The 57212-nt window shown below is 57.1% G+C and carries 55 protein-coding genes (2 of these 55 only partly in view); 9 read left to right on the forward strand and 46 right to left on the reverse strand.

Annotated elements, in window-relative coordinates; genetic code table 11:
* From ABXH05_RS14385 to ABXH05_RS14400, 4 genes are all read left to right on the forward strand, one after another.
* A protein-coding gene (locus tag ABXH05_RS14385) for an efflux RND transporter permease subunit (protein WP_353561711.1) crosses the window boundary here: on the forward strand, positions 1-583 show its end. It extends 2531 nt beyond the left edge of the window; 583 of the gene's 3114 nt are visible here — the last part of the coding sequence; the start codon falls outside the window, past its left edge; the stop codon is at positions 581-583.
* A gap of 120 nt (positions 584-703) precedes the next feature.
* The gene (locus ABXH05_RS14390) at positions 704-1261 is read left to right on the forward strand and encodes a hypothetical protein (RefSeq protein ID WP_348139648.1); all 558 of its coding nucleotides are present in this window, start codon (positions 704-706) and stop codon (positions 1259-1261) included.
* Positions 1262-1354: 93 nt separating this feature from the next.
* Positions 1355-4039 (forward strand): aminopeptidase N, encoded by a 2685-nt coding sequence (pepN, locus tag ABXH05_RS14395; protein WP_353561713.1) that lies wholly within the window; start codon positions 1355-1357, stop codon positions 4037-4039.
* 239 nt (positions 4040-4278) lie between these two features.
* Positions 4279-6516: a PAS domain-containing sensor histidine kinase gene (locus ABXH05_RS14400; RefSeq protein ID WP_353561715.1), complete on the forward strand. Its 2238-nt coding sequence runs from the start codon at positions 4279-4281 to the stop codon at positions 6514-6516.
* A gap of 3 nt (positions 6517-6519) precedes the next feature.
* Here the strand turns inward: ABXH05_RS14400 and ABXH05_RS14405 are convergent, their stop codons facing one another.
* From ABXH05_RS14405 to ABXH05_RS14455, 11 genes are all read right to left on the reverse strand, one after another.
* A complete protein-coding gene (locus ABXH05_RS14405; RefSeq protein ID WP_353561717.1) occupies positions 6520-7041 on the reverse strand; it encodes a periplasmic heavy metal sensor in 522 nt (173 codons plus the stop codon).
* Complete coding sequence (locus ABXH05_RS14410) at positions 7031-7537, reverse strand: hypothetical protein (protein WP_353561719.1); 507 nt, start codon at positions 7535-7537, stop codon at positions 7031-7033. The genes ABXH05_RS14405 and ABXH05_RS14410 overlap by 11 nt, the downstream gene beginning before the upstream one ends.
* Positions 7537-8301 carry an RNA polymerase sigma factor gene (locus ABXH05_RS14415; RefSeq protein ID WP_353561721.1) on the reverse strand — a complete coding sequence of 255 codons (765 nt, stop codon included), beginning with the start codon at positions 8299-8301 and terminating at the stop codon, positions 7537-7539. Before ABXH05_RS14415 ends, ABXH05_RS14410 begins: the two co-directional genes overlap by 1 nt.
* Before the next feature lie 5 nt (positions 8302-8306).
* A complete protein-coding gene (locus ABXH05_RS14420) occupies positions 8307-8888 on the reverse strand; it encodes an EF-hand domain-containing protein (RefSeq protein WP_353561723.1) in 582 nt (193 codons plus the stop codon).
* Between the two features lie 301 nt (positions 8889-9189).
* The gene (locus ABXH05_RS14425) at positions 9190-10365 is read right to left on the reverse strand and encodes a glycine cleavage T C-terminal barrel domain-containing protein (protein WP_353561725.1); all 1176 of its coding nucleotides are present in this window, start codon (positions 10363-10365) and stop codon (positions 9190-9192) included.
* Positions 10362-11954 (reverse strand): phytoene desaturase family protein, encoded by a 1593-nt coding sequence (locus ABXH05_RS14430; protein WP_353561727.1) that lies wholly within the window; start codon positions 11952-11954, stop codon positions 10362-10364. Before ABXH05_RS14430 ends, ABXH05_RS14425 begins: the two co-directional genes overlap by 4 nt.
* Entirely contained in the window at positions 11951-13588 is a 1638-nt protein-coding gene (locus ABXH05_RS14435; RefSeq protein ID WP_353561729.1) for a phytoene desaturase family protein, read from the reverse strand. The genes ABXH05_RS14430 and ABXH05_RS14435 overlap by 4 nt, the downstream gene beginning before the upstream one ends.
* Positions 13589-13679: 91 nt before the next feature.
* Positions 13680-16640 carry a bifunctional [glutamine synthetase] adenylyltransferase/[glutamine synthetase]-adenylyl-L-tyrosine phosphorylase gene (locus ABXH05_RS14440; protein WP_353561731.1) on the reverse strand — a complete coding sequence of 987 codons (2961 nt, stop codon included), beginning with the start codon at positions 16638-16640 and terminating at the stop codon, positions 13680-13682.
* Positions 16641-16747: 107 nt separating this feature from the next.
* On the reverse strand, positions 16748-17032 hold the full coding sequence (locus tag ABXH05_RS14445) for an HU family DNA-binding protein (protein ID WP_043948689.1): 285 nt from the start codon (positions 17030-17032) through the stop codon (positions 16748-16750).
* Between the two features lie 336 nt (positions 17033-17368).
* A complete protein-coding gene (locus ABXH05_RS14450; protein WP_353561733.1) occupies positions 17369-18370 on the reverse strand; it encodes a DUF3137 domain-containing protein in 1002 nt (333 codons plus the stop codon).
* A 14-nt stretch (positions 18371-18384) separates the two neighbouring features.
* The gene (locus tag ABXH05_RS14455; RefSeq protein ID WP_353561735.1) at positions 18385-18954 is read right to left on the reverse strand and encodes a LemA family protein; all 570 of its coding nucleotides are present in this window, start codon (positions 18952-18954) and stop codon (positions 18385-18387) included.
* Between the two features lie 148 nt (positions 18955-19102).
* Here ABXH05_RS14455 and ABXH05_RS14460 point away from each other — a divergent pair, with 148 nt between their 5' ends.
* Positions 19103-19909, forward strand: a complete 807-nt coding sequence (locus ABXH05_RS14460) for a fumarylacetoacetate hydrolase family protein (protein ID WP_353561737.1) — start codon at positions 19103-19105, stop codon at positions 19907-19909.
* A 12-nt stretch (positions 19910-19921) separates the two neighbouring features.
* Here the strand turns inward: ABXH05_RS14460 and ABXH05_RS14465 are convergent, their stop codons facing one another.
* From ABXH05_RS14465 to ccmI, 8 genes are all read right to left on the reverse strand, one after another.
* Entirely contained in the window at positions 19922-21337 is a 1416-nt protein-coding gene (locus ABXH05_RS14465) for a sensor histidine kinase (RefSeq protein ID WP_353561739.1), read from the reverse strand.
* Complete coding sequence (locus ABXH05_RS14470; protein WP_275450962.1) at positions 21324-22040, reverse strand: response regulator transcription factor; 717 nt, start codon at positions 22038-22040, stop codon at positions 21324-21326. The genes ABXH05_RS14465 and ABXH05_RS14470 overlap by 14 nt, the downstream gene beginning before the upstream one ends.
* A 309-nt stretch (positions 22041-22349) precedes the next feature.
* Entirely contained in the window at positions 22350-23594 is a 1245-nt protein-coding gene (locus ABXH05_RS14475) for a bifunctional alpha/beta hydrolase/OsmC family protein (protein WP_353561741.1), read from the reverse strand.
* Between the two features lie 41 nt (positions 23595-23635).
* Positions 23636-24142, reverse strand: a complete 507-nt coding sequence (locus tag ABXH05_RS14480; RefSeq protein WP_461495499.1) for a cytochrome c-type biogenesis protein — start codon at positions 24140-24142, stop codon at positions 23636-23638.
* Positions 24139-26145: a heme lyase CcmF/NrfE family subunit gene (locus ABXH05_RS14485; RefSeq protein WP_353561742.1), complete on the reverse strand. Its 2007-nt coding sequence runs from the start codon at positions 26143-26145 to the stop codon at positions 24139-24141. The genes ABXH05_RS14480 and ABXH05_RS14485 overlap by 4 nt, the downstream gene beginning before the upstream one ends.
* Positions 26142-26600 (reverse strand): cytochrome c maturation protein CcmE, encoded by a 459-nt coding sequence (gene ccmE / locus ABXH05_RS14490; RefSeq protein WP_348139614.1) that lies wholly within the window; start codon positions 26598-26600, stop codon positions 26142-26144. Before ccmE ends, ABXH05_RS14485 begins: the two co-directional genes overlap by 4 nt.
* Before the next feature lie 101 nt (positions 26601-26701).
* Complete coding sequence (locus ABXH05_RS14495) at positions 26702-27637, reverse strand: chitosanase (RefSeq protein WP_353561744.1); 936 nt, start codon at positions 27635-27637, stop codon at positions 26702-26704.
* 106 nt (positions 27638-27743) lie between these two features.
* Positions 27744-28877: a c-type cytochrome biogenesis protein CcmI gene (gene ccmI, locus ABXH05_RS14500; RefSeq protein WP_353561746.1), complete on the reverse strand. Its 1134-nt coding sequence runs from the start codon at positions 28875-28877 to the stop codon at positions 27744-27746.
* Between the two features lie 180 nt (positions 28878-29057).
* Between ccmI and ABXH05_RS14505 the strand changes: the two genes are divergently transcribed.
* Positions 29058-31214 (forward strand): acylase, encoded by a 2157-nt coding sequence (locus ABXH05_RS14505; RefSeq protein ID WP_353561748.1) that lies wholly within the window; start codon positions 29058-29060, stop codon positions 31212-31214.
* A gap of 20 nt (positions 31215-31234) precedes the next feature.
* Here the strand turns inward: ABXH05_RS14505 and ABXH05_RS14510 are convergent, their stop codons facing one another.
* On the reverse strand, positions 31235-32629 hold the full coding sequence (locus ABXH05_RS14510; protein WP_353561750.1) for a CoA transferase: 1395 nt from the start codon (positions 32627-32629) through the stop codon (positions 31235-31237).
* A gap of 156 nt (positions 32630-32785) precedes the next feature.
* Here ABXH05_RS14510 and ABXH05_RS14515 point away from each other — a divergent pair, with 156 nt between their 5' ends.
* Positions 32786-34000: a CaiB/BaiF CoA transferase family protein gene (locus ABXH05_RS14515; RefSeq protein WP_353561752.1), complete on the forward strand. Its 1215-nt coding sequence runs from the start codon at positions 32786-32788 to the stop codon at positions 33998-34000.
* Positions 34001-34015: 15 nt separating this feature from the next.
* Positions 34016-35071, forward strand: a complete 1056-nt coding sequence (locus ABXH05_RS14520; RefSeq protein ID WP_353561754.1) for a D-cysteine desulfhydrase family protein — start codon at positions 34016-34018, stop codon at positions 35069-35071.
* A gap of 15 nt (positions 35072-35086) precedes the next feature.
* Here ABXH05_RS14520 and ABXH05_RS14525 read toward each other — a convergent pair whose 3' ends face one another.
* The gene (locus ABXH05_RS14525; protein ID WP_353561756.1) at positions 35087-36511 is read right to left on the reverse strand and encodes a hypothetical protein; all 1425 of its coding nucleotides are present in this window, start codon (positions 36509-36511) and stop codon (positions 35087-35089) included.
* A gap of 241 nt (positions 36512-36752) precedes the next feature.
* Here ABXH05_RS14525 and ABXH05_RS14530 point away from each other — a divergent pair, with 241 nt between their 5' ends.
* Positions 36753-38129 carry a YihY/virulence factor BrkB family protein gene (locus ABXH05_RS14530; RefSeq protein WP_353561758.1) on the forward strand — a complete coding sequence of 459 codons (1377 nt, stop codon included), beginning with the start codon at positions 36753-36755 and terminating at the stop codon, positions 38127-38129.
* Positions 38130-38229: 100 nt separating this feature from the next.
* On the opposite strand, the gene ABXH05_RS14535 is transcribed toward ABXH05_RS14530, so the two are convergent.
* The 25 genes from ABXH05_RS14535 to ABXH05_RS14655 form a co-directional block, all read right to left on the reverse strand.
* On the reverse strand, positions 38230-38700 hold the full coding sequence (locus tag ABXH05_RS14535) for an RT0821/Lpp0805 family surface protein (protein WP_353561760.1): 471 nt from the start codon (positions 38698-38700) through the stop codon (positions 38230-38232).
* Positions 38701-38907: 207 nt separating this feature from the next.
* Complete coding sequence (locus ABXH05_RS14540) at positions 38908-40272, reverse strand: ATP-binding protein (RefSeq protein WP_353561762.1); 1365 nt, start codon at positions 40270-40272, stop codon at positions 38908-38910.
* Positions 40262-40933, reverse strand: a complete 672-nt coding sequence (locus tag ABXH05_RS14545) for a response regulator transcription factor (RefSeq protein WP_043948674.1) — start codon at positions 40931-40933, stop codon at positions 40262-40264. The genes ABXH05_RS14540 and ABXH05_RS14545 overlap by 11 nt, the downstream gene beginning before the upstream one ends.
* A gap of 15 nt (positions 40934-40948) precedes the next feature.
* Positions 40949-41326, reverse strand: coding sequence for a PepSY domain-containing protein (locus tag ABXH05_RS14550; RefSeq protein WP_348139590.1), 378 nt, complete (start codon positions 41324-41326; stop codon positions 40949-40951).
* Positions 41327-41432: 106 nt separating this feature from the next.
* Positions 41433-42104 (reverse strand): nitroreductase, encoded by a 672-nt coding sequence (locus tag ABXH05_RS14555; RefSeq protein WP_348139588.1) that lies wholly within the window; start codon positions 42102-42104, stop codon positions 41433-41435.
* A 40-nt stretch (positions 42105-42144) separates the two neighbouring features.
* A complete protein-coding gene (locus ABXH05_RS14560; protein ID WP_353561764.1) occupies positions 42145-43188 on the reverse strand; it encodes an acyl-CoA dehydrogenase family protein in 1044 nt (347 codons plus the stop codon).
* Positions 43189-43194: 6 nt separating this feature from the next.
* A complete protein-coding gene (locus tag ABXH05_RS14565) occupies positions 43195-44346 on the reverse strand; it encodes an acyl-CoA dehydrogenase family protein (RefSeq protein WP_353561766.1) in 1152 nt (383 codons plus the stop codon).
* 76 nt (positions 44347-44422) lie between these two features.
* Positions 44423-45229 (reverse strand): SDR family NAD(P)-dependent oxidoreductase, encoded by an 807-nt coding sequence (locus ABXH05_RS14570; RefSeq protein ID WP_353561768.1) that lies wholly within the window; start codon positions 45227-45229, stop codon positions 44423-44425.
* A gap of 33 nt (positions 45230-45262) precedes the next feature.
* A complete protein-coding gene (locus ABXH05_RS14575) occupies positions 45263-45406 on the reverse strand; it encodes a hypothetical protein (protein ID WP_353561770.1) in 144 nt (47 codons plus the stop codon).
* 213 nt (positions 45407-45619) lie between these two features.
* A complete protein-coding gene (locus ABXH05_RS14580; protein WP_353561772.1) occupies positions 45620-46420 on the reverse strand; it encodes an SDR family NAD(P)-dependent oxidoreductase in 801 nt (266 codons plus the stop codon).
* Between the two features lie 103 nt (positions 46421-46523).
* The gene (locus ABXH05_RS14585) at positions 46524-46715 is read right to left on the reverse strand and encodes a hypothetical protein (RefSeq protein ID WP_353561774.1); all 192 of its coding nucleotides are present in this window, start codon (positions 46713-46715) and stop codon (positions 46524-46526) included.
* A 166-nt stretch (positions 46716-46881) separates the two neighbouring features.
* Positions 46882-47313, reverse strand: a complete 432-nt coding sequence (locus ABXH05_RS14590) for a hypothetical protein (protein WP_353561776.1) — start codon at positions 47311-47313, stop codon at positions 46882-46884.
* Between the two features lie 147 nt (positions 47314-47460).
* Positions 47461-47856, reverse strand: a complete 396-nt coding sequence (locus tag ABXH05_RS14595) for a 3TM-type holin (RefSeq protein ID WP_353561778.1) — start codon at positions 47854-47856, stop codon at positions 47461-47463.
* A gap of 11 nt (positions 47857-47867) precedes the next feature.
* On the reverse strand, positions 47868-48572 hold the full coding sequence (locus ABXH05_RS14600; RefSeq protein WP_353561780.1) for a DUF2793 domain-containing protein: 705 nt from the start codon (positions 48570-48572) through the stop codon (positions 47868-47870).
* Positions 48565-52578 (reverse strand): baseplate multidomain protein megatron, encoded by a 4014-nt coding sequence (locus tag ABXH05_RS14605; RefSeq protein ID WP_353561782.1) that lies wholly within the window; start codon positions 52576-52578, stop codon positions 48565-48567. The genes ABXH05_RS14600 and ABXH05_RS14605 overlap by 8 nt, the downstream gene beginning before the upstream one ends.
* A gap of 10 nt (positions 52579-52588) precedes the next feature.
* Positions 52589-53059, reverse strand: coding sequence for an NlpC/P60 family protein (locus tag ABXH05_RS14610; RefSeq protein WP_353561784.1), 471 nt, complete (start codon positions 53057-53059; stop codon positions 52589-52591).
* Positions 53060-53062: 3 nt separating this feature from the next.
* Entirely contained in the window at positions 53063-53950 is an 888-nt protein-coding gene (locus ABXH05_RS14615) for a phage/gene transfer agent baseplate hub protein (RefSeq protein WP_353561786.1), read from the reverse strand.
* A complete protein-coding gene (locus ABXH05_RS14620; protein ID WP_353561788.1) occupies positions 53947-54585 on the reverse strand; it encodes a phage distal tail protein, Rcc01695 family in 639 nt (212 codons plus the stop codon). The genes ABXH05_RS14615 and ABXH05_RS14620 overlap by 4 nt, the downstream gene beginning before the upstream one ends.
* 11 nt (positions 54586-54596) lie before the next feature.
* Entirely contained in the window at positions 54597-55187 is a 591-nt protein-coding gene (locus ABXH05_RS14625) for a phage tail tape measure protein (protein ID WP_353561790.1), read from the reverse strand.
* Positions 55184-55423, reverse strand: coding sequence for a phage tail assembly chaperone (locus tag ABXH05_RS14630; RefSeq protein ID WP_353562427.1), 240 nt, complete (start codon positions 55421-55423; stop codon positions 55184-55186). Before ABXH05_RS14630 ends, ABXH05_RS14625 begins: the two co-directional genes overlap by 4 nt.
* Positions 55396-55770, reverse strand: a complete 375-nt coding sequence (locus ABXH05_RS14635; RefSeq protein WP_353561792.1) for a gene transfer agent family protein — start codon at positions 55768-55770, stop codon at positions 55396-55398. Before ABXH05_RS14635 ends, ABXH05_RS14630 begins: the two co-directional genes overlap by 28 nt.
* Before the next feature lie 5 nt (positions 55771-55775).
* The gene (locus ABXH05_RS14640; RefSeq protein WP_353561794.1) at positions 55776-56192 is read right to left on the reverse strand and encodes a phage major tail protein, TP901-1 family; all 417 of its coding nucleotides are present in this window, start codon (positions 56190-56192) and stop codon (positions 55776-55778) included.
* A gap of 24 nt (positions 56193-56216) precedes the next feature.
* Positions 56217-56627 carry a DUF3168 domain-containing protein gene (locus ABXH05_RS14645; RefSeq protein ID WP_353561796.1) on the reverse strand — a complete coding sequence of 137 codons (411 nt, stop codon included), beginning with the start codon at positions 56625-56627 and terminating at the stop codon, positions 56217-56219.
* Positions 56624-57034 (reverse strand): HK97 gp10 family phage protein, encoded by a 411-nt coding sequence (locus ABXH05_RS14650; RefSeq protein WP_353561798.1) that lies wholly within the window; start codon positions 57032-57034, stop codon positions 56624-56626. The genes ABXH05_RS14645 and ABXH05_RS14650 overlap by 4 nt, the downstream gene beginning before the upstream one ends.
* Positions 57013-57212, reverse strand: partial view of a phage head closure protein gene (locus ABXH05_RS14655; RefSeq protein WP_353561800.1) — the 3' portion only. 139 nt of this gene lie beyond the right edge of the window; only the last 200 of its 339 coding nucleotides appear in the window; its start codon lies beyond the right edge, outside the window; it ends in the stop codon at positions 57013-57015. Before ABXH05_RS14655 ends, ABXH05_RS14650 begins: the two co-directional genes overlap by 22 nt.

The following is a 57212-nucleotide window of genomic DNA, read 5'->3' on the forward strand; positions in this document are numbered from 1 at the left end:
AGGCAGAGCCAAACGCATGAAAGAAACCACCGAAGCCATCGGCTTTGCTTTCATGCTTGCCCTCGTCGCGCTGTACATGATCCTGGCGAGCCAGTTCAACAGCTTCACGCAGCCCCTGGTCATCATGCTGACAGCCCCTCTCTCGTTTGTGGGTGCCTTCATCGCGATCTACCTGGCCGGCGAAACGATGACAATGTTTGCTCAAATCGGTCTACTTGCGCTGATGGGGCTGGTCATGAAAAACGGCATTCTCCTCATCGATTATGCCAACCAGGCACATGATGGGGGCATGTCAGCACGTGACGCCATGAGAGAGGCGGGCCCGGTCCGTCTGCGCCCGGTGCTGATGACAGCCCTTTCGACTATCTGCGGCATGATCCCGGTTGCCATGTCAGTCAGTCAGGGTGCCGAGTTCCGCAACGGGATGGGCTTCCTGGTGATTGGTGGTCTGACGTCATCCACGGCCCTTACACTGGTTGTCGTGCCTGTCGCATACACATTGATGGCGGACGCACGCAGTGGTGTCGACGCTGGCATTGCCAAGCTCAAAAGCGTCTGGCCGGGGTCCAAAAAGTCAGCATGACTGCGGTTTTTGGCTGATATCCGAGGCAATTGAACAGACTGGCTTAAATCGCCCTTAACTCGGGTTGTGCCACGTTCATACGGTTGAAGACCTTCACTTTACCGTACGCGGAGCAGAACCATGGCCAAGGCGCAGTTCCACAAGAACCAGCGCGTTTACGTCAAACCCGTCGGCACCTGGGCTCAGATTGAGCACGTGTTGCCGCAATGGGTGAAGGACGTGGAAGAACCAATCCGCATTACCTATGACGTAGGTCTTGGCCGCGAATTCGGTGCGGAAGAACTGGCCAGTGAAGCCACGTCTGAGCAGGTCTCGGGCTATGATGGCGAAAACTGGCGTGTCATGCGGGGAAAAAACAAGTGGCAGCAACCTGACGAGTGCAGCCATCACCCGCATCCAGGCACCTATCCAATTGTGGTGACGGGCGAAAACGACTGGGGCGGCTGGCGTGTGCCAGGCTCCGAATATGACCTATACCCGGAGCGTATTGAGTTCCAGGCACGTCTCATATCAGGGAGCATTCGCCTCTATCGGTTGACCCGAGAACTGGTGGGCTATGCAGAGGATCAGCCGGAGAATATCTCCAATGAGCTGATGAGCCTTATTCAGGACGCCAAACAGACACTCAAGGCTGTTGAGCAGGACCCTGAAGGTCTTTCAGAAGAAACCGTCGCGTAGCGCCAGCAAGTTCGCCTTTTATCCTGCATCCGGTCGCCTATAGTACGCGTCCGTTGTTTGGAAGCGAATTGTACAATAGTCAGTGGAAATACGTTGAGCGCTTTGACTGAGGGCACATCGCCCGCCATGCCCCCTGCCCCGTCACCAATCCATCTTGCTGACTATGCGCCGCCGCCGTGGCTGGTGGACACGGTCGCACTTGACGTTCAGCTGGCGCCGACAGCTACACGCGTAACAGCAACAACAAAGCTGAAGCCAAATCCGGAAGCGGCCGCCACCACCTCCATAGAGCTGGACGGCGAGCGGATGCAGCTCATTTCTGTTTCACTCGACGGCCACCTGCTTGGCACTGATGCCTACACTATTTCTGATTCAAAGCTGACGCTTCATGATGTGACGGCGGAGCCGCATGAGCTTGTCATCGAGTCCGAGTGTGACCCACAGGCGAACACGTCCCTTACGGGGCTTTACAGATCCAGTGGAGTTTACTGCACACAGTGTGAGGCAGAGGGCTTTCGACGCATCACCTATTTTCCTGATCGTCCAGATGTATTGGCTATCTATACGGTTCGTCTGGAAGCAGACAAAACCGACTGCCCCATCCTGTTGGCTAACGGCAACCAGGTTGCGCAAGGCGACCTGGCGGACGGCCGACACTTTGCGGAGTGGCACGATCCCCATCCCAAACCTGCCTACCTGTTCGCCATGGTCGCCGGCGATCTTGATTGCGTGTCCGACAGGTTCACGACAATGTCGGGACGTGATGTCTCACTGGGCATCTACGTAGAGCATGGCAAAGCCGACCGCACGGCCTACGCGATGGATTCCCTCAAGCGGTCCATGACATGGGATGAAGCGGCGTTCGGTCGGGAATATGACCTTGATGTCTTCAACATCGTTGCTGTCTCGGACTTCAATATGGGGGCAATGGAAAACAAGGGCCTCAATGTCTTCAACGACAAATACATTCTGGTGCGCCCGGACACAGCAACTGACGCGGACTATGCCAATGTCGAGGCCATTATCGCGCACGAGTACTTCCACAACTGGAGCGGCAACCGCGTCACATGTCGTGACTGGTTCCAGCTCTGCCTGAAGGAAGGTCTCACGGTTTTCCGTGACCAGGAGTTTTCCAGCGACATGCGTTCGCGGCCGGTAAAGCGTATTGCAGACGTCAAAACGCTTCGGGCGCACCAATACCCGGAGGACGCAGGCCCGTTGGCTCACCCGGTGCGGCCATCGAGCTACATCGAGATCAACAACTTCTATACAGCGACCGTGTATGAAAAAGGCGCTGAAGTCGTCCGCATGTTGAAGACGCTCATCGGCCCCGACGCCTTCAGAGACGGCATGGACGCGTATTTTGAGAATAATGACGGGCGTGCTGCGACAGTCGAAGACTTTATATCTGCGATGGAAGATGCCTCTGGTCGTGATCTCTCACAATTCAAGCGGTGGTATGATCAGGCAGGTACCCCCGAACTGGTTGTGTCGGGAAAGTATTCACCGATTGATGAAACCTTCGACCTGACTGTTGCCCAATCGACCGCACCAACACCAGGCCAGAGTGCCAAAGCCCCACTGCACATTCCTCTTGCCATGGGGCTGATCGGCAAGGACGGCACAAGCTTGCCTCTGCATCTTTCCAACACAGAGACGGACGGCGACGCGCAAACCCAAACCGTTGTTGAACTGACAGGGTACGAACAGACGTTCACCTTTGAAAAGGTCACATCGCCGCCGGTCCTTTCCGTCCTTCGTGGATTCTCGGCGCCAGTAAAACTCACCACAAATGGTGGAGACAAAGACTGGCTGTTCCGCATGGCCCATGACCCGGACCCCTGCGCACGCTGGGAAGCTGGTCAGACCTATGCCCGTGAACTTCTGGTCAACGTCACACGTGCCATGAGAGCCGGAGACAAACCAAGGCGTGGCACCCGATATGCAGATGCACTAAGGCATGTGTTGGAGGATGACAGCCTGGAGCCCGCATTCGCGGCCATGATGCTTGACCTCCCGGGCGAGGCGGAGCTGGCACAGCATATCGGTCAAAATGTAGATGCCGACGCTGTGCACAATGCACGTAAGCACCTTCAGTCAGCAGTTGCAGACCAACTTGGCGATCTCTTGCTGGATCGATACTCACAGCTTCAGTCCAATGCAGCTTACAGCCCTGATGCAGAGCAAGCAGGCCGGCGGGCCTTGAAGAACGCATGCCTTCGACTCTACGCCGGGCTTGGCAATGAGAACGCTGCACGGATAGCGGCCGTACAGTTTTCCTCCGCCAACAACATGACTGATATGGAAGCGGCACTGGCAACACTCACGCACATGCAACGTGAGGAACGTCAGGTTGCCTTTGACGCGTTTTACGAACGCGCAGCCGGTGACCCTCTTCTGCTTGATAAGTGGTTTTCACTGCAGGCCATGTCTTCTCGGGCGGACACCCGCCAAGCCGTGGAAGCCTTGATGGACCATTCAGACTTCTCCATGAAACGGCCGAACACCGTCAGATCCCTGATCGGCGTGTTTGCTGGATCAAATCCCGTCCGTTTCCATGCGGCTGACGGCAGCGGCTATCGTCTGCTCACACAGGTTGTCCGTGATCTTGATCCAATCAACCCGCAGGTCGCAGCCCGCCTGCTGGGCACACTCAAGAGTTGGCGCGTCTACGATGACGCCCGCAAATCCGAGGCAGTGCGCTGCGTAAGTGATTTGCTGGATGGCGAAAAACTGTCAGAAGACGTCTATGAGATAGCGACCCGCATGATTGCATAGTGGCTAATCGCGAGTCGGAAGACATGAAATGCACTGTGTGGAATTCGCGTGTGGCGAATCGTGAGTCTCAACTGCCACACAATTCAGCCCCTTAACGAAAAGTTAACGCGGCCCTGTCGCCCGTTGTGGACAGCCGGACTCCACACTGCGAATCATCAGTAACGATTCGCATTGTGGGGTGGGCTGAATTCAGCCTGCGGGGACTGTTTCAGTTCCCATGCGCGGGGAGCACAGGGACGATGAGCGAAGCGCGGTTTACCGGACCAATCTCAACATCTGCCGGTCCGATGGCGCCCATACAGCAGAGCCTTAGTAGTCGCATTGCCCGTTGGGGCGCAGGCGTATTCTCATCCCGCGATCAAAGGACAGATGCTGCCCAGCGGCCCAATGCTGATGAGAGCCGTGCACGTCTTTGGGCCCTGTTGTTTTCCGCAATCGTGCTCGTTGCCTTTAACGGCATTGCCGCATGGCAACTGCGGGCTGACTATCAGGCAGGCCTTGCGCAGGCGAACAGCCATGCAACCGCTCTTGCAAAGGCATTGGCCGGTGATGCTTCCATTGGCACTCTTGATACACAATCATTCGACGCTCGTGTTTCGTCCCTTGATCTGCGTCCTGGTGTGATGGTCACACGGGAACCTGCAGGTACAACACCAACACCTGGTACGTCGGCAGGCATAGAGGCGCGGTCTGTCGTCACCGGCAACATCCAGCAAGTCTCTGTCTTCATCCCTATCCGCTCCGCACTTGCGGACTGGTACGCCACACTGCCGTTTCATCTTGTCCTGATGGCAGGGGCATCCTTCTTCATCTGCGTTCTTGGGGGCGGTATGGTCCGCCAGATCGAACGCAAGACCGCCGCCGACATCGCTCTCAAAGACAGTGAGCAGCGGTTTGAACTTGCCTTTGCGGGCGCACGTTGCGGCATCTGGGACTGGGACCTGACCGCGGGCCGGCTGTATTGGTCCGCGCCGATGTTCGCGCTTCTTGGAGAACAGCCTCGCGCGGCACGTCTGAGCCCGGACCAGGTCATGAACTATGTGCACCCGGAAGATCGTCATATTCTCCAGGAGGTCGAAGACAGTGTGCGCCGCGGCACACTTGGCTATGACACGACATTCCGTTTGCGTCACTCGTCCGGTGACTGGGTTTGGGTTCGCGCCAAAGGCCAGATCTGGCGTGGACTGACCGCGAACACACAGCGCCTTGTCGGCATTGCAATCGACATCACTGAGCAAAAGCAGGCCGAAGCCCGTGAGCGTATGGCCAACGCCCGCCTACGGGACGCGGTCGAAAGTATTTCAGAAGCGTTTTCGCTTTGGGATGGCAAGGGTCGCCTCGTACTGGCGAACGAAAAGTTCCGTGCCTTCCACAACATCAACAGGGATGCCGTTCCTGCTGGCACCACAGCCCGTGACCTTGACTTGCGTAGCGCTGAGGGTGAGCTGCTGCTGCCAGGACGCATGGCGGATGCGACTGATCCCGAAAACCTGGAAGTAAAACTGCCGGGTGGTCGTTGGCTGCACCTGAGCGAACGGCGCATGCGTGATGGTGGCATTGTGTCCGTAGGTACAGACATTACGGCCCTGAAGCATCAAGAGGCAGAGCTCATTCGCAAAGGCGAAGTCCTCTCTGAAACGGTGACGGACCTTGAGGGATCCCGCCGCACGCTTCAGGCGCAGGCAAGCCAACTCGTGCAGCTGGCCGAAAAATACGCGGGCGCAAAAGCCAAAGCGGAATCTGCCAACCGGTCAAAGTCGGAATTCCTGGCCAATATGAGCCACGAACTGCGCACACCGCTCAATGCGATCATCGGCTTTTCCGAAATCATGCGGAAGCAGATGTTCGGGCCACTTGGTGCTGATAAGTACGAAGACTACGCCGCCGACATCCATGCCAGCGGGCAGCACCTGCTGGAGGTCATCAATGACATTCTGGATATGTCCAAAATCGAGGCCGGAAAGCACAAACTTGACCTTGCAGACGTCGCCCTTGCTGACGTCTTTGAAGAAACAATGCATATGGTGTCCGGACGGGCGGACGACGCGCGGGTCACGCTACTGGCGGACGCTGGAAATGTGCCTGTAATCCATGCGGACAAACGTGCCATCAAGCAGGTGTTGTTGAACCTTGTGAGCAATGGCATCAAGTTTACGCCTGCTGGAGGCACGGTCAGCATTGATGCCGAGCACGATGAAGAAAAGGGCCATGTCTCCATCAATGTTGTGGATACCGGCATTGGCATTGATGCGGCTGACCTTGCCAATCTTGGCCGACCTTTCGAACAGGTCGAAAGCAACTACCTAAAAACGCATGAAGGAACAGGCTTGGGCCTGGCGCTGTCGCGTTCGCTGGTAGAGCTACATGGCGGCACTTTCTCAATGGAAAGTGCCCCTAATGAAGGCACTTGTGTGACTGTCACGCTACCGCTTGTTGCGGCGGTAAAAGAAGCCGTCGCTGAAAACGCCCAGTCCTAACAATTAGCGATCTGGTTTCTCGCCCATGGACCTGTCTGCCCCCCCGCCAGGCCGGCGTCCAGGTCGCATCTGCTCCAGCGCGTCTGCGAGTTTGAGGCGTTGCTCATACGTCAGATTGCCAAACACTGTTGCCAATGGCTCCTGAAATGAAGTTGCGAGTTCCGAATGGGCTTTGCGCACATTGCCCAGAGCATCTGTCAGGGCCTGCGGGTCATAAGGGTCAGCCCGCAGGGCGGCTACTACACGCAGATGATTTGCCCGCACGGCTCTGAACTTCTCACGGAGGTCAGGGACACTCCTGCGGATCTCACGCTGAACGCGACGACCATCTACTGGACCGAGTGCTTCCACGAACATGCGTGGATTGGGAATCATTGCAGCGCCTGAGCCGCCCTTGGGCGGGCCGTCCCGGAAAGCGGGCCCGCCAATCAAGATCCCGGCGAAAAACAGGTTGATGGCCAGCGAGGCAAAGAGGGTTGCCTTTACCCAACGGCCCACTGCTTTGGGGTCTGTCTTATCCGTCATTTTCCCATTCCCCAAATCCAATGGAGTCACCATAGATCAAGGACAGTGCATCACCATCCGTCGTTTCCAACAAAACATAATCAGCTCCACCAGCATCAGCCGTCAGCGGCACCAGACCTTGTGCGCCCGCCCAAATTCCAACCGCCAGTGAAGCAGCAAACCCAACTGCCGGCTGCCAGACCGGCATGCCTGGCCAGAGCTGAGTTACGGCGTCCCAGAAGCGCTGTGGGGTACCGGCCTGCACTGGAGTAGACGCCGTGCCAGGCAGATCGCGGTCAGCAGCACTGGCCAGGACAGCTTCAACCAGAGAAGTCGGAACAGTGGGCTGCGGTGCAAGTGCAAGCACGCCATCAAGCGCTTCGGCTTGCTGCTGATAGGCTGCCAGTGATGGCGTATCACCAATCAGCGCCAGCGCGGCACTGCGTTCTGCTGCTGGCCACCGATGGGATGATGCACCATAAGCATCAATAATTGTCTTTACCCGTTCAGGCGTCATCACACATCTCCCAACAGTTCCTCTCTTTGGTCGAGGAGAGCCGCTTTCAGGCTTCGTCGACCCCGAGCAAGTAAAGACTCAAGCGCATCCACGCTAACATCCATGATGCTTGCCGCATCGATATTGCTCATTTCATCGAAGTGCACGAGCTGGATCGCAGCTCTCTGGCGATCCGGCAAAGCCGACATTGCTATTTCGACCTGCACAGACCTGTCGCGCACGGCAATTGTCTCAACCGCGCTTGGGGCCTCATCAATCGTCTCCGGCGCGTCTTCCAGCGGCAGTGACGTGCCATGACCCTTCTTACGAAGTCTGTCGTAACAAAGGTTCATGACAATCCGAATGACCCAGGTGCGCAGTCTTGCGCCTTTGGGAACCCAAGTACCGACGTTCTTCCAGACACGCAGGAATGTCTCCTGCGTCACTTCGTCGGCGTCTGCGTCGTTGCGCAACATACGCCGTGCCGTTGCATGTATCTGCGGTAGAAACTCGTTGACCGCTTCGCGCATTGCTGCCGCTTCACCGGACGCAATTCGTCTGGCAAAATCTTGATCCATCTCAGCAAGGCTCTCAGCTTGATCCTGCGATTGCAGCTGCGCCTGTCTATTTTTTGGCGGTGCCGCCAAATGGTCCCCCTGGTATCCGTGTCTTGGAAGCGGTCTAGCGTAGGCTAGCCCTGTTGGCGGAAGAGTCCAGTTGCCATCAATGGAACTGGCGAGTGGCGTGGCACGGACCACATCGAGATATTCCGTGGTCCGTGCCATTGTCGCTAGTTGGCCCGTTCCGCTTTGCGAGCTTCCCGCATTGCTTCACGCGCAGCCTGCATTTCTTCCTTGGTAACTTCACCATTTCCATCTGCATCCGCCTGACCGAACATCTTTTCGGTCATGTGAGCCAGGAATTCAGGTTTGGACACATCGCCACTGCCATCCGCATCGATGGATGCAAAGCGCTCTGCTTTGCGCTCGGCGCGCTTCTGAGAACGCTGTTCGGAAGCTGACGTCATTTCGTCAAGGGTCACGGCTCCGCTCTTGTCTGCATCAAGACGGGCAAACCGTGCCTCGATACGTTCGGAGCGCTCTTCTGCCGTCATGTCCCCATGACCATGGCCGTGCCGGCCTTTGCCGCCTTTTCCACGCATAGACGAAACTTCATCACTGCTAAGCGAGCCGGACTCATCCTTGTCCATACGGTCAAAGCGCTTGCCGGCCATCGCCTTTGCTTCTTCAAGCGAGATGGCGCCGTTGCCATCCGTATCAGCCTTCTTGAAGTACCCGCCGCCAGGCGCTGCAACTGCAATACCTGCGCCAAGGGCCACTGTCAGTGCGGCAATCGTAAGTGTCTTCTTCATCATCATATCGTTCCTTCGATACTTTGGGTTGTGATGCCCCACATGCCCATTTTTGTGAGCACCTCCGGCACAGCGCGCCACATGCCACAGGGGGCCATGACAAGACGCAGACGCGCTGCACCGGTTCAAAGACGCTGCAAGTGGCGGTTTGAGGGATGCCGACCGACCGGGGGCGTTCAGGGAACGCTTTACCAGCGGCATGCTTGCAGACACCTTCTGTTGGTGTTCACAAGGTCAAACGGCCACGGCCCACAAATCCGTCGAAGGACGGGAACAAAAAGAAATGGATGAAATCGGCTGATTACTGCGCTTCGGGTGGTGTTCGGCGCGCGTTGGGACAGGTGTAAAACGGCCGAGATGCAATTTTGACGGAGATTTTCTGACCGTTATGTCCCCGCATGCTGATCTCACCTGCGGAGCCCAGAATGTCCGCACGAAGGTCTGCAAGGCCAATCTGTTTCTTACATGATGGCGACCATGCAAGGCTTGCTACCTCGCCAACGATTCCCGCCGACGTAGAGATCAACCGGCCGTCTGGTTGCAGGTCGCCCTCAACCTCAATTCCAACAATTGCTCTTTTTGCACCATTTTCACGTTGCTGCATGAGAGCATTCTTGCCGGTGAAGTGTCCCCCTGAAAACTCAAGCAACGCGCCCAGTCCCACTTCGAAGGCTGAACGGCGATCGACTAGCGATGCCGTCAATGCCGACTCATAATCATGATTGGCACGAGGGTGCCCTGCCTCAAGCTGCGCCAGGTGACGCGCGTGCTGACCGGCAAAGACGGGTCTGAAAAGCTCTGCTCCCAGGCGCACCCGATCAAAGACAAACAGGGCATCGTCAACGTCACATCGAATTTCGTACCCCAGTCCGCCGGTAGCCGAAATTCGGGCAACCGTGACTTTTGCTGTTCCAACCTTGAGAGCCCGCACAGCCCCAGGTCTAAGCGCCTCGATTCCGCCCATTCCAGCTGCCAGCAATGCGGCGCAGGATGAAGGGCCATCGAGAGCAAATGTGGAAGTTGTCTCCGATACATCCTGAACAATGCAATCAAAACCACGCGTGGAAATCTTCAACCAATCCAGGCACCGAACGGGAAGTGTGAGAAGCCAATGCGATTGAGCTGATCGGATGACAACGCCGTCAGCGACCAGACCGCCTTCGTCATCACTAATGGCAACGCGGCGACACTTTCCAATGCCCACATCTCCGCCACATCCGCCCGCTAGCCGGTTGAGATACTCACAAACATCTAGACCGGACAATTGATAGGTAACGAGTCCATTCAGATCCGCCAGAGCGCACGCGTTGCGCAAGGCTGCGTGCTCACCCTCCAGATAGTCGTACACAGACGGCACGGTCCACCCAAGCACCTGCGTCCATTGATTGGTTCGATTGAACTGCGCCGTCCGTGCGTGAAGAGGCGTTGGTCGGACAGCCAGATCCCAGCTTTGGGTTTCTGTGGGGGACTTGCTCATGATCGCGCGCCCTTCGCATATTCAGTAGCTGCTGCAACTGCATTCACTGCGGGTCGGCCAGACAGTCCGCCACCTGGATGTGCTCCGGCGCCACCAAGGAACAGTCCACCAACAGGACTTCTTCCATTTGCAAGCTGCGGGATGGGGCGCATCATCATGGTCTGATCAAAAGTTACCTCGCCCTGATGCCAATCCCCTCCCGTAACGCCGCAACGGGTTTCCAGGTCTTTTGGCGTCAGAACTTCGCCAGCCATCACAAGATCAGGTAAGTCCGGCGCATACTCTCCAAGTGTCTTTATCACCCGCTTGATCAGACTATCGCTTTGGACTTCCCATCCGCCTTCAACGTCCAAGGGGATAAATGGCACGATCGCAGACAATACATGGCGGCCGTCAGGTGTCAGGCTCTCGTCAACGATACTTGGAAGCGTTGCTTCCATCACCGGGTGTGCGGGCAGCTCGCCATACTTTTGCGGGTTCGAGGCACGCTCAACTTCCGCAAGGCCCGGCGCTATGAGCAGGCGCCCCGCAAGAATTTTCTCATCAGCTTTCGCAAAGGACGGCAATTGGCCCAAAGCGAGATTCACCTTTGCAGCCGAGGCGCGCATCCTAATGGCATCGACATCACGCACCAGTCCGGCGTCAAGGTGCTTGGCCCCAACCAAACTCAGATATGTTGCCTTTGGGTTGATCGTTGAAACTACGATGGGCGCGTCGATTTCGTCACCATTGGTGAGCACAAGCCCTGTGGTTTTCTCATCTTCAACACGAATTGAGGCGACAGCGGATGAAGTTCTGAGGTCAGCGCCACTTGCCCGCGCGGCGGTTGCAAGCGCCTGCGCCAGGGCGTCAGGGCCACCTTCAACTTGCAGGGTGCCTGACGTGCTCGCTAGCTCACCAGCTCTTTGCCAGGCCCAGTAGAACAGGGAACCCGGAGCACTTGGCCCGTTGTAAGAACCAAGACTGGCATCGAGCGCCAGAGCACCTTTGAGTATGTCCGTCTCAAATGAGTCCTCTAAAAAATCACCAACATTGGAAGGCAGAAGTTGAAGCAGTTTCTGAAACGGCTCACGTCCATGCCGACGCACACGCAGATAATGTTTCGCCCATGCCATCCGCTCCTGCCAAGTTGCTGGAAGCAGTTCCGGTGATACACCTCGATGCAATGGCACCAATGCAGAGATGATGAGGTCAAACTCACCGCAGAACTTTTTCCAGGCCTCCAAGTCTCGGCTTGACCAGTTGAAGATGTTTTCGCGAGTTGCCTTGGCCTTGGGTCCAAAAACAATATGGCGGCCGTCCGAATCAAGTGCCACACGGCTCATGTTTTTTTGAAGCACATTCAAGCCGTGCTTCCTGAGGTTCAGTTTTCGAATAAGGGCTGGAGAAAACCCACTTACCACGTGGGCGCATTGGGGCACGCGCAGACCGGGCATTAGTGTACTGACACCAGCGGCCCCGCCCAGTGTTGGTAGTGCCTCGCACAGAACCACGCGCCGCCCTGCCTTCGCCAAAAGAGCAGCTGCCACAAGCCCGTTGTGCCCGCCTCCGACGATCGCAATGTCAAAAGTGTTTGCAGCGGCACTCATGCAGACCGCCTTGATCTGCGGCGCTTGCCAATATCGGACAGAACCGCGCTTGCCGCATTGGCACCAGGCGCGCCCATGACACCCCCGCCTGGATGTGTGCTTGAGCCACAAAGATAATAGTTGCGAACGGGTGTTCTGTATTGTGCCAGTTCCGGGAGCGGCCGATTGAACAACAACTGATCGAGCGTCAGCTCTCCGTGGAAAATGTTTCCCTGTGTCAGACCAATCTCGCCCTCGAGTTCAGCTGGCGTTCTGGTTTCCACATGCCGCACTTTTTGCCTGAAGCCAGGGGCTGCCGCTTCGATCTTGTCGAGCACTACGTCCTCGAGTGTCTTGCGCTTAGCCTGTGTCCAAGTGCCATCAATCAATGTGTCTGGAACATATTGGACGAACACGGATGCCACGTGCTTGCCGGGCGGCGCCAGGGTTGGATCAAGGCGAGATGGCAGCACCATCTCGATGTATGGATTGCGCGGCATGACCCGTTCTTTCCAGTCATCATATGCGCGCTCCATGTCCTCAATCGTTCCGCACAGTCGGATGTCTCCATCGAGCGACGGGCAGTCATCTGGAACGGCACTGAACTGCGGGAGACCATCCAGAGCGATATTCAGTTTAGCTGACGAGCCACGCGTCTTGAATTTCGATACGCGTTCCACAAAGCCCTTTGGCAAGCCTTTCCAGTCGAGCAGCGATAAGACGGACCTTTTGAGTTCGAGCCCTGACATCACGATACTGGCATCGATTTGCGTCCCGTCCTCCAGAACGACTCCAGATGCCCGTCCCTTGCTGACCTTGACCTCCTCAACCCCGCTTGAGGCACGAACCTCACCACCAAAGGCGTGGACTGAGGCCGCCAGCGCTTTAGACACAGTGCCCATGCCGCCGCGCACATAACCCCACGCACCACCGGCACCATCAATGCCGCCGATCCTATGATGCAGCATCACGTAGGCACTGCCCGGCGACATGGGTCCCAGCCCTGTGCCTATGGTTGCTGAGGCGGCCAGATGCGCCTTCACGACATCTGTTTCAAAATACCGATCAAGCAAATCCGCGGCGGACATCGTCCAGAACCGGACTGCATCGGCAACGCCCTCGGCTCCCATGGCGCCGGCGTCCGAAAGCAAAGAGAGTGTTCGACGGAGTTTTGACGGAGAGAGTGAGGCTGGGTCGGGAGGCGCCTGCATCAGCAATGGGGCCACCAGATCGGCCTGTCGCCGCATGTCTCGATTGTATTGCTGATAGGCGTCTGCATCGCGTTTTGAAAAGCGAGAGATTTCGCGTCGCATTACATCCGCATGAGAAGAGGCCGCCAGATAACGGCCATCTCCCATGAGCGTGAGTGAGCCATGATACGGCATGACCCTCAGGCCGTGCTGGACTAGATCAAGATCGCGAATAATTTCCGGACGCAAAAGACTGAGAGCGTATGAGCAGCTTGAGTAGATGAAGCCGGGTTCAATTTCCCGGCTAACAGCCGCACCGCCAATATATTCGTTCTTCTCTACGACAAGCACACTGAGGCCAGCACGCGCCAGATAGGCCGCTGCTGTGAGGCCGTTGTGGCCCGCACCAATGACAATGACGTCGAAGCGCTCCATGTGGATCAGGCTATGAGTGACCTGCGCCACCCATCCTCCATAAACAGTCTATTGGGAGTAAACACAGTCAATGCGGCCTTCAAGCGGCGGCGCGCGTTAAGGATAACAGCGTTGGGATGCCCTAGATGGCTACTTTCGTCAGGAGCGCATCAAACGCCGCATCAACAACAGCTTTCGCCTCCGTAAGCTCCCGTTCCACGGCTGTGAAGCTTGGCACATCAATGGCCCGCGCCAGGCGGCTTTTTAAGGCTTCTGCCGCAGTCTCCGGCACGAATTTATCCTGCACCGCTATGCGCAGTATCTGCGTCAGATTGTTGAACTTGTCTGCGGCCGTCATCAGCTCTTCCCCTACCGATGAACCAAGGACATCCGCCTGGACCAGTTTTTCGAGTGCAGCCCTTGTTCCCGTATCCAGCACCTCAGGTTTGTCCTGGCAGTGCATGAGCTGCAGTCCCTGAGCGATGAACTCAAGGTCAACCAGTCCACCCCTTCCATGTTTGATGTCCCAGAGGTCTTCGCTACCCAGCTCTTTGTAAATTCGCGCCCTCATATCCACGACATCACGCGCGACTGCGCCCGGCTCGCGTTCCTCGCATAGTGCCTGCGCAATTGCGGTCGAAACTTTTTCCCGCATTTCTGGCGAGCCGGAAATGACGCGTGCGCGTGTCAGTGCCATCTTCTCCCACGTCCAAGCACTTTCATGGTGATACGTCTGAAAACTACGCAACCTTGTTGCCAAAGGACCGGCGTGACCCGAAGGGCGCAATCGCATGTCGACCTCATAGAGAGGGCCCTCAGCGGTTGGCGCTGTCAAAGCACTGATCAATCGCTGGCAAACGCGTGTGTAGTATCTGACACCGTCAATTGGACGTTTCCCATCTGACTCTGAAGTTTCGCCTTCGAAATCATAAATGACGATCAAGTCAAGGTCAGACGTTGCGGTCATCTCTGAGCCGCCGAGCTTGCCCATGGCAACAACGGCCATGTCTCCGCCGGGCAAGCTGCCATGATTGATCTCAATCTCCCGAGTCGCGACCGGCACCATGCCCTGAACAAGGGCAGTTGCAAGGTCTGCATAGGCCTGACCAGCCTCACGAGCAGGTGCTGTTCCCGTCAAGACCTGAACCCCAATCTGGAACATCTGCTCGCGTGCATAGATGCGTGTGAGATCAAGTGTCTGCTCAAACCCATCTGCTTCCAGAACGACTTCTGCAACCTCGATCGAGCGCTGCCCTTCATCAGGAAGAGGCCCGTAGAAGTCCGCTGCAATGACAGCCTCCAGAACATTGGGATGTTCCGAGAGATATCTGGCAAGCATGGGAGCGGATCCCATAATGGCTGCCAGGAGGTCCATCAGTGCGGGATTTTGATACAGCAGGGAAAAAAACTGTACGCCTGCGGGCTGGCCGGAAAGAAAAGTGTCGAACCTGGAAATTGCCTGATCCGGATTGTCCACTGTTGCCAAGGCACGCAGTAGTGAGGGCGTCAGCTTTGTCAGAAGTTCCCGCGACCGCGCGGCCCGCGTTGCTGGAATACGACCAAAGTGCCAACCACGAACAATGTCTATAACTGCCGCCGGGCCTGAAAAACCCATCTCGTTAAGTGCACGTAACGTGGCCGGGTCGTTGTCTGTGCCGCTAAAGACGAATGCCTCATCTTCCTGGGCAGCAGACGGCTCATGCTCAAACAGCTGTGCATAGTGCTGCTGTACTGTTTCGAGCACACTTCGAAGTCTCACCCGAAAGGCTTCCTCATCCGCAAACCCCATAAAGGCGGCGATGCACGCAACGCCTTCCTTGTTGCGCGGCATGCGATGGGTCTGCTCGTCATTCACCATCTGCAATCGGTGCTCAAGGGTGCGTAGGAACACATATGCATCGGTCAGCTCTTCGCGTGCCTGGTCAGAGACCCACCCTTCAGCGACCAACGCCTGAAGCATTTCAATAGTGGCTCGGCCTCTAAGGGCTGGTAACTTTCCACCGCCGATCAACTGTTGAATCTGAACGAAGAATTCGATCTCACGGATCCCACCGCGGCCGAGCTTTACGTCGTGCCCCTCGATCGCAATTGCACCGTGGCCGCCATGGGCGTGAATCTGGCGCTTGAGGGAATGAATATCGTCGATTGCCGCAAAATCCAGATATCGTCGCCATACGAAAGGCTCCAGCATGTTGAGTAGACGTCTGCCGGCCGCCAGATCACCTGCGCATTCGCGTGCCTTGATCATGGCGGCACGTTCCCAGTTTTGCCCCATGGTCTCATAGTAGGTTTCAGCGGCCTGTGCGGAGATGGCAATATTTGTTGACCCGGCGTCAGGTCGAAGACGCAGATCGGTTCGGAACACATATCCACCGCCGGTTGGTTCCTGGAGCACTTTGACAAGGTCTCGGGTAAGGCGGACGAAGAATGATCCGGGATCTATGCCTTGTGCGAATTCAAGACCGTCGGGCTCGTAAAACACGATGATGTCGATATCGCTGGAGTAGTTGAGTTCGAATGCTCCGTGCTTTCCCATCGCGATGACAATGAGGCCAGAGCCTGTGGTCGGCACTTGCTCATCTGCAAGTTTGATGTCGCCTGCCGCAGCTGAGCGACGCAGTAACCAGCAGCACGTCGACTCGATCACCGTATCTGCAAGGATCGTGAGAGCATGCGTGACGCTTGCCAGTGGCCAGGCAGTGGAGACGTCCGCTGCTGCAGTCAGCAACGCAACACGACGTTTTGCGGTTCGTGCCACTTCCATTAGGGCAGCTTGGTCCTGTGCCGCTTCCATTTCAGCTCGGCATGCCTGCAGCAGCGTGTCCAGGCTTTGGGAGGCTTGTTCCGTCAGCAGGGATGGCAAGACATCTGCCTCTCGCACAAGCAGGCGGGCGAGGAAGGGAGAGTTGCCAGCCAGAGCGGCTAGGAGCGCTTTTGCGCGATCGTCCTTGAGCAACTTACTCAAGGCTGGATTGGCGCCATTGGTGGAATGGGAGGCGGCTTCAAGTTCCTCAATGGTCCATTCAGCGCGGGTTTGATCTGACGGCATCAATGATGCCGTGCTGAGCGATTCCAGAGGCGACGTGCTAACAGGTGGAGCCATGGTGCCAACTCTCAAACGAAAAACCCGCCGACGCAATACGCCGGCGGGTTGATCATATTCATGCAAAGGCCGGACAGCTTATGTCGCCATCCAGATTCTTGGCCAGCTTAGCAGCCGGCTGCGTCTTTAAGCTGAGCGGCTGGCTTGAAGCGAAGCACTTTTGATGCCTTGATCTTGATCGCTTCACCCGTTTGCGGGTTACGCCCCATACGCGCTGCGCGCTTGGAGATTGTGAAGGTCCCGAAAGTACCGATTGTGTACTTGCCTTCCTTCTTCGCGCCCTTCAGGCCTTTTTCGATTTCGCCGAACACGAGCTCAACTGCGCGCTTGGCTTCTGCCTTGGACATGTCGCCTGCAGCTGCAACATTCTCGATAAATTCTGCCTTGCTCATCTTAATTGCCTCTTCACTGACCTATTGGCAGCGCGCGTTCGCGCGCCTGATGTTGTGCATTGGTGCCCTTAAGACACCGGATACTTCGTCTCCGGGCCTTGCGACCACAGCTTGTCCATTGAGCGCCGCCCAAAGCAATTTGCTTCCGACTCACATTCAAGAACTGTGTCATCTGTCGATATGTGTGTTTTGCCATTGGCGCAAGCGGTTTTGGGACAGGTGCCCTCACCAAACCCATATAGGGCAAGGGTTTGGTGGAGCCGTTACTCTAAAACCCACTTGACTACTGGCAATGAAGAGTTCGACGCATAGAAAATATGATTCGGAGCATGGCATTCAGGTGCGCGTAGACGCGTTTAGTCTCAGCACATGAATGATCTCAAATACGAGACCAATCTCGCTGGCGATCTTTGCAATCTGACCAGGGTCGTCTGCTCGCTTGAACATGCCGCCACCCTCAAAACGGTCGCCACCACCGTTGATGGTTATCAAAAGACGGTCGCCATCGAACGCCAACTGAAGCTGTCCGCCTACGGTATCGGCCAACTGCGTCACCCGTTCCATGAAGGTCGGCGTCAGCAAATATCGCGCTTCAACTTGATCATCAGAAAAGACTTCAAACAGCTTTTCAAAGCGAGGGTCTTCCAACCGCACCCGCTCATTGCTTTTTCCGAAACCACCAAAGAAGTTACCAATCACACCGCCGTCGCTGGTGAGAATGGTCCGTGCAGCAAAAGGCTTGGGAAATGTAAAGCGTGCCAACAGGCCATTGAACACGGTGACGTAGTACGTCTCCGTTCGGCCATCGCTGTCTGTGCGTGTCCGCCGGTCTTCGAGATGCGCTTCACACAGGGTGAAGCTCACTCCTTCATGGCTACCTTCAATTTCATCTTCAAGTGATCGTCGGTCGTAGCTGGGGATTATTCGGACATCTCGGAACCAATCCAGCTGGGCGGAGATGGGATCTGCGTTGTAGGTGAACCCAAGGAAGGTGCTCAACCGGTGCAGCACCTCGCCCTTCACACGGCTTGTCACCTCAGACACGCTGGAGGTGTAGTAGGCCATCACACCAATAACCGCGATCACTACGACAGCAGCAAGAACGAAACCAATCCAACCCGATGAGAACCCGCCCAAAAACCATATGGTCAGGAGCGCAGCGGCACCGGCTGACAAAGCAATTGCCGAGTATTTTTTGAGCTTCCCGTGGGCAGCTTCGCGCAGTTGTTCTTGCTCAATCAGATAAGGCTCAAGCTCACGCTGATAGAACGCCGATAGACCCTCAAATGCCGGGTATGAGGCTTCAACTTCCTCAAGTGATTTTGCTGCGTTGGCCATCAGACCGCCTGCCGCTATTTGAGAAAGTCAGACGCGTCAACCGGAGCCCGCGCGGCTTCCTCAATTTCATAGAATGGCATTGGGTGTACACCCGCCATATTGGCAATGAGACTACCTGGAAAAATCTGCACTGAATTGTTCAAATCGGTTACTGCTGCGTTGTAGAAACGCCGGGATGCGGAGATATGTCCTTCCACCTCGGAATAGGTTTCCTGCGCATTGACCATGGTCTCCGCTGAACGTAGCTCGGGATAAGCTTCAGCCGTTGCAAAAAACCGCATCATGCCGGATTGGAGCCGTTGCTCCGATTCAATATGATTCTTGACAGCTGCGGGATCAGATTTGTCGTAGTCGGACATTGCGTTGGCACGCAGCTCAGTCAATTCAGTGAGCAATTCCTTTTCGTGCTCCATGAACCGCTGAGCGATCTTGAGCACATTGGGGATAAGGTCATGGCGCTTACGCAGCTGCACATCGATAGATGACAAAGCTTCCAATGCCCGATTGCGCCGTCCAATGAGTGTGACGTACCAAACGTAGCCGCCTATCAGCACGACAGCGATCAGGCCAAGCAGGATTTCCATCAAGATTTCCTTATGAACAAACGAATGCGGAAATAGCCGACCCATAGTATGCACAAGCAATGGTCGGATTTGAAAGGACATAACAATGCGGATTGCGTCGCTGATACACAATGGGCGCCAAAGCCTTGGAGTTGTTGATGATAGGGGTGTGCGTCCGGTTCCAGATTTTGCAGACATTCCCAAGAGCCTGATTGATGTCCTGCCTGAATCTGAGGTTCTACTGGAGCGGATTTCCAAGTCTGTCGCAGATGTTCCGCCGCTCCTGCTCGATGATGTTTCCCTTCTGGCACCCATTCCGATGCCGGGGAAAATTCTGGCCATTGGACTCAACTACCGGGCTCATGTTGAAGAGACCGGTCGTGAGGTGTCACCGCATCAAATCTGGTTCAACAAGCAGCGCACCTGTATTGCGGGGCCTCATGACCTTATCGACAAGCCCGTCGCATCCGACATGGTGGACTACGAAGGTGAGTTGGTGGTGGTAATCGGCAAGCGATGTCGGCATGTTCCGGCGGACCGGGCTCACGAAGTCATCGCTGGGTACATGGTCGGAAACGACGTGTCTGTGCGTGACTGGCAACGCCGCACGCCGACAATGCAGATGGGCAAAAGCTTCGATACCCACGGGCCGACCGGACCATGGATGGTCACCGTCGATGAAATTAAGGACCCCCAGAACCTGACCATTAAGACATCGGTCAATGGAGAAGAGCGTCAAAGCTCCAACACATCGTCGATGATCCACTCCATTCGGGATCAGATTGAGCACCTGACGACCGCCTTTACTCTGGAGCCGGGTGACCTGATTTTTACTGGCACGCCTGAAGGCGTGGGAGCGGCAATGGACCCGCCGCAGTTTCTGAAAGATGGCGATGTTGTTCGGATTGAAATCGGCGATGTGGGCGCAATCGAGAACCGCGTGGCAGATGAAGTAGCGAAGACGATTGTCGGCTAGTAGCACCGGCCGCTATTCAGCTGCAATTTCGCTGGGGCGACGGCGTGCTCGTCGGGCGAGCGAGATCACTACCCGCAGGCCAGGCTGATTATCCTCAAGCCGGAGGTCACCGCCATGCAGACGCGTCACGGCGCTCACAAGGCTCAGTCCAAGACCACTCCCGGGCGTATTGCGGCTCTGCTCAAGGCGCACAAACCTTCCAAGCACACGCTCTCGGTCATCAACCCCCACACCTGGACCATTGTCAGCAACGGTAACCTCAGCTCCCAGCATGCCGCGACTCTTGACTGACAGCTGGACAGCTGACCCGCCTGCTTTTCCACCGGCGTGTTTGATTGCATTGTCGAGGAGATTGGCAATCGCCTGAGCCAACAACTCCCGGTGGCCGCGATATTCTAGATCTGGCTCGATATCCAAGGTCAGGGAGAGGCCAGCTTCGTCGGCTACCGGCTCATAGAGCTCAGCTGCATCCTGAGCCAGTGCGCTCAAATCGACCCAAGCCATGCCGTCTCGCGCAGCGCCTGCTTCGGCGCGTGCGATCAACAAGAGTGCGTTGAACGTTCCCAGAAGTTCGTCTGCTTCAAAAATGGATCGTTCTAGTGCCTCGGCGTATTCTTCCTGGGTTGCCGGTTTCATCAAGGTCACTTCCAGGCGGTTCCGCAGACGATTGAGCGGACTTCTCAGGTCATGGGCAATGTTGTCAGTCACCTGCCGCATTCCGGACATCAAACGCTCGATTTGGTCGAGCATGTCGTTGAGGTTTTCCGCAAGCTGATCAATCTCGTCGCCGGCACCCGAGACTGGAATGCGCCGTGAAAGCTCACCACCCATAATGTCCTTGGCGGTGCGGTTGATATCGTCAATACGCGCCACCACGTTGCGGCTGATGATTGCACCGCCGACAATGCCAAGTACGATCATGGCGGCCACTGCCCATGCAAGAGCATTGGTTATCTGTGCTTCAAGGCGGCGACGTTCTTCAATGTCCTGGCCGACCAGCAGACGCATATCATCTGGAAGCCGGGTCGCGATTGCTTGCGCTTCGTGGGTTTCAATTTCGCCTTCGACCGTGCGGCGACCATAGTCAAAGCTGATCCAACCGCCATCACCTGGTTGGGCATCCGGCCATACATCCAGGTTGCCACCCAGCTTTTCACCATTCGTGTCCTCCAGCAGATAGAGGTTCTGCCGTGGATCACGTGCCTTGGTAATCACGGCAAGGACCAGACCAGCACGGCCGCTTTCGTCAAGCTGAGTGACAAGTGCAATTGTTTCCGCCTGCACAGTTGCCTCGGTCTGGCGGGCAAGGAAGCCAGCTGTGTTCCAGTACAGGTATCCGAGCAGGGCACTGGAGGACGCCAGAAACAGGGCGAGATAAACCAGCGCCAGCCGGAAAGTTGTCGTGGAAAGGAGCTTACTCTGGGGCACGCAACGTATAACCCGCGCCACGCACCGTATGGAGCAGGGGCGTCTCAAAGTTCTTGTCGATCTTAGCTCGCAAGCGCGACACGTGAACGTCGATTACGTTGGTCTGCGGATCGAAATGGTACTCCCAGACATTTTCGAGCAACATCGTTCGCGTAACGACCTGCCCCGCGTGCTTCATGAGATACTCCAGCAGGCGGAACTCTCGCGGCTGCAGATCAATGTCAGTGCCGTCGCGTGTCACCTTGCGCGACAGAAGGTCCATTTCAAGACCTCCAACCCGCATGCGGGTTTGCTGTGCCTCACCCGGGCTGGCACGCCGAACAAGCACTTCGATGCGAGCAAGAAGTTCAGCGAAGGCAAACGGCTTTGTCAGATAGTCGTCGCCGCCAGCGCGCAGGCCGCTGACCCGATCTTCTACCTCACCAAGCGCGCTGAGAAACAAGACCGGCGTCGTGCGGCCTTCGTCGCGCAGAGAAGAAACCACCGACAATCCATCCTGCTTGGGCAGCATGCGGTCTATGACCAGCACATCGAACTGGCCGGACATGGCGAGGTTCAACCCATCGTCTCCGTCTGCTGCGTGATCGACCACATGGCCGCTTTCGCGCAGACCCTTGACGATGTAGGCGGCTGCCTCGACGTCATCTTCCACAACAAGGACGCGCACGTCTTCTCCTACGGTTTGAAGTGTTTGCTGCTGCATTGCTTCGGCCTCCAGCTTACGCCGGGCAGCGGCATGCCGCTACCAGCGGTTACCGGGGATGTGCTGCTGTCTAAGCAGCGCGATTTGGAGAGAAAAAGGCCGCACCGGCGCACTCGTGGGGGAACACGAAACAACGTGGCGCCGGTGCGGCGACTTGAACGACCCTGTGTGATGGAATTTGAAAAGGGCCGCCTCCAATTTGCTACGCCGAATCAAATGACCCGACACAGCATCCCGGAATACTTAAGAGTTTCGGCTCCCCAGCCTTACAGCCCGCTTGCGGCCACATGACATTTTGGTAATGAAGCGTCACGTTTGGGTTTGGGTGGTGCGGACCACTAGCTTGTTTTCCAAGGTGCGATGGACAGGGCACTTGTCCGCTATCTCCATCAGCTTGCGGCGCTGCTCATCATCCAGATTTCCGGATACTTCGATTTCCCGGTTCATGACATCAACCTGACCTTGCGTATTGCCATCTGTGGCAGTGCATTCCTCACAGTCATCTACATGAATGCGGTCATGCCCCACACGGACAACTACGCGTTCCATGGGAATTGATTTTCGGTCCGCATAAAGTCGCATGGTCATAGCGGTGCAGGCACCAAGTGCAGCGTTCAAATACTGATACGGCGTTGGTCCGGTATCCAACCCACCATAGCTTTCCGGCTCATCGGCAAGCTGAACATGCTCGCCAGCTAGGACCTGCGACTGAAACTTGCCCTTGCGCGTTTCTACAACGGTGACGCGTTCTGGATCAGGTTTTACGAGGGCCTTCTCTTCCACAGCCTCTTCGCCGAGGTAACGAGTGGCCCATGAGGACAGCACATCAGCGACGTAGGTGGCATCGGCCCGACGGGAGAGAAGATGATCCGCATCATCAAGGGACACAAAGCTCTTCGGGTGCTTCGCTGCCAGAAAAATCTTCTCGGCATTTTCAATTCCAACGGTCGCATCCCGCGGACCGTGAAATACGATGAGTGCTTTCTTCAGGCTGGCGATACGCGGTGAGATTTCCTGGCTGCGAATATCGTCCAGAAAGGCTTTTCGAATGCGGAACGGCCGACCGGCGAGCTCCACTTCTGCTTCACCATCCGCCTCGATATCACCGATTTTGGTGCCAAAGTTTTCCGCAACGTGGGCCGCGTCAGCCGGGGCGCCAATGGTGGCAACGGCCTTTGCCTCCGGCACATCTCCAGCGGCGGCAAGTACGGCGGCACCGCCAAGGCTATGGCCGATCAGAATGGACGGCGCCTCGTGGGTATCGCGCAGATAATTTGCGGCGTGAACCAAGTCAGCCACGTTGGATGAAAAATCCGTGTTGGCAAAGTCGCCGTCAGAGTGGCCCAGGCCGGTAAAATCAAAGCGTAGGACTGCGATACCATGATCACACAGCCGTGACGCAATGCGGGTCGCGGCAAAAATGTCCTTGGAGCAGGTAAAGCAATGGGCAAAAAGCGCATATGCGCGGGGTTGCCCCTTGGGCATTTCAAGCCGGCCAGCCAACTTTTCGCCAAGGCTGCCTGTAAATTCGATGCGTTGTATCTGCTTGGCCATGGTGCCCCATCTTTGATTTGTTGGGGCACTGAAGGTTGCTGTCAGTCGGATTTGCCCAAAATCTGACCAACCCGCAGGCGTTCTTCATCGCTCAACGGAGTGCCCTCTTCCGCCAAGCTGTCAACGCTCCGGTTCATAAAGTAACGAACCGCAAGCCCCCCGGCCAATAACAACACGATGAACGGCCCAAACCAGAGCAAATAGGTGTGTGGAGCCACTCGCGGCCGCAGCAGCACATATTCACCGTATCGATCCACCACGTAGTCCATGACCTCTTCGTCGGTGTCCCCCTGGACCAGACGGTCACGCACCAAAATTCGCAGGTCTTTTGCCAAAGGGGCATTCGAGTCGTCGATCGACTGGTTCTGGCACACCATGCAACGTAGGTCTGCGCTCAGTGCGCGAGCCCTTGTTTCCAAAGCCGGGTCGCTGAGAACTTCGCTTGGCTCATAAGCTTTCGCTGGCGCAGTCGCGACGGCTATGACCACCGCAAGGCTGAGAACACCAGCCTTGAGCATCCCGACCAGCCACGAGGCGCGCGCAGTCATGCGGCAGCCTCACCGGCCGCAGATGGCGTATTCGCCTTTTTGCGCGCTGGAGCCCCGACGCGCAGCCGCCGGTCAGAGAGAGAGACAACACTGCCCAGTACCATGATGATGCAGCCTACCCATACGAGCGGCTGAAGCGGATTGTGATAGGCGCGAACAATCCACTGGGTTTGGCCTGGCGCAGTGCCGGGTTGTGGATCGCCAAGCACGACATACACATCGTCGAGAATGGTCGTTCGGATGGCAGCTTCGGTCGTCGGCATTTTTGCGACCGGGTAGAATCGTTTTTCCGGTGTGAGCTGACCAACAACGGTGCCGTTACGATTGACCGTGAAGATGCCGCGATCTGCTTCGTAGTTAGGCCCGGGTGCAGGAGTGACGCCATCAAAGGTCAACTCATATGGACCGATCTCAAGCGTCTGGCCTGCTTGCATCAACACCACACGTTCCTGCGCGCCCGCTGTGACACCAACCACGCCAAAGACGAGCACGCCCACACCTGCATGGGCGATTGCCGTGCCCCATGCAGAGCGCGGCAAACCTTTGAGACGATTCATGCTTTGGCCAAAGGGTATTTTGCCAAGCTTCACGCGCTCCGCGATTTCAACGCCTGCACCGACCACCAGCCACGTTGCAATGGCCAAGCCGACAGCGGCCAAAATCGGTGCCCCCTCAACAACGAAGAGGGCGATGAGGCCCACAACAAGTGCCGCAACGGCAGCTGCATAGAGCCGTTGTGCTGTTGCAAGGGCATCAGCTCGTTTCCACGCCAGCATTGGTCCGAACGGCACCAACAGCAGCAAGGGAAGAATGATAGGAATGAATGTGCCGTTGAAGAACGGCGGCCCAACCGAGATTTTTTCGCCGGTCACGCCTTCAAGGACGAGTGGATACAACGTGCCGATAAGCACAGCCGCTGTAGATGCTGTGAGCAGCAAGTTATTGATCACCAGCGCGGACTCGCGGCTCACAGGCGCAAAAAGTCCGCCAAGTTTGAGACTTGGCGCTCGCCAGGCATAGAGCGCCAATGCGCCGCCAATGAAGAAGATCAGAATGCCCAGTATGAAAAGGCCGCGTTCCGGATCAACGGCAAAAGCATGCACGGAGGTGAGTACGCCAGAGCGCACGAGGAATGTCCCCAACAAGGACAGCGAGAATGCCAGAATGGCCAACAACACGGTCCATGATTTCAACGCGCCGCGTCGCTCAACAACGATTGCGGAATGGAGCAAGGCTGTTGCCGCTAGCCACGGCATGAGTGATGCGTTTTCAACCGGATCCCAGAACCAGTATCCGCCCCAACCCAGTTCGTAGTAAGCCCACCAACTTCCAAGTGCGATGCCAACCGTCAGCGATGCCCATGCAGCCAGCGCCCATGGGCGGACCCAGCGGGCCCATGCTGCATCAACGCGACCTTCGATGAGTGCAGCAGCCGCAAATGAGAAGGCTACTGACAGCCCCACATAGCCGCCGTAGAGGAACGGCGGATGAAAGGCGAGGCCCGGGTCTTGAAGAAGCGGGTTTAGATCTGTGCCGTTTATCGGCGTGGGTGACAGGCGCACGAAGGGGTTGGATGCCAGCACCACGAACAGGCTGAATACCGCGCCAATGAGTCCCTGCACGCCCAGAACACGCGCCTTCAATGAGTCCGGGAGATTAGCGCCGAAATTGGCCACGCTGGCACCGAAGATTGCCAGGATCAGGACCCACAGGAGCATCGACCCTTCATGGTTCCCCCAAACACCGGTGACCTTGTAGAGCATCGGTTTGGCGGAATGGCTGTTCTCATAGACATTGATGACGGAAAAATCTGACGTCACGAATGCATAAGTCAGCGCGGCGAAAGAAACGATCAGCAGGATCACCTGAAGGCTTGCCGCCCGAGATGCCATCACCATCAACCGCGCGTCTGCCAGCGCCGGCCCATATAGACCAAGGCCGGTTTGGACAACCGCGACAGCCAGGGCGAGCACGAGTGCAAAATGCCCGATTTCAGGAATCATTCGGTTGTTTCCTTCCACTGGCCTGATGCCTTCAATGCATCAGCGACCTCAGGAGGCATGTAGTTTTCATCGTGCTTGGCAAGGACCCGGGACGCCTCAAAACGGCCGGTAACCTCGAACTCCCCCTCAGCCACAATACCCTGCCCTTCTCTAAAGAGATCCGGCAGTATGCCGCCATATGCGACCTGTATGCTGTTTTGGGTGTCCGTCACCGAAAAGATGGTTGAGGCGCCTTCTTTACTGACGCTTCCCTCGACTACGAGTCCGCCGATGCGGGCATATTCGCCTACCGGCATGCCTTTTTCCGCCACGTCAGTGGGGCTGTAAAAGAAGACCACCGTGTCCTCAAGCGCGCTAAGCGCTAGAATCACAGCGGCGCCGAGTACAAGTACCGATACGCCAATAAAGGCAGCGCGGTAGGACTTGCGGGTGCGTGGTTTTCTGGTGCGGGTCATTTGACGATCAATATACCGCCCCGCCGTCCATCCGCCCAACGGTCAAAAGATCGCATAGTCAAATTGGGGAATTGAGTGCTCAGGGCCAGGGGTGCGCGCGATTAAGCCAGATCCAGAGCTGACAGTGTCGCAGGACCGGCAATGCCGTCAGCAACAAGGCCAACTTCATCCTGGAACTGAGTGACACAACGCTTGGTCCCGTCATCGAACACACCATCAATGTTGATGGCCCAGCCACGCTCTGCGAGCGCGCGTTCGAGGGCCTCCACATCCGGGCCGGTCATTGCCGGCGTGGTCAGACGTAGTGTCCTCTGCTGTGTATCTTCAGCTGTGACGCGCACAGGTGGCACGCCGAGGACGTGCTGGTTGATCTGCTGCCCACGCACTGAAAACGGTAAGGCGAGGGACCAATTGTTGTTGTCCATCAGGGACGAAAACGCATCCATCCGGTAGACGGTACGTCGCAGCAGATGGTTGGAATGTCCGGCCAGCCACGCGCGCCGTTCGGCAACATAACGATGCACCCAACCACGCTGACCGATAATGGCAGGCCGCCCGTGCCGCTCGTTGACACGGTCTCGAATGCGTATCCATGACCCATGCACCTTTCCGTCATAGACCACGGCAAGTGCCAAGGGATCACCGATGCCGAGGCTGCCTGCAGCAACCTCGGCTGGTGTCCAATATAGACGATCAAAGAACGCATCCTGGACTTCCTGCATGACAGGGTCGGCACCCGCTTGGGTCAGGAGCGAGCGAAACTCGAAGTCGTGATCCAATGCCAGGTCAATGTCTTCAAGCCGCCTCAAGTATCGCGATAGCTGACTGGACAGGGCCGCATTTGCGGCCTCGCAATAGGCCTTTATGAGCAGATGCAGATTTCCAGAACCAAGTGTCGTCTGTGCCCGACCATAGGTGAGATGGCCACTGTCACCTGGCAGCAATGTGACCATGGCGTAGTCACCGCCGGGTGTTCCGGTCTCAAAAACATTGATGATGGCCTGTGCGGCGCGTTTTTGAAGGAATGTGAGGGGCATGGGGGATCCTGTTGGCTCGTTGCGCGGAAACAAACGCGATCTTCGACACACAACTCAGGATATCACGGCACGCAGCGAGCGGGGATAAACGACTTTTTCTGGAGTGTTATTCCGCCGACGCGTCGTCCGCACCTGGCGACTCAATCCCCAGCTCACGCGCCACTGAAATGAGCCGCGCGGCGGCAGCTGTGTCCGGTGCCAGGTTTTCCAATGCCCGTTTCAGCACATCCTGGGCGGCATCTGTTTCACCCAGCACCATGCGAGCGCGCATGAGCTGACGCCATTCAGCTTCACTTCCCCCATTGGCGGCAAGTCGTTCATCAAGCCCATCAACCATACCTTTTATAGCTGCAGCTCTATCTTCGTCGGGAAGTGCCGCTATGGATTCTTCTGCGGAAGGTTCGCTTTGCTCCGCATCCAAGGCTGCAAGACTCTGGGTGACCATTCGGGCCCAAGGCAAATCCGGGTCGGCGTTTTCCTTAAGCTCCTGCCAGATAGCGCGTGCAGTGTCTCTGTCACCTTCCTGCAGGGCGGCAAGGCCCAGGAAGTAATTTGATTGAGCGTGGGCAGCATCCAAGGACACCGCGCGCGCAAAGACGGCTGCAGCTCGATCACCGACCAAGCCTTCGTCAGCAAAGACCAGAGACTCACCCAGATCCGCCAACCGCTCAGCCGTGGCGCCATCAAGATCGATCAACCGACCATAGGCGGTCGCCGCATCTTCGAATCGACCCATGCGTCCGTAAATTGGCGCAACCACGCGCCAGCCGTCAGCATCGCCAGGGTTGGCGCGCAGATGTTCTTCAACACGCGCGACCAGTTCATCAAGGCTCTGCTCTTCGGGCGCCTTGGAAATCCGTTCAGCGAAGGGTTGCGAGGGCAATCCTGGAGCACCGGAATAAAGATAAAGAGGGACCGCAAGGAATGGCATCGCCACGACCAGGATCACAGCAAACTGCGACCCAGCTCTGGTTTGAGAATTGCTTTCCGCGGTGCGTGCAGCATCCGCAATGAGCAAGCGGCGGGAAATTTCCGTCCGGGCCGCCTTCGCCTCAGCTTCACCAATCATGCCGCGTTCCAGATCGCGGTCGATCTCTTCGAGCTGGTCACGATAGACCGCAACGTCACTGTCAGCGCGGCCGCGCAAAGCCCTGCTGCGACGCAGTGGTGTGAGAACGAGATAAACACAGACCAAAACCAGAATGGCTGCGAATATCCAGAAAATGACGGGTCCGGTCATAGGGTCCAAGACACTGATTGGGGCAGGCGACGAGGATGGTCGCCAATCACTGAGGAAATACTCTAAGGTGATGTATCACCCATCAGACGCTATCGCCACGGGCGCTAACGTCGCGGCCTGCACGAGACTACGCAGGCCGTTCTCATCCGCGCCCTTATCTCAACAAAGAGAAATCCTGCCATGTCCCGCTTGCGCCTTGCCGGTCTTGTAATTGTCCTTTTGCTTGTTGTGGGTATCGCGGCACTTTTTGTCTTTGGCCTACGTGTCAATTTCGGGACCGCTGAGCCGGACTATGAGGCGCTGGCAGCTCCGGCAAGCAATTATGACGTCGAGATCATTCGCGATAAATTTGGCGTTCCTCATCTCTATGGCCAGCGTGACGCGGATGTTGTTTTTGGTCTCGCTTATGCTCAAGCGGAAGATGACTGGGCGACGATGCAGGAAATTGTGGTTGCCGCGCGCGGCAACCTGGCCCAGCAACGCGGCGCTGACGCGGCCGTGACAGACTATCTGGTTCACCTGCTTCGCGTGTGGCCAACAACCAATGCAGGATACCCCGACCTCCCACAGAACATCCGTGAGATCGCGGAAGCCTATGCCCACGGCACCAACCTTTGGGCTTCCGAAAACCCCGATGAAGTGTGGGACGGTGTCCTACCGGTTACGGGAGAGGATGTGATTGCAGGCTTCGTTTTCAAAACACCGTTCTTTTACGGGCTTGATGGCGTGTTCAAGGAGCTGTTCGAGGAGACGCGCTCAAAGGAAATTTCACTTGGTCCGGACAACGCCTTTTTGTGGACGGAAACACCAAAATACCCGATCGGCTCCAATGCCTTTGCCGTGGCTCCATCGCGCTCAACCGACGGACATACCCGCCTGTTGGTCAACTCGCACCAGCCTTTCGCGGGTCCCGTCGCCTGGTATGAAGCGCGCCTCAAATCTGAGGAAGGCCTGGACATAGCCGGCGGTGTATTCCCCGGAGCGCCAGTCATTCTACACGGGCATAACCGCAATCTAGGCTGGGCCAACACCGTCAACAAGCCCGACCTTGCGGACGTGTACGTGCTGGACGTGAACCCGGACAACCCCAATCAGTATCGGCTTGATGGCGCATGGCGCGACATGGACGTGTCCGTTGCCACAATCAAAGTGAAACTGTTTGGGCCGCTTGAGTGGCACGCACAGCGTGACGTGAAATACTCAGAACACGGACCGGTTCTGGAAACAGAGCATGGGGTTTATGCAGTTCGCTATGCGGGCATGGGAGAAACCCGGCAGCTGGTCCAGTACCATTCGCTGAATCGGGCAAACAATCTGGAGGAATGGATGGATGCCATGCGCCTACAGGCTCTCCCCAGCATCAACTATGTATATGGCGATAAGGATGGGAACATCGCCTACATTTACAATGCACAGATGCCCAAGCGGATTGATGGTTGGGATTGGCAAAAGTACCTGCCCGGTGACCGATCAGAGCTTATCTGGAGCGAGTACCACGATTTCGACAACTTGCCGCAGTTGATCAATCCGCCAAGCGGCTTTGTGTTCAATGCGAATAACACACCATTTGAAGCTACAGACGAAGCCGACGACCTGCGACCGGAGAACTTTCCGGTCACCATGGGTATCGAGACACAAATGACCAACCGTGGGTATCGAGGTCTGGAACTGCTGCGGCCTGATACAAAGATTTCTGCAGACGAGTTCAAAGAATACAAATTCGACAAGACATATTCGAAGGACAGCGAACTCGCGAAGCTCATTGAGATGTGGCTAGCGGAGGACTTTTCCGGTGAGCCCGATATGGAAGTTGCTCAAAGGCTGCTCGCGGACTTCGATATGAGTGCGGATATGGACGACACGAATGCAGCTGTTGCCGTGCTCGCTGGTGAACCTGTGGTTTGGGCTCAAATTCAAGGCACGCCCATGCCTGACACCATCCAATCCCTTCGCGATACTGTGGCCCATCTGATGGAGCACTGGGGTCGTCTCGACGTCCCATGGGGTGAGGTCAACCGCATCCGGCGCGGAGACGTTGATTTGCCGCTTGGCGGGGGTCCGGATCTCCTGCGCGCTGTGTATGCACGCTTGCCTCAGGAAGACGGGCGGCTGGTTGCGCAGGGCGGTGACACGATGATTTACATCGCAGACTGGGCACCTGACGGATCGCTCAAGAGTGAGAGCATTCACCAGTTCGGGTCAGCAACGCTTGACGAAACAAGCCCGCACTATGCCGATCAGTCGCCGCTCTATGCGACGGAGCAATTCCGCGAAATACCCTGGGGTCGGGATGCTTTGGAAGCTGAGGCCACTCGGACCTACAAGCCCGGGCAGTAGCCGCTCGGAATAAGGCTTGCCTACCGCCAGGTCGGGTTGCTGCTGCCCATCGGTGATGGAGGCAGCTCCCAGAAGGGTGGCGTGTGACTGAGCATGTCTGCTGGCCGCAAGAATTGCATATTGCCGAAGGGCGTATCACGGGCATCCATCAGATCGCCGAGCTCTTCGTCGGCAACCGGCACAGCCTTGCGATGGTCAACCGCGCCCAAATCCATCATCCACATCGCCGTACGCGATAGTGACACGCGGACATGCCAACTGCCGCCTTCTCGCTGCTGGCGGCGCAAGGCGGCCAGTGTGCCAAACGCCGCCAGATATCCGGTTGTGTAGTCCGTTGCGGCCGCAGGAAAGAGTGTTGGATCCTCACCAGGCGCAACAGTCTCATCAGAATGCAGGCGTGCCATGCCGGATGCACTTTGAGCCAGTTGTTCCCAGCCTGCGCGGGACGACATCGGGCCGTCATGGCCGTAGCAATTGACCGACACATAGATGATGCCAGGACGTAGTTCAGCAAGATGCGCAGGGCCAAGGCCATGTCGCTCAAGCGAACCGGGGCGGTATCCCTGCACGAAGATGTTTGCTTTCCCCGCAAGGTCTTTGAGCGTCTCGGCGTCTTCCTTAATGCCAAAATCCAGTGTCGCAAACCGTTTGCCGTGACCCGTGTCCATAACGAACGGTTCGATCGTTGGGAGATGAGCAGCACCGAGTCTGAGAACATCGGCTCCATGGGAAGCCAGGGTTCGACCACAGGTGGGGCCAGCCAACACACGCGTCATGTCCAGGACGCGTAGCTTTTCCAATGGGCGTTGCGTCGAGGGAGGCAGCTCTTGAGCTGCTGCATCCCCGATGCGGACCAATTCAACCAATGGTGCGGCGGCAAGGTGTTGGCCTTGCTGATGATCTGCCCATTCAGCGCGTGTACGGACGACTGCGCCACACAAATTCATATATGCAAGCGCGTCCTCTAACGCCACAGCGTCCCACTTGCTGACTGCGTCAGCCACTGACGTCTCATCATTCTCGCAATCAAGTAGTCGCAGAATGCCATCGCGCAGATGCGGGAAACCGCCATGAAGATGAATGTGTCGACCACATCCAGCGCGATAGATGCCGATGGTCGGATTGGCCATTGACGGTGGCAAAACCATGTTTCCATCAACACGCATGTGCATGAAACTCAGAAGAGAAGCAGCAGCCGCCCTCGTGCTCACTGTCACGGACTGCCGCGGCAAGCCCCGGTCTACACCGATTTCCTGCGCCATCGCGGATACTGCGCCGAGCGCTCCCGCAGCGCCATCTGCGGCTCGTATGCATGATGGGTATATCGGGTCTTCGCCGCCAAAATTTACAGACAAGGGCTGACCAGCCACTTCACCTGCATGGCGCATCACCTGTCGAAATGCATCACCTGCCACTGATGGTCTCTCCTGGTAAACAAAGCCCAACGTGAAGCAGATGCGTCTGCCCGACTCGCCCGCTATGTTACCTTGATATGGGCCATAGCAAACAACATCGACTCGGGGATTTGCTAGGTCAGAAAGAATACGGCTCCAATCAGGGATTTGGAAACCATGGCGAACTCACCTAAAGGGCCGCTGGACGGCGTGCGTGTTCTCGATTTTGGGCGCTATATTGCCGGACCTTTCTGCGCAACGCTCCTCGCAGACCTTGGCGCGGATGTTATTCGCGTTGAACGTCGTGACGGAAGCGAAGACAGATATGTGCAGCCCATCGTTCCTGGTGCCGCCCCAGGCGAAGGTGGCGAAGGGTCGATGTTCCTGCAGATGAACCGCAACAAGAAGAGCATGACGCTCGACCCCATGCATGCGGATGGGCGGGATATTGTCGCGCGGCTGGTGAAGACTGCAGATGTCGTGGTCGCCAATCTACCTCCGGCCACGCTCCACAAAATGGGGCTGGATCTCCCGTCACTGAAGGCACACCGCGAGGATATTATCCTGACTACTGTGTCTGGTTTTGGCCGCGGCGGCCCGGACAGTGAAAAGACCGGCTTTGATGGTGTGTTTCAGGCCATGTCCGGCGCTGCGCATCTTTCGGGCTTTGGTGACGCGCCGGTCAAAAGCTACGCGGCGTGGGTCGATTTCGGCACCGCCTCATTTGCCGCATTGGGCACCATGGCCGCCTTGATGGACCGAGGAAAGACCGGACGCGGGCAGATGGTGGAAGGGGCTTTGCTTGGCACCGCCCTCACCTACTTTAACTTTCATCTCATTGAGCAAAAGCTGGGCGGCACGGACCGTGTCGCAAGTGGTAATCGCAGTCAGTATGCAGGCCCTGCTGACGCCGTCGAAACCAATGACGGGTGGATTTTCGTGCAGGTTATCGGTGACCCGCTTTTCAAGCGATGGGCGAAGCTGATGGGCGAAGATACCTGGCTGACCGACCCGCGCTTCAAGGACGACATATCCCGCGGCAATAACGGCACGGTGCTGAGTGAGCGCACTGCGGCGTGGGCCAAAGATCTGTCAACGCAGGAAGCATTGGCAGCGCTAGAAGCAGCCCGCATTCCGGCTGGGCCTGTGCTGAAACCGGCAGACGTTTTGGAAAACGAACATGTCAATGAAGTCGGTTTCTTTGAAGACGTCGATTTCCCCGGCATGCCGGGCACCGCGCCGGTTGTCGGGTTTCCGGTACGAATGTCCGACAGCACAGTTGGCATTCGCAATCGCCCGCCCCTGCTGGGGGAGCATACCGAGGAAGTTCTGCTGTCCCTTGGCTATAGTTCCGGAGACATTGAAACGCTCCGTACCGCAGGTGCGATCTAGGATGGACATGTAACAATGACTGATCATTTCAATACCATTGATCGCCTGGATCTGGTGGGCCCGCCAACGGCCCTGCAGGAAATGCCACGCCTCAAAGCCGCACTTGAGTCCATGGGTGTCGATTGCCCGCGCTTGCTGGTGAAGCGCGAGGACCTCACGCAAACCGCGGGTGGCGGCAATAAGGTCCGAAAGCTTGAATATCTCCTGGCAGATGCAAAGGCCAAGGGTGCGGACACAATCATTACAGCCGGGGCCCTGCAATCAAACCATGTGCGGCAAACGGCCGGTGCCTGCGCCAGACTGGGGCTGGAGTGTGTAGGACTCTTGTTCAAAACCGTGCCCAATGAAGCGCCTGCATATGAACAGTCCGGCAATGTGCTTCTTGACGGCATCTTCGGGGCGCAAATACGGACCTACCCGGCAACGGCAAATGGGCGTCAGGTCCTTGATGACGTGCTCACCGAAATGAAAGCTGCAGGACGGACGCCGTATATTGTGCCGGTTGGCGGCTCAAATGAAATCGGTTGCCTCGCATATGTGCGTGTTGTTCGCGAGATGCTGGAACAAGCCGGCCCCGATACGTCTATCGACCACATCGTGGTTGCCAATGGCTCTGCCGGCACACATGCAGGATTGGCAGCGGGCGCTGCGCTGTTTGCACCAGGCACACAGGTTCGAGGAATTTCTGTTCTCAATTCGGACGCTGCCAAGGTACGTGAAACCACCGCATCTCTGGCAAGTGCAACCGTCGCGCTGGCGGCTCCCGACAAAGAGATGTCCATCTCATCTTCCGACATTGTGCTGCATGATGGATTTATCGGTGAAGGCTATGGCATGCCTACTCCCGAGATGGCTGCAGCGGTGCGGCTCGTTGCGCGCACAGAAGGCCTGCTGCTTGACCCGGTCTATAGTGGCAAAGCAATGGCTGGACTGATTGGTTTGATTCAGACGGGCGCGTTTTCACCGGATGAGACAGTTATCTTCATCGCGACCGGCGGGTCACCGGGACTCTTTGCCTACATTGATAGTTTCAATGGGCCTTTAGCTGAGGTTGAGACCATATCAGGCTAGAGGAGGCTCGAGGCCTTACGCGATGGCTGAATCCTTTGCCAACATGCCGCGTTTGCGCAGCAGTGACGCTTCTTCCGCTGAACGGAAAATCTCAACAAGGCTAGCAACGGCATCCAGATAGGTTTCGCCGCGATCTCGAAGAGCAGCGTCTTCACTGCGCAATTCGTCCAGGATCGTGCGTTCATAGTCGTCCAGATATTTGTCTATCTCCGTCACAGCCGAGTTTAGGGCTCCAACAAAAGATCCAGCCTGCGCATAGCGGCGGGCGCCTTCGAGGAACTTGACCGTCCTGACGCCCCGCTCAAGTGCCAGCGGATCAACTTCTTTCGACAAGTCAGGCCGGCTTGGACCACCGCGCCCAAAGCGCCCCGTAGATCGCATGGGCAAAGCCTTGAACACACGCGACGGTGCCCGGTCAATGCGCTCCCGGATGATCTCAGAGACAGCTCCACGCGCGCTCATGAGGCGCGTAGCCCATGCACCGTCACGCCGCACACCTATTTCCTCTGTAATGCCGCGCGATATCTGGGTGAAGAGCTTCAGCTTCTCAAGAACACCTTTGGGGTCTTCAGCCGGATCGACATTCTCCAGGCAGTCCACGGCCTCTTCCATATCAAGAAGCAGCAATTCGCCAACAATTGAGATGTCTGTACGGCTGATGAGCACGTCTGTGTTGGTATGAGCAACACCTTTCACGATGCGGAACATCTGCCAGGGCTTTGCGATATGACGCATGGCAATGAGAGCCGCATAAGGTGCTGCATCCGGCTGTGCTGCTGCCAGTTCGTCGAACAGGTCACGGACCTGATGTGTCAGCTCCGGCGTCAATTCCGAAATGTTCTTTGGCATCCCACGTTTGAACTCAGACAAGCGTGGGGCAACCGCAAGAAGAAGAGCCATCTCTCGGGCATCTTCCAAAACCTCTTCACCGCCGAGCCGCTCAATCAGGAGACGCTTTTTCTTGCTGCCGGGACTGGCCTCGTCCAGGCCTTCGCGAATGGTCTGAGCGCATGTCGCGTGAAGGACTTCGGTCGCCGCTGCCAGGCCATCAGCATCCTTTGCAAGGGTGTGATCAACGATGCTTTGGGAAATGTCCTCAAGAACATCTGGTACCCGGTCTTCTGCCAGCCAATTCCAAACCGGCATAATAGACGTACGAGCCACCCGACCACGGTGCTTGGGGCCGGAGCGACGATTGACCAGCAGTTCTTCAAACGGCCAGCAGAGATGGCGAACAGGCGTCGGCGCGCCGCCACGTTTCTTCTTCTCGTCATCCTCCGCCTGAAGGCGTGGGCGCAAGGCGCCAAGGATCAAGTCGTGGGGCAGATTGCCACCAGCGAGTTTGTCGCGTTCCAGGGCAACAATAAGCTTTTCCGTATCGGCGCTGTTGAGCGTCGATAGAACCTGCTTTAGCTGCCTAATGGTGCGGCTTTCAGCCAAGCTGCGCTATTCCTCAAAGCCCTTGCGAAGGGTTTGGTTAAATGGGTTTTGCTCCACGGAGCGTTCTTACGATCTCGTAGTACACGCCTATGCTTAACAACCGCTTTCCGTTCGACAGGCGTTTACCAACTGTTAACCTCCCGACGAATGCCCCCACAGTTGAGATACGTGTTATCTTTGCCCCCAGTTTGACGGTCACGTTCTTCAGCCGTCGCACAGATGAAGAGCCAGAGGCGAGACAATGACGCCAGGACAAGTTTTTGATCGATGTCGTCATTTTGTGTGGGACGCACAATTGGATGCCGCCCCGTGGTGGCAACGCCAGGCGCAGCACACGCTCCGGATTGCCGGTGTCCTGATCCGTGACTTCTCTGTCGGGACCCTCAATCTCCATGCAATGAGTCTGGTCTACACGACGCTTCTGGCGCTTATTCCAGCTCTGGCGATTGTTTTTTCTGTGCTCAAGGGATTTGGTGTCGACCGTGAGCTCGAGGTCTTTCTGACTGATTTTCTTGCTCCCCTTGGGGCACAGGGAGTGGAAATTCGCGACACAATCCTGGAGTTTGTGGCGCAGGTTAACATTGGGCTACTGGGGTCCGTCGGTATCGCAGTACTGATCTACACAGGCGTGTCTTTGCTTCAGAAAGTTGAAGCGGCGCTCAATGAGATATGGCAGGTACGCAGACTACGCCCCCTTGCCCGACGGTTTTCTGACCTGATCAGCATGCTGTTGGTGGGACCCATTTTGCTCGTGGTCGCAATGGGCCTCATGGCCAGCGTGGCAGGCACAGCAGCCATCAATGAGATTGGCGGAGACCCTCTGAGGCTGCTGCTGGCAGAAGTCTCGCGAATTGTTCCCTATGTGCTGGTCGTGTTCGTTTTCATGATCATTTACATGGTCCTGCCCAATACAAAGGTGCATCTCACAGCCGCCTTTATTGGTGCACTTGTGGCAGGTCTTGCCTGGAACATTGCGGGCTGGGCGTTTGCATCCTTTGTCGTCACGTCAGCGCGCTACGCGGTCATCTATTCAGCGTTCGCGTCACTGATCGTCTTCATGTTCTGGATGTATGTGGGATGGCTGATCCTGCTGGCAGGTGCGGGCATCGCTTTCTACCAGCAGAACCCGGCTTACCTGACGCGCAGCGCCATTTACCGGTTGTCCATTGATGCACGCGAGCGCCTGGCTTTGGATGTCGGCTACCTTGTCGCGTCTTCATTCGAGCGCGGAGACAAGCCGTGGACGGCACAGCGTATTGCTCGGACGATGCGCTTGCCGCTCCCTCCGGTAGAGCGTGTGATTGCGTTCTTGATGAATGATGGATTGCTCATCGAGACTGGCGGCGAAACACCTGGACTTGTGCCCGGTCGCCCTATCGACAGGATTACCGTTGACGAGTGGCTGTCCGTTGTGCGCCGGGGCGCAGAGGGTCATGCACAGCTCGAATTCCGACAGAGTTCCGACATCATAGAAGATGATGACAAGCTGACGCCGCTCATCCAGCGTCTGGATGATGTACGCAAGCAGGCGCTTGAGGGCATTACACTCCGCGACCTGATTTCGACACGGAAATTGGGAAAAACGGTTGAGGCCGACAAGATTGCGTCGGTAGGCTAGTTCAAAAGATTTGCCAAAAGAAAACGGGGAAGATGTTTCCATCTTCCCCGTCTAACTTGCCGATTGCCTGTACGCGGTAACTGACGCGCGCGTGGGTGCCCTAAATGGTGCGCCAGCTTCCATCAGGCATTCGGCAGGCCGTTGCTACATCACGGTACGGCCCTTGCGGTCCGTAGAATGTGCTTTCAATCTGTTTGCATTGTCGGCCGCCATTGTAGTGAGCGGGGCCGGACTGAAATTGGCCATGGTGGCCGGAACGTGGGTTACGCCACTGAACGGGACCCTGGCTGTAGATCGAGTCTGAGTAGGCACGCTCTGCATAAAGTGAGTCTGCACGATCGAGGCTCTGACCAGCCGAGCCACCAACCGCTGCGCCCAAAAGCGTGCCGACGCCTGTAGCGATCAACTGACCATCGCCGGAGCCGAACTGGGACCCGAGCAAACCGCCAGCCACACCACCAATCACGGCTCCACCAACTGTCTTGGGACCATATCCATAGCCACCACCGGTCTGGCAGGCGCCAAGCGCCAACGCCGCTGCACAAACTGCTGCAATCTTGAAACTTCGCATGTCGTATCGCCTTCCCGTCTGGTTCGGCGCCCTTTTTTGCTGCGCCATTGATGTTTTTCGGATGACGCAGGCTGCCAATGACTTTGGGGAGTCTTTGGGCATGAGGGGCATAGAGGAGGAGCCCGCGTCATCCGATGAACAAACATTAGGGAAGATGAATTGAGGCTGGGGTGAACCGCACATTCATATGCGGTTCATATTGAGGGGTCAGGCTGCCAAAGGCAGGGAAAGCCTGGCTTTTACGCCCCCCATGGAAGACGCATCCAGCTCAAATGAGCCTTGATAAAGCCCTGCAATATCCTCGACGATGGACAATCCAAGGCCTGATCCCGGCACCGACTCGTCAAGCCGTGCTCCACGTTTAAGGACCCGCGCCCGCTCTTCTTCGGATAGCCCGGGACCATCATCCTCAACAGTAATGACCACCTGCTCAGCAACACGCTCGGCATGAACAGATATGCGTCCGTCGGCCCATTTGAATGCGTTATCAAGAAGGTTGCCGAGCAACTCTTCAAGGTCCTGGCGCTCACCACGGAAATCGAGGTCCTCTGGACACTCCACGGTCACTTGGTAGTCCCGATCCCGATGAATACGCTTGAGCGTTCGCACAAGGTCATCACTAACTGACGCCACTGAAGCGCGGGCGCCGAGCACACTGCCCGATGCCGCAGCACGCGCACGGACAAGATAGTGATCGACTTGCCGCCGCATCAAATCAGTCTGTCTGCGGACGGTATCGCTCAGCACCTTTACATCGACCGGTTGTGTCGAGTGCGGTGAACCGGCTTCATTGGTGAGAACACTCAAGGGGGTCTTTAGAGCGTGAGCCAGATTGCCCACATGTGTGCGGGCACGCTCAACTATCTGAGCGTTGTGGTCCAGCAACTTGTTCATCTCATCCGCAAGAGGAGCAATCTCGGATGGAAGTTCGCCGGTCAAACGTTCAGCGCGCCCGGAGCGAATATCAGTCAAACCCTCTTCGACAGACCGCAAAGGGCGCAGACCATACCGCACCTGGATCAGCAGCGCTCCAATGAGGCCAACCAGGAGAATGCCGACCGCGAATGCAATTGTGCCATTGAACGCTTCTGTTTCGCGCTCAATGTCATCCACGGCACCTGCAACTATGAACGTGAATTCTCTTGAGGCACCTGGCAGAGTCACATCTCGGGCAACCAGCCGCAACATCTGGCCTTCCGGGCCCGTTGCTTGTCCGCGACGCGGCCCGGGTTCATTCGTTGCTTCTGGAATCGGTAGTTCCTGATCCCAGATGCTGCGGGACCTGAGCAGCACCTGCCCGTCAGAGGCATTGGTCACCTGCCAGTACAGACCGGAGAAGGGACGTTCAAAACGGGCTTGTGTAAAGCGCCTGCGCAGGACCAGACGGCCTTCCGGGCCGATTTCAGCGTCTGCTATCAACCCGCCAAGAAGGACGTCGGTGCGGGCGTCAAAGCTGCTTTCCACACTTTCGCGGAAAGCGGATGCCAGGAGCAGACCGCCGCCAACCAGAATGACAAGGCTCCAGATGGCGGCACCTGCCACCAGCCGGAAGGCGAGTGAATTAGGCCGCATCTTCCGGCTGAGCGAGGCAATAGCCAAGGCCTCTGACAGTCTGGATGAGATTGACGCCAAGCTTTTTCCGAACACGGCCTACGAATACCTCAATCGTATTGGAATCACGATCGAAGTCCTGATCATAGAGATGCTCCACCAGCTCGGTGCGAGACACAACCCGTCCCTTGTGCATCATCAAATAGGCCAGCAGGCGGTACTCAAGAGCTGTCAGCTTAATGGGATTGCCATCGATGGATACGCGCGCTGCCCGCGTATCAAGACGCAGCGGTCCACACTCAAGGTCAGACGTCGCATGTCCGGCAGCTCGGCGCACCAGCGCGCGGAGGCGGGCGAGAACTTCTTCGACGTAAAAAGGCTTGGCGACATAGTCATCAGCCCCCGCGTCAAAGCCTGCAACCTTGTCGCTCCAGCGATCACGCGCTGTGAGAATAAGGACCGGTGTTTTGATGCCGGCACGGCGCCAGCGCTCGAGAACGGTCACGCCATCAAGGGCCGGCAGGCCAAGATCGAGCAAAATTGCATCGTATGGTTCTGTCTCACCGAGAAAGTGGCCCTCTTCGCCATCGGCAGCAGAGTCCACTGCATATCCGGCATCGGTCAGTACAGTGACCAACTGGCGGGAGATATCCACATCGTCTTCAACCACTAGAACGCGCATAACGTGCCTCGTCTCTTATCTGCCGTGTACGCGAAGCACACGACCGGATTTTCCATCAACGATCACATCAACAACGGAGTCGTTCGCACGGATAAGTTTGAGGCGATAAACACCGGTGCGATCGTTGAGATCGACCTCCAGCAATTCACCGCCACCAATTTCCCGGCGAGCAATACCCAGCACTGTCTCAAGCGGCAGAACGTCACCATTCTGCACAACGCGCCACGAACTGTTCGTGCGCTCCTGAGACTGCACATTGTCATTGAGGGGAAGAAAGCCATTGCGGCTGTCGGCGTGCGCGGGAAGTGCCGCGAACAAAAACAGCGCGAGCAGGGCGGGAAGCCCTGACCGGAGGAGCGCAATGGCTGACTTATGTTTGATCGTTGTCCACATGAGATGCATTTCTAAGGAAGGCCGCGTGAACCCTACATGAACATGAACGAAAGACAGTCTTCACCGCAAAAACCGCAGCAAATGAGCCATTTTTTCTGAACGACGGCTAAATTCCCTTGAAACTCACAAACTCTTCAAGGGGCGCCCGTTCCGTTCTGAGCGTGTTTATCGGCTCATCTTCGTCGCGATAGCCGATTCCCAACCCACAAAAGAGCATCTGCTCATCTGGAATGCCGACAAACTCGCTGACTGTCTTGTACCAGATCGCCCATGCCTCCTGGGCACATGTATCCAGTCCATGTTCGCGCGCGAGCAGCATGACCGATTGGATGAACATGCCAAGATCAGACCACTGACCTTCCTGCATGGTGCGATCAATAGAGAAGAACAGAGCTACCGGTGCATCAAAGAACTGGAAGTTCTTGGCAAACTGAACCAGCCGCCCGGCCTTGTCTTCGCGGGTGACATTGATGCTCGCGTACATATCCTCACCGACCTTGTAGCGGCGGGACTTGTACGGCTCCTTGAGCGATTTGGGGTAGATTTCGTACTCGGTCCCCTCTCCAAAGGGATTGTCCGGGAGCTTGTCTGCGATGATCTGCTTGAACTTTTTCAGTTCGTCGCCGCCGACAACATAAACATGCCAAGGCTGCAGATTGCCTCCAGATGGCGCACGCTTTGCTGTCTCAAGCAGTTGGACAATGGTCTCACGAGGGACCGGCGTATCCTTGAAGGCGCGGCATGTGAAGCGGCTGTCGAGGGCTTCTGAAACTTTCATGGGACGGATCCTCAAATGTGGAAATATGTTTGTCTTGGTTTTAGCGCGCCGTGACGGTTGCCCAAAGGCTATGTCCACCACCCTCAATTGCATTTTTGCCAAGCAACTGGGCCCAGTGCGCCGCCCCGCCATATTCCGGCCCCCAGGACCATAGCCTTCGTGTCCAAAAATGCAGGCCGTGCTCGTAGGTAAATCCGATGGCGCCGTGGGTCTGATGGGCAATGGAAGCGCCTATTTGCGCTGCGTCCGACGCGCGGACTTTGGCAGCGGCAATATCGAACTCCGCGGCATTTGGGTCTGCCAGCACGGCGCGGGCAGCCGCATCGACAGCTACGCCGACAGATGCCGCGTGGGTGGCGAGTTCGGCCAGTTGATGTTGCACAGCCTGGAACTTGGAAATCGGGCGACCAAACTGGACACGCTCGCCTGCATATTGCACGGCCTGAAGAAGGACAGACTGCAGTGCTCCCGCAATGGCAGCAGATCGCGCAAGGGCGCCGAAAAGCATCGCAGAATTAAGTGGCAGACTTGCAAGGCCCGACGCGATTGCAGCGCCAGATACTGACACCTGGGCCACGCTTTCACGCGCGATCGTTGAATTGGCCTGCCCGACTTGAGGGCTGGCAAACAACGCAACCTGAATGCCACCATCCGTCCCATCTGATGGCGACAGCGCAACTACATGGGTGCAATTCGCCGCAAAAGGAACGTCCTGCATTGGCCCCGCGAGTGCCATACCGTCAGGCCCGGACGTGAGCTGAGCGGAAGCAAAAGTGATCGGTCCATCTGGGACGTCGACACCTGCCTGATCCAAAAACCAGTTTGCAAGAATTGTTTCTGCAAGCGGCAAAGGCACTGCATGGGTTCCGCAGGCTTTAAGAAGCACAAGCGCATCCGGCCATTGCGCTCCTGCGCCGCCACGTGCCTCGCTGACCAGAACTCTTGGAAAGCCATTCTCTTCAACAGCGTTCCACAAGTCCTGGGGCCACTCACCCTCTTCCGCTGCAATACGCACCTGCTTCGTCAGCTTGTCCGTGAACAGGCGGTTTGCGGTGTCCGCCAGCATTGTCTGAAGTTCGTTCATGATCGGCTACCTCAACCCCAGACCGCGGGCAATGATGCCGCGCAAGATTTCGCGTGTGCCACCGCGCAAAGAGAACGACGGTGCATTCTGGACAAGGTAAGCAGCGGCTTCATCAAGCCCCCCCGTTCCCAGATGAAAAGGACGCTCGAGCAAGTCTGTTGCAAGGCCCGGCATGCGCTGTTCCAGGACAGCGCCCAAATCCTTGACCACGGATGCTTCGAGGGCCGGGTTCTGACCCGCTTCGAGCATGCCAGCGACCGAGACAGACATCTGACGCAGGGTCGAGAGCTCCGCAACAACGCGACCGATTTCGATCTCGTCGCGCTCGCTTGCGGTTCCCTTGTCGCCAAGTTCCTGCACAAGTTCAGCCATCAAAGGGTAACAGGACAAGTAACGTTCCGGGCCGGAGCGCTCATACGCGAGTTCAGCGGTTACCTGCTTCCAGGCGCCGTGGGTTTCGCCCACGCGCTGGCTATCGGGCACCAACACGTCTTCAAAAATCACTTCGTTGAAATGCGCGTTGCCCGACAGGTCCTTGATGGGGCGGATGGTGATGCCAGGGGTGTCCAGATCTACAAGAAACTGTGTCAGCCCTCCGTGGCGATTGCCTTCTTCAGTTGCCGTTCTGAAAAGGGCAATCATCACGTGGGCGCGATGAGCGCCGGACGTCCAAAGCTTGGTGCCGTTGACGCGCCAGCCTTCGTCGGTCAGCTCGGCTTTTGTACGCACAGATGCAAGATCAGACCCTGAGTCCGGTTCGCTCATCCCAATGCAAAAGAAGCTCTCGCCGCTTGCGATCTTGGGCAGATATTTCTGACGCTGTTCTTCTGTTCCGTAATTCAGGAGCAGCGGCCCTGACTGACGGTCGCCAATCCAATGGGCTGCGACCGGCGCGCCAGCAGACAACATCTCCTCCAGCATGACGTATCTATCAAGAGCTGAGCGCTCATGGCCGCCATATTGCTTGGGCCATGTCATGCCGATCCAACCCTTCTGGCCGATCTTGCGGCTAAACTCGGCATCCCAACCCATCCAGGTTTCAGCCCGTTTGCGGGCGGGGAATCCATCCAGTTCGGTTGCGAGGAAAGCGCGAATTTCATCCCGCAGCGCTAGGGCGCTGTCGGGCAAGTCGCACGGGTCAAATCGGAATGTCTGCATGATGAAGTAATGCCAAGGGTTGGGGTTTGCTCACGATCGCCAAGGACTCTGCCCCGGCACTCCCTGACAGAGCAAGCTAGAGCGAAAGCCCCCCAGCGCCACCATCCACGCGGAGATTGACGCCCGAGATATGGCTTGCAGGTTTGCTGGCCAAAAACAGGACGCCCGCCGCAACCTCTTCGCGTGTCGACATGCGACCGGATGGGTTGCCACCGCCCATTTCTTCCATGGCGCGTTTTTCGATCTCCGGCCAGTCGGAGCCCCAGCCTTTTCTCTCCGCGCGTGCTCTAAAATGCGCCTCGACTTCATCGGTTTTGATCAGGCCGGGACTCACCAGGTTCACCGTAACCCCATGAGGCCCAAGCTCGCGCGCGAGACTTGCGGACGCTGCGGCAAGTGCGCTTTTTGCAGCATAGTAATGCGGGGTACGCGCTGCCGGCTGCACTGTGCCTAGGGTACCTAGATTGACGATGCGACCAAAATGCTGCGCCTTCATGTGTTCGGATGCCAAAGCCGACAGACGGACCATTGAAAGCACATTGCGCTCATAGTCAGCGTGCCAGGTTTCAGCCTTCGTATCGGTCCACCGGCCGGGTGCGACGCCGCCCCAGTTGTTGATGAGAATGGAGGGTGCGGTGGCATTCTCAATTGTGCCGCCCATGGCCTGATGGGCACCTTCATCGGTCGTCAGGTCGCCCCAGACTGCAAGTGCCGCATGCCCCGCATTCTGGATTTGGTGCACGATGGCATCCGAATCACCCTGAGCGGGACCATGGACCGCAACCTGGGCGCCTTCTGCCGCAAGCATGGACGCGATGATGGAGCCGGTGCCGCGATGGGCTCCGGAAACCAATGCGACTTTCCCAGTCAAACCAAGATCCACGTCAGCCCCTCCCAAACGAAGGAGCGTGGATGGCTACTCCTGAGCTTGCGGCATGCCGTAACTGCGCTCGCGGCGAATGCGTGCGCGACGACGGTGAGACAAAATTGCCCGCACAGCGAAGCCCGCAGCGAACCCGACCACAAAAACGGCAACCAGAACAAACAGACCCTGCATCATGTGACACACGCCATCTGGTGGCATTGAGCACTGCAGCAATGCGCGTTCTTTCCGACAGGCGGGAATATCCGCTCGCCTGCGCAACGCTTTTTGCCACCTGTGATCGAGCCACGGTGAATTTGCCCTGGGGTTTCCTATCCACCTGAAAGTCTATCGCGATTTTGTTGACTGACAAGCGTTGATACGTCCCAACCGGTCCGCTCAAGCCAAATGTCATCGTGCTGTCAAACCACCATCAACGACAACTTCGGCCCCTGTCATGAACGCAGAGTCCTCGCTTGCGAGGAAGACAACGGCGTTCGCAACATCTTCGGGCAGCCCAAGGCGTCCGAGAGGATGCAGCATGGTGACGAGTTCCGTCGCTTCGTTGTCGGAGACACCCATGTTGCTGGAGAACTGACCAACGAGATCTCGCCCCATATTGGTGTCGATAACGGCGGGGTGGATTGAGTTGGCGCGGACCTTGGCTTCGCCATCTGCGCCTTCAAGGGCCAGTGATTTGGTGAGGAGACGGACTGCACCTTTGGACGCGTGATAAGCGGTACCACCAGACGCACCAATGAGGCCCGCAACAGATGAGAGGTTTATAATAGATCCACCGCCGCGCCACTTGCCTGCGCGTTCGCGAATAGCTGGCAAGGCAGCCTTGCAGCCAAGGAACACGCCATCGACATTGATCGACATCATCTGTCGCCAATCGTCGAGACTGATCTCAGCGATCGGGCGGTTGTAGTAGATGCCTGCGTTGTTCACGAGGACATCAAGACCTCCAAAGCGCGACACTGCTTCTTCAACCGCTGCGGTCCAATCGTCTTCCGATGTAACATCATGGTGGATGTAGTGCGCCTGACCACCGTTTGCGGCAATAGCATCCGCGGTCTCGCGACCCTGGTCGTCCAGAATGTCTGTCAGCAATACACTCGCGCCGGCCGCTGAGAGTCTTTTGGCGGCTTCAGCGCCAAGACCACGGGCAGCACCTGTTATGAGCGCAACTTTTCCATCGCAGCGGTTCATCCGCTTTCCTCCTGTTTTGTTTTTCAGGAGCAATGGTGGGCGGGCAGGCGCGCGCGGTCAACCGCAGTGCATGGGTCGTGCGGGGGTTTTTGGTGGGGAGTTTTTAGTCTGACGCGAGCGAGGCAGCAGAAACGATGACACGAGGTGTGTCATGGGCCACGCCGTAGGTGACGCCGATATGGAGACCGGCTGCAAAGGCACCACCGGTCATAGAGGCAAGCATCAACCCCGCAAGGAGCGTCGATGCGCGCGGTCCGCGGCGCTTTGACGGAAAGAACATCATACGTTTCGACATTGCATTTACCCAGCAAGTACTCTCAGGACCAAGCACTACCAAGCTCATGCCCTTACTGGGACTGACTATGCATGAATGCCTATTAAGAAAACGCAAATTGGCCGAATGAAATTTGGCATAAAATTGGACATCGAATGACCAACGAGATCCTGTGCTGCCAAGGGTTCTAAGGCCGGTAGAACATGAGATTGAAAGCTGAAGAGGTTGGCCTTGCTGTAGCCGCCCATTCAGGTTCGATCCAATGCTTGTGAAACAGAGTTGCGCCGAATGTTGGATCTGACCCCCTACCCGTCAAAATATGACAGAAAGCCGCAATCGTCTGAGCGTGCACATTTGTGAATGCCTGGTCGAAGTCAATTTGCTCAGGACAGCACTCAACACAGACTTCCAGCCACCCACCTGATCCGTAAATCGGGTGCGGAGATTTGTATCTTGTGATGTGTTCAATGGCTTCGATCGCACGGTTCAAAAGGATGTGGCATAGACCGCATATGTCCGACTCATCGTCACCGCCAGACATCATGGCAATCCAATATCCAAGAACCATCATCTGCCTGACGGTTGGGCGTTTGATCGATACTTCGGTCAGCATATTCACCGGTTCACGATCCTTCATTAGTGGTTGGTGAGTGGCATCAGACGATATAGGAATAATATCCTATATACAACTGGAACTCCTCTTTAAAGCGATCTCCAATATCGTACAATTCTATCATAGGTTGTAAATAGTGGTGATTTTGGTTGGTTAATTTTTCCAGTTACGTACAGCCTTCTCTGCGGACCGACCCATCACATAGCCTCCAACGCCAACAGTCAGCAGAGTCCAAAGTGGGTCGGGAAGCTCGAGGGTTACCGAGGCCCCAAAGATGGCCTGGGCATAAGGCGCGAACAGATAGTTGTTCAGCAGGATCGCTGTAATCGAAAGCATCAAGATCGGCCGCCATTGGGCGGCAAGCGGGTGATCGCTTCTCGCTTCAGCAGCAATTATCTCGCCGGCGGATTTGGCCAGGGCCGATTCCTGGCTGATAGCCGCTACTTGCAGCTCATGCTTGAGCCGCGTGGCCAGTTCACGATCAGGCACTGCCTTGTCGATGATGCTTGCAACAGGACCGCCAAGGAAAGACAGAACGGCAGAGAGCATGGGGTGACTCCTTAAACGAAATCCGGAATTTGCAATTTGAGAATGTGAGCGGCGATCTGAATGACGCCGCCGGTGAAATCACCGCCGGTGGCAGTGATGCGGATCGGCGTGTCCGTCGGGTAGGCAGTGGGTGTTAGGGCGGCATTAAGCTGGCTGTTGATGCCTGTGCCAATTCCATTGCCAAAGCGCTGCAAATCTCCATCCACACCTACGGAGAATGATGTGGGACCGGTGACTTCCTGGGTTACGAGGCAGGTAACACCCAGCAAAATCGAGCGCTCAGGAATAGCGATTGAGGTGTCAGAAAATGCTGCGGCTGGAATCACATGGTGTTCCGGCAGCACCTCAGCAATGGTAGCGGCCCCAGAGGGCGCCATTGCGATCCCGGGACGCCAGCGGCCCGACGCAAAGGTGAAGGATTGCTCTTCCGCTTCGACAAATGCCCTCCAGCCCTGTTTGGGTGAGTGAAACCTCCAGGCACCGTCCTGCCACACAGCCAGCTTGCCGTCATGCCCTGCCCATGCGTCAATTGCGGCCTCACCAATGATGTAGCGAGCACCGTCTGCCGGGCTGACAGGCGGTGTGTTTTCGGTTCGGCTCACAACAGATGGCTGGACGAGCACATCCAGCGCCTGAATGGTTTCATTCACTGTGACGTGCTTTTGCGCCTGAGCGGCGACAAGCATTGGCAAAGAAAGATTGGTCGTTTCAGACATTCACGTTGGTCCTTTTGGGCGTACCGCGGCCAAATGCAATGCTGATCTGGAAGACGTCGCATTCCAGGGCTTGCGGCAATAAGCCGAAATCCTCCAGCTGCTGAGCGGCCGTGTAGATGAGATTTGGCTGGGACGTCGAAAGCGTCCGGACTGCAACGCCGGCAGATATCACATCCACCTCATATGCCTCGGCGTCCTCGCCGAGCGGTACATCTGACTGCTCCCAGCTGTCGGCGTTTATGCGCGTACGGCGGATCCAACGAAGCTGGATGTCGCCTGAAGACAGTCGAGCGGCTTTGACGTGCGCAGGAGCAAACGGTCTTAGTCCGACGCCTGCAAATGCCAGCGTCTGTGTCCGGTATGCCAGGTTCGAGTTGTCCAGCGGAGTGGGACCATATCGCCAGTTGAACGGGAGGCCGCGCTCAGTGAGGGACAGGCCCGCCTGCCGCAAGGCGCCGGACAGAAGCACAAAGCGACTTCCGACCGGATGGGGATTTTGCATCTGCCCCTCGGAGCCTGCCTGTCCTCTCAAAAACCCTGACAGCTGATAGGTGTGGGGAGCAACAAGCTCTGCAGATTGAAACTGGATAATCTCGAAACCAGCTTCTTGTGAACCAACAGCTGCTATGTTGGCTCCACCAAGCACCGCCAATTGTGTGGCGCTTGACAGGTCGCCGGACACCATCGTGACCTGAACCGAATTGCCACGATCCCATCGTGATGTAGGTCCGGGGTAGAAGTCCCAATCGGTCACACCCATGGTGGCAGGAGACGATAGGGCGCTATCAAGCGCAAAACCATTTTCATCCGCCGAGCGATAAACAGAAACGCTGCCCGGCCAAGGCGACGCGGTGGCGGCTATATGCGGCGCATGGGGGACTTCGTCTCCCCTCAACAATGGCAAATCCAGAAATACGATATCCGGTGTGCCAAACACCGGCGGCGTGGCTGGCAGGCTTTCGCGCACCGGAGCGGCAAGAGCTCCAAAGATGCCCTGTTGTGTTGCAACAGCGTCAACTTCACGAAAAGGGCCGTCAGCGATGCGGGCGACACGCATGGCGTGGGTGCGACCGGATGCTTCGATGGCGATGACATCGCCTGGATCAAGGGCGATCTGCGACGGCGGCAACGCGAATGACGCTTTTTCGCGAGCAATCCAAGCGTCCTGCAATCCTGTCTCGGCTATGCGAATAGCCTCATCCTGACGCAGAACAAGAGGCAGCGCCGCACCGGCCACTCTGTCTGACAGGGCGGTTTGCCGACGCGCATCAATGGCAGCCTGGCGATAGTCAGCCTCCGCTTCGATGTAAGACAGCTTGCTTATGGCTGGCAGGTCCGTTTCCTGCGCCCGGACAAATTCAAATGGTGAAGCAGCGCTGCCCTGCGGGACGGCCATGTCTTCATCGGTAGTCACCGCACTCGTGGAAGCGCCGCGGTGGCGGAACCGGATTACGCCTTCGCTCTCAACCGCTTCAAAGAAATAGGCCTGCATGAGCGGTGACAGCGCTGCACGGGCACCCATGGTGCGGTCGATGACGAAACCATCAACGATGCCGGACAGCCCGCTTACGTCAAAAGCAGTGAAGCCCTGTTCCGTCATGATCTGTGCCACCAGCCGTCCCAGGGGCACCGCGCCGAGACGCCCGGTCAGCCAATGACCAAGCCGCCAGTTGGCACCATCTGACCAGAGATTGGTGGCCTGCGGGAAGGCAGGATAAGGGCGTGCGTCCCAAGTCCAGACATGGATGGCATCCGGGGCGACCATGCGGTCTCCGTAGACCGGAGAAACCGGGTTGTTGGCTTCATTGAAATTTTCGCCGCCGGGAGACCAGTAGTCATGGTGGGCAATCAGAAACTGCCGCTGAATAACGTCATCGCGCAATCCACGAGACGCATAAGGCAGCTGGCTCTCCGATGACTTCGGATCGAAAAACACATTGGGCTGGTTGGTGCCACGGTCAACGGCGGGACAGCCAAGCTCGGTAAACCAGATCGGTTTTGACCTGGGCGACCACGCCGTCGGTGCGGCGACTTCGTCTCCCCCTACTCTGTTGTAATGGGGATTGGACCACCAGTTGACGAGGTCCTTGTAGCGAAAGACCCATGGCTTGTTTGCGCTGCCATCGGAAATCGGCGTTCGGTCTTGAGCCACACGATCAGCGGCATTCGCGTAGAACCAGTCGAACCCTTCACCGCCTGCGATATTGGATTTGAGATAATCGATGTCGGTAATTGATGGCGCACCGGCAAGCGCGTCGAGATGCGACTGGCCGTCACGCCAGTCTGACACCGGCATGTAGTTGTCTATGCCGATGGCATCGATGTTTGGGGACGCCCACAAGGGATCAAGATGAAAAGTGACATCGCCCGTCCCGTCCGTCGGCTGATGACCGAAATACTCGGACCAGTCTGCCGCGTAGGTCACTTTGGTGCCTGAGCCGAGCACCGACTTTACGTCTGCGGCGAGTTGCACCAGGGCATCAACGGCGGGGTGACCGACGTCGGAACGGACCCAGGTGAGGCCGCGTAACTCTGTTCCAATTAGAAATGCAGCGACACCTCCGGCTGCCTTGCACAGATGCGCATAGTGGAGAACCTGACGGCGGTAGGACCATTCGTCAGGGCCGGTGTAAATCACCTTGGTGCCATCGAGCGTGAAGTCAGAAGCAGAAGCTGTTCCAAAGAAGGCATCTACCTGGACGGCTGCTGTTGCAGTGCGGTCGGGAGATCCCACCTCGCCCGGCGCTGGTGTCACGGTGATCCGGCCGCGCCATGGATGGGCCGGCTGCCCGGCAATTCCCGTGTAGGGGTCCAGCAGCGTGTTGTCTGCCGGTATGTCCATCATGATGAAGGGGAAGAAGGTGGTAGCGACGCCCCGTGCCGTCAGATCCTTGATGGCCGCAATGACACTGGCGTCTGACGGTGTGCCGCCATATGCGGGGCGGCTGTCTATCTGACTGACCGCGTCTGCGGTTGCGCGTGTGAGTTCAGCAACTGACCAGTCTGAGGGGGTCGTTAGTGTGTCGTCCCGTTCCACTTTTGGGCGAACCGTGCACTCGCCAGCTCTCAAGTCGTCGCCAAACCATGAGACGATCAAACCTGCCCGCACCAGGTTTGGACAGGTCTCCTGCAACTGATCTATGGCGATCTTCCAGTCAGTGCCGCCAAGGGCGTTGTTCGTGTTGACCGGCTGCGACACACCGCCTGCGAAAATCTTTGTAACCGGCGACGGCTCATACCCAAATTCGGTTGAGCCGGGAACGATGGTGACTGCCTTGATGGCGTTTTCAACATCATTCAGCGACCGGAATACCTCGACCTGGAGCTGCGGCAATCTGTTGCCGAACTGCGCGAGCGGCAGACGCTCAAAAACGATGTACGCCAGTCCGCGAAAGGCAGGAACATTCCCGGATCCTTCGACCGCCTCAATGAGGGCATCCGGCATCTGGTCTTCCGCGCCCGTATGGACACGGTAAGTGATCTGACTGAGATCAAGAATTTTGCCGTCGGCCCATATGCGGCCAACGCGGGTGATGGGACCTTCACACAGGCCCAGCGCAAAATTGCCGAAGTATTGGTATTCGGTTGTGGTGGTGCGGGTGGTTGTTGAGCTGGACCCTCCGCCGCCTCCGCCTTTGCCCCCTCCGCCACCCGAAGCTGATGACGTTGCTTCTACAATCGTCTCGACGATCTTCTCCTCAAAGTCGGTCGCCCATATGAGTTGACCGGCAAGGCGGGCGCGACCATAGGCGCGAGGGATTGATGCCCCCTCACTTGATGCCATGACCTGCAGATCAGACAGCCGGGGCCCCTCGTCGGCAAACTCAAAGAGCTGGTTCTGACTGGCTGGCGCGAAAAGCTGCTGATCAATCAGCGACCCCACACCAGATCCAATAGCGCTCCCCAGCGCGGAACCCGATATGGAGCTTCCCAAAAAGGAAATGCCATTGGGCAGCAGCGCGCCACCAAGGGCGGACCCGGCGGAGGACAGGACAAGCGATGCCATAGCTCAGCTTCTATTGCGAAATGGGACGTGGTGACGGCTCGAGCGGCCAGCGGAACGCAAATGCGAGCCGAGCATGCCACCAGCGACCCAGCTGGGTTTCACATACGGCGCGGTCTGCATAGGCATGGATCATTCGATCATTGTCGACATGAATCCCTGCGTGTTTTGCGGGTCCTGAAGGAACCATGCGGAACAACAGGACATCACCGGGCCGCACATCCATCACGTCGATGGCGATGAGATGGCGGGCGGCAGCATCATGCAACGTCTCAACGCCGGATACGTCTGCCCAATCCGCTGTATAGGCTGGCGTGTGTTCCGGTTCATGCCCGTACAGCTCGCGATAGATGCCCCGGATCAGACCAAGACAATCCGTGCCGGCACCCTGGCAACTGGCCTGGTGGACATAGGGTGTGCCGAGCCAGCGTTGCGCACAGCCGACAACCAGGCCGGGGTCCATGTATGAGATTGCTGTGGGCATGAGCTACTGAAGTGAACCGCCGGAGTGACCATCACCGCGCCTTGGATAGCTGGTGACAAAGTCATTTCCGGGCATCAATGGAAATCCACGGAAGTTGAGATCGTTGGAAAATTTGCTTCGGCAGGTCCCGAAACTCTTGTCGCATCCAGCCGTGACGCTTAGCTGATCACCGACTTCAAATTTGTTGGGTGCCGGTTGCCAGAACTCAAGAATTGCATGTGCGCCATCGTTGACGTGGCCCCGCAACTCAAATGTCAGGTCCTGGTTGGCACCGGTAGTGGTCAGAGCAAGACCGCGCGCGAACCAATCGCTTGTGAACTGCTCAAGTCCGGCGACCTCAATCAGTCGGTTGTCCGTCACATTGGAGACTGTCGCAATGGCCGTGTAAGCCGCATTGGACAGATCAACATTGCAACGACCATCCCCCAAGGCTGCGTCACAGGTAAACTGATAGATGCGACCGATAGGCTGGTTGAGCTTGTGAGCCAGACCACGAATTTCGGCCCGGAAAGCGCTGCGGCCACGTGCAACTTCGCCAAGATTGCCCTTGCGCATCAAGACACGCTGCGACACGTCGGACCAGTTCACCCGCCAAATCTCGACGTCAGCGTCGTCGAACCTGCCGGATATCAGATCGTCTTCCGTCAGACTGTCAGATGTAAGCGCGCCGGCGACATCGAGATTGTCTACCGACAAACCCACCGAACTCTCGATGGCGCTGGCATTCATGCCAGCCACCCCTTCGAATGTGACACTGTCAAACGTCAGATCTTCATCGTGGTCGGTGAAGCCGAACACCACACCATCGCGGCGTGTCAACTTCCAGCAGCTGCACAGGGTGGTTGTGCCGCTATCAAGATGCGCCTGAAACTCTGGAGAGAGTGACTTCACAGCCGTATCTCCAAAATGGGAATGGCAGGAATATCACCTGCAGCAAAATCACTGAGACGTACGTCCAGAAAGTCAGTGTCGAACCGGACGGGTACGTCGAATTCAAAGCCGGCGGTAATGACGGCATCCATTGGCGGAATGCTGAGGAAGGAAAACGTGACCGTTCCGGACTGTGTGTCCACTGTGAAGTCGGTTAGTGAGGTTTTCTCCACCCCATCGACAGCAACCCGGACGGTCCCTTCAACAGGCTTGAGAATTTTGCGGCTGTAAGTCTGATCCCCGCTTTGATAGGTGCGCACCAGCTGAAACGTTTCGGTTGCACCATCACCGATGGCGATCTGCTGGTCTGTTGCAACGGCGTGCTGCTGGGGTGCACAGGATTTGAAGTCGCTGTGATCCTTGTAACGAAAACCGTGAAGGCGACCGCGGCGCGCCTCAAAGAATGCAATCACGCGATGCAGGTCGTCTCGGGTCTGAATGCCGTATCCAGCGTTGAACCGTCGCCGAGAATGCGCCCAGGGCGTATTGCGCTCCTCGTGACCACTTGCGAGTTCCACAATTTCCGTGCGGCGCTCAGGGCCACCAGATGACCCAAAGGATATATCGGTGGGGAACCGGACTTCATGAAATGCCATGATCTACCGCCCTACTGAGTACGCCGGGCGCGCGACAAAGCACGACTCATGACCGCAGCGATTTGCGATTCAGATCGTTGAAAGGACTGCGGGTCGGGAGACGCGACATTGACGACGATGGAAACCGGTTGCGCACCCCCCTGTGTGCGTACACCCAGACGGCCGTCTGTCCCCCTCGACAATGGCATGATGGCTTCCGGTCCTGCTTCACCCATCAGGCCGGTGCCCGAGCGAAGGGGAAATGTGGTTGGGCCGGCCACGATGCCACCGCGTGCAAAAGGTGTGATATTGCCTCCGGACACCACGGCGCCATTGGCGGCGCCCAGCAGACTTCCCAACACGTTGCTCGCAGCCGACGATGCAAAATCCTGCACCGGGTTGAGTGCCGCCCGGAGGACAGAGCTCGACATCTGCAGTGCCAGGTTTCTGAAGACCTCAGACAATGACTGACCGCCTGAAATGGCCTGTTCAAAAGCGCCGGTCAGAGACGCCCCAATCGACTGGCCGATCTCGTCAGCAAAATGGCTCACATCATCGAGGCTGGCTTCAAGGTCTGTCAGGTCCGCCCCAACGGATACGACAAGTCCATCATTTTCGTTCATGCGTCTGGAAAAGCCTCCATGAGGGCGTGAAGGTCCCGCCGCGCCAGGGGGGCGGGCGCGGCGGGCTGGGCCATGCCGAGTGCCGTCGCGCCATACAATGCGCGCACGAGTTCACTTGGTGTCATGGCCCAAAACGAGTGGGGTGAGAGAGCGAGAATTCCGAAACCCAGTTCCATCAGGCGCTGCCAGGGGAAGCAGACAGCGCGCGCTACTTTCCCGGCAGGTCCGCCGGTGATTGCGAGGCGGTTTGCGGATCTTCGGTCGCACGGTCTGTCAGGGGTCTAAATGTGGCTGCCATCAGATCTGCAACGATGCGGACAAAGCCCGCCGCGCCGCCATCGGTTGTCATCATGGCTACGTCAGCGTCAGAGACTGGTTGTCCGGCGCCGCGCAGTCCCGCTGCAATGATCCTGGTGCAATCGCGTGCGCTCAACCGTCCGGACTGAAGGCGCTCGGCGACAGCAAGAATATCCTTGCCGTCAAAGGCATCTTCTAACTCCGCCAGTGCGCCTAAAGTGAGAACCAAGGTCTCCGCCTTGCCATTCAGGTGAGCGGTGATTTCTCCACGGTGCCGATTTGCCATGATTTCTAGGCGGCAGCTGTGAAGGAGAGTGCACTGGCCGACGCGAGAGACAGGTCATAGGTCATTTCACCGTCATGCTCGCCGGAATAGTCCAGGCTGGTTATCTGGAAGGCCCCTTCGACCGTTCCGAAGTCCGGAACGATCACCTGCCAGTTTCGGATCGTCCCGGCAAAAAACAGTTCGCGGACAGAGGCGTCGGTTGCGGCGTCCTTGAAGACGCCAGCGCCACTGAGGGAGGCTGATTTGGCGCCTGCCTCGCCCAGGAGTTCCCGCCATGCACCGGTCGAATCCGTGTTGGTGACGTCAACTGTCTGGGCGTTAAAGGACAGCGAGCGGGACCGCAGGCCAGCCACTGTCTCAAAGGCCCCCACACCATTTGTGTCCAGTTTGAGCAGCAGGTCCTTGCCCTTTTGCGCAGTCATTGTGTGTCTCCTTTATTGATGATGTCAGCCCGCATCCGTCACGGCGCGATAACTCAGGACACCGTGCCAGGTCTCCCCGTCGGGATCGGTGAGAATGCGCGCGTCCTGAAAACGAAGGTTGATGAGAACGCCCAGCTCAAGGGGCAGCGCCTGATCGTTGAGGCACGCATGGACCGCATCGGCGATATCGCGCACAACCCGGCGGCCACCATCGCGCACCCAAACATGCAAGCGCAGATCGTGAACCGCGCCCACTTCAGTTCCGGTGCTCCAGTCGCTCCATGCGCCGTCACCCAATGTGATGTATGGCAACTGGGCATCGGCAGGCACACGGTCATGGACGTGTGGGCCGCCAAGCTGGGAGAGGAGAGCCGCATTGGTTGTGAGCGCTGCAAAGATTGCCTTTTGCAGGGACCAGCTTTGGGTTCCTGTCATCTTGAATGCCCTTGAAGCGAGTGCCGGATAGCCAAGCGAATACGAGCCTTGAAACCTGCAAGGTGCTTGCGCGCAGCGGGGCCCAGCCAGGGATAGGCAGGCATTTTGCGCGTGCCGAACTCCAGATACGCGCCGTAGTCGAGAAGTGTTCGAACATTGGCGAGCAAGCCGTCGGCAGAGCGAACCACATGCAATGACGACGCCAATTCGCCAGTGCGAGACACGGGCAGACGTGACGCGTTATCGAGATGTTCGCGCGCCTCACTTACAATCGCGTGGGCCGTCAACTGCACTTGGGTGACCGCTGCGGCCGTCGCGGCCGCCTTGCGGCGCTTCATTGTATGGCGGTTTTCATCCTTGCCTTTTACGGAGACCGATACCGGCTTCATGACTGATGTTCCCGGCATCGGCATTCAATCCAGCGTCTGCGCCCATCAGGATCGACCACCGCATAGATCTCCAAGGTCTGTTGCGTGGTGCGAAACCGCTGTCCCGGCCTTATGTCGGTTCGAAAACGGCAGGTCACGCGGTAACTGATGCGGCCGCCTGGCTGCTCGGCCTCAACGCCGCGCGCCGGAGACAATG

It is taken from the genome of Pyruvatibacter sp. HU-CL02332, assembly GCF_040362765.1.
Lineage (GTDB): Bacteria > Pseudomonadota > Alphaproteobacteria > CGMCC-115125 > CGMCC-115125 > Pyruvatibacter.

What these genes read in the sequence shown, in the direction of transcription:
- ABXH05_RS14390 (WP_348139648.1), top strand. Translation starts at nt 704, where the DNA reads ATGGCCAAGGCGCAGTTCCACAAGAACCAGCGCGTTTACGTCAAACCC.
- ABXH05_RS14400 (WP_353561715.1), top strand. Translation starts at nt 4,279, where the DNA reads ATGAGCGAAGCGCGGTTTACCGGACCAATCTCAACATCTGCCGGTCCG.
- ABXH05_RS14405 (WP_353561717.1), bottom strand. Translation starts at nt 7,041, where the DNA reads ATGACGGATAAGACAGACCCCAAAGCAGTGGGCCGTTGGGTAAAGGCA.
- ABXH05_RS14410 (WP_353561719.1), bottom strand. Translation starts at nt 7,537, where the DNA reads ATGACGCCTGAACGGGTAAAGACAATTATTGATGCTTATGGTGCATCA.
- ABXH05_RS14415 (WP_353561721.1), bottom strand. Translation starts at nt 8,301, where the DNA reads ATGGCACGGACCACGGAATATCTCGATGTGGTCCGTGCCACGCCACTC.
- ABXH05_RS14420 (WP_353561723.1), bottom strand. Translation starts at nt 8,888, where the DNA reads ATGAAGAAGACACTTACGATTGCCGCACTGACAGTGGCCCTTGGCGCA.
- ABXH05_RS14425 (WP_353561725.1), bottom strand. Translation starts at nt 10,365, where the DNA reads ATGAGCAAGTCCCCCACAGAAACCCAAAGCTGGGATCTGGCTGTCCGA.
- ABXH05_RS14430 (WP_353561727.1), bottom strand. Translation starts at nt 11,954, where the DNA reads ATGAGTGCCGCTGCAAACACTTTTGACATTGCGATCGTCGGAGGCGGG.
- ABXH05_RS14440 (WP_353561731.1), bottom strand. Translation starts at nt 16,640, where the DNA reads ATGGCTCCACCTGTTAGCACGTCGCCTCTGGAATCGCTCAGCACGGCA.
- ABXH05_RS14445 (WP_043948689.1), bottom strand. Translation starts at nt 17,032, where the DNA reads ATGAGCAAGGCAGAATTTATCGAGAATGTTGCAGCTGCAGGCGACATG.
- ABXH05_RS14450 (WP_353561733.1), bottom strand. Translation starts at nt 18,370, where the DNA reads ATGGCCAACGCAGCAAAATCACTTGAGGAAGTTGAAGCCTCATACCCG.
- ABXH05_RS14455 (WP_353561735.1), bottom strand. Translation starts at nt 18,954, where the DNA reads ATGGAAATCCTGCTTGGCCTGATCGCTGTCGTGCTGATAGGCGGCTAC.
- ABXH05_RS14470 (WP_275450962.1), bottom strand. Translation starts at nt 22,040, where the DNA reads ATGCAGCAGCAAACACTTCAAACCGTAGGAGAAGACGTGCGCGTCCTT.
- ABXH05_RS14475 (WP_353561741.1), bottom strand. Translation starts at nt 23,594, where the DNA reads ATGGCCAAGCAGATACAACGCATCGAATTTACAGGCAGCCTTGGCGAA.
- ABXH05_RS14480 (WP_461495499.1), bottom strand. Translation starts at nt 24,142, where the DNA reads ATGACTGCGCGCGCCTCGTGGCTGGTCGGGATGCTCAAGGCTGGTGTT.
- ABXH05_RS14485 (WP_353561742.1), bottom strand. Translation starts at nt 26,145, where the DNA reads ATGATTCCTGAAATCGGGCATTTTGCACTCGTGCTCGCCCTGGCTGTC.
- ccmE (WP_348139614.1), bottom strand. Translation starts at nt 26,600, where the DNA reads ATGACCCGCACCAGAAAACCACGCACCCGCAAGTCCTACCGCGCTGCC.
- ABXH05_RS14495 (WP_353561744.1), bottom strand. Translation starts at nt 27,637, where the DNA reads ATGCCCCTCACATTCCTTCAAAAACGCGCCGCACAGGCCATCATCAAT.
- ccmI (WP_353561746.1), bottom strand. Translation starts at nt 28,877, where the DNA reads ATGACCGGACCCGTCATTTTCTGGATATTCGCAGCCATTCTGGTTTTG.
- ABXH05_RS14505 (WP_353561748.1), top strand. Translation starts at nt 29,058, where the DNA reads ATGTCCCGCTTGCGCCTTGCCGGTCTTGTAATTGTCCTTTTGCTTGTT.
- ABXH05_RS14515 (WP_353561752.1), top strand. Translation starts at nt 32,786, where the DNA reads ATGGCGAACTCACCTAAAGGGCCGCTGGACGGCGTGCGTGTTCTCGAT.
- ABXH05_RS14520 (WP_353561754.1), top strand. Translation starts at nt 34,016, where the DNA reads ATGACTGATCATTTCAATACCATTGATCGCCTGGATCTGGTGGGCCCG.
- ABXH05_RS14530 (WP_353561758.1), top strand. Translation starts at nt 36,753, where the DNA reads ATGACGCCAGGACAAGTTTTTGATCGATGTCGTCATTTTGTGTGGGAC.
- ABXH05_RS14535 (WP_353561760.1), bottom strand. Translation starts at nt 38,700, where the DNA reads ATGCGAAGTTTCAAGATTGCAGCAGTTTGTGCAGCGGCGTTGGCGCTT.
- ABXH05_RS14540 (WP_353561762.1), bottom strand. Translation starts at nt 40,272, where the DNA reads ATGCGGCCTAATTCACTCGCCTTCCGGCTGGTGGCAGGTGCCGCCATC.
- ABXH05_RS14545 (WP_043948674.1), bottom strand. Translation starts at nt 40,933, where the DNA reads ATGCGCGTTCTAGTGGTTGAAGACGATGTGGATATCTCCCGCCAGTTG.
- ABXH05_RS14550 (WP_348139590.1), bottom strand. Translation starts at nt 41,326, where the DNA reads ATGTGGACAACGATCAAACATAAGTCAGCCATTGCGCTCCTCCGGTCA.
- ABXH05_RS14555 (WP_348139588.1), bottom strand. Translation starts at nt 42,104, where the DNA reads ATGAAAGTTTCAGAAGCCCTCGACAGCCGCTTCACATGCCGCGCCTTC.
- ABXH05_RS14560 (WP_353561764.1), bottom strand. Translation starts at nt 43,188, where the DNA reads ATGAACGAACTTCAGACAATGCTGGCGGACACCGCAAACCGCCTGTTC.
- ABXH05_RS14565 (WP_353561766.1), bottom strand. Translation starts at nt 44,346, where the DNA reads ATGCAGACATTCCGATTTGACCCGTGCGACTTGCCCGACAGCGCCCTA.
- ABXH05_RS14575 (WP_353561770.1), bottom strand. Translation starts at nt 45,406, where the DNA reads ATGATGCAGGGTCTGTTTGTTCTGGTTGCCGTTTTTGTGGTCGGGTTC.
- ABXH05_RS14580 (WP_353561772.1), bottom strand. Translation starts at nt 46,420, where the DNA reads ATGAACCGCTGCGATGGAAAAGTTGCGCTCATAACAGGTGCTGCCCGT.
- ABXH05_RS14585 (WP_353561774.1), bottom strand. Translation starts at nt 46,715, where the DNA reads ATGTCGAAACGTATGATGTTCTTTCCGTCAAAGCGCCGCGGACCGCGC.
- ABXH05_RS14595 (WP_353561778.1), bottom strand. Translation starts at nt 47,856, where the DNA reads ATGCTCTCTGCCGTTCTGTCTTTCCTTGGCGGTCCTGTTGCAAGCATC.
- ABXH05_RS14600 (WP_353561780.1), bottom strand. Translation starts at nt 48,572, where the DNA reads ATGTCTGAAACGACCAATCTTTCTTTGCCAATGCTTGTCGCCGCTCAG.
- ABXH05_RS14605 (WP_353561782.1), bottom strand. Translation starts at nt 52,578, where the DNA reads ATGGCATCGCTTGTCCTGTCCTCCGCCGGGTCCGCCCTTGGTGGCGCG.
- ABXH05_RS14610 (WP_353561784.1), bottom strand. Translation starts at nt 53,059, where the DNA reads ATGCCCACAGCAATCTCATACATGGACCCCGGCCTGGTTGTCGGCTGT.
- ABXH05_RS14620 (WP_353561788.1), bottom strand. Translation starts at nt 54,585, where the DNA reads ATGGCATTTCATGAAGTCCGGTTCCCCACCGATATATCCTTTGGGTCA.
- ABXH05_RS14625 (WP_353561790.1), bottom strand. Translation starts at nt 55,187, where the DNA reads ATGAACGAAAATGATGGACTTGTCGTATCCGTTGGGGCGGACCTGACA.
- ABXH05_RS14635 (WP_353561792.1), bottom strand. Translation starts at nt 55,770, where the DNA reads ATGGCAAATCGGCACCGTGGAGAAATCACCGCTCACCTGAATGGCAAG.
- ABXH05_RS14640 (WP_353561794.1), bottom strand. Translation starts at nt 56,192, where the DNA reads ATGACTGCGCAAAAGGGCAAGGACCTGCTGCTCAAACTGGACACAAAT.
- ABXH05_RS14645 (WP_353561796.1), bottom strand. Translation starts at nt 56,627, where the DNA reads ATGACAGGAACCCAAAGCTGGTCCCTGCAAAAGGCAATCTTTGCAGCG.
- ABXH05_RS14650 (WP_353561798.1), bottom strand. Translation starts at nt 57,034, where the DNA reads ATGCCGGGAACATCAGTCATGAAGCCGGTATCGGTCTCCGTAAAAGGC.